The sequence below is a fragment of the Sporosarcina sp. P25 genome (genome assembly GCF_002743235.1).
Classification (GTDB): domain Bacteria; phylum Bacillota; class Bacilli; order Bacillales_A; family Planococcaceae; genus Sporosarcina; species Sporosarcina ureae_B.
The window spans coordinates 115344-173014 of the sequence record NZ_PDYV01000003.1 but is presented as its reverse complement, the minus strand read 5'-3'; the positions used below and the strand labels follow the sequence as shown (position 1 = coordinate 173014).

Genomic DNA, 57671 nt, shown 5'->3' with positions numbered 1-57671 from the left:
TGGCAAATGCCAGTAATGGGATTGTAGTCAGAAATCCGGCCAACGAATTAGAAATTTGCAGTTGATCGCGAATGTTTCCGATAATAGGTCCGACAGAAGTGAGTGGGGAACGGATGGTAGCGGCTAAAAATAAAATACCCGCTAATAACACCCACTGACTTTTAGGGAAATGTAGATGTTTACTTGGTCGTTCTTTTTCCATTATGAAGCCTCCTGTATTCCTTGAAGATTGTTCTGAGAAGTATGTAGCTGAAACAGCAGAAAGGAGATTCCTTTGTGGAGTACTTACTCATAGTCTTTGTAAATGTTATCACACCGATGCTTATTTTATTAGCAATAGGCGTTTCTTTACAAATAAAATTTACTTTTAACGTTAAGGCATTGGGGAATATTCTGACATACTGTTTAATACCCGCTGCCGTGTTCATGAACTTATATCATACTGTCATTGATATAGACATCCTACTTGACGTATTCATATTTGTACTATTATTTACGACCACTTTAATACTTACTGGCCATGTATTTAGTAAGCTCTTGCGTTTGAATCGCCAGCAGACCGCCGTAATGAAAAACAGTATTGTTCTAATTAACTCAGGAAACTATGGGTTACCTGTCAGTCAGCTAGTCTTTCATGAGAATCCGCTCGGGGTGTCTATTCAGATCGTTTTGATCGTCTATCAGAACTTACTGACGTATTCATATGGATTGTATAATCTCGTATCTTCCACGCAGTCCGGGAAAGATATTGTGAAACAGTTCCTTCGAATGCCGATTATCCATGCTTTGTGGCTAGGTGCTTTGCTTAACTTGGCAGATATCCAGTTACCACAGTTTATCGAGTTGCCAATCAGTCATTTATCGGATGCTTTTATCGCCATCGCGCTCATTACACTTGGCGCGCAGTTAGCGCAGATTAAAGTGAAGACACTGTGGAACCGTTTGATCTACTTAAGCGCTATCGGTCGACTCATTATCTCACCCACCGTGGCGTTGTTGTTGATTTTATTATTGGGGATAGAAGGTGTTATAGCACAATCACTCTGGATTGCCAGCTCGTTTCCAACTTCGCGAAATAGCTCCACGCTAGCATTGGAATACGATGTTGAGCCCGAGCTAGCAGCCCAAATCGTCTTGTTCAACACCGTAGCTAGCAGCTTTACAGTAGGCGTAGTGATTTATCTTTCCTCCCTACTGTTTGGGTAAGGGATTGGCGCTACGGAGGGGGCGCTTCAATCCTTTGCACTCTCTTTTGAAATTATGCTTTATCCCAATCTAACCCAACTTTTTGTCCAGAATATGTCCAGAAGATTGCTAGCCTAAAACTATCAAACTAATTGGTAAATATTCATATTGAAAATTTGTCGAATCGTGCTATACTGTTAGCATTCAGTTAAATAAGACTCATATAATCACGGGGATATGGCCCGTAAGTTTCTACCGGTCTACCGGAAATAGACCGCCTATGGGGAGAATGAAAAGCAGCTTTCTTTGTCGTTCGACAGAGGAATTGCTTTTTCATTTTTAAAAGCGTACATGCCGCTCTCTCATAGTTGTTATATGGGAGTATGGCATATACGCTTTTTTTATTCGGAAAAATGAAGGGAGCACAACAGCGTGGAGTTGCTAAAAAATAAGATTCGACAAGAAGGTAAAGTATTATCGGAAGAGGTACTGAAAGTGGATTCGTTCTTGAATCATCAAATTGATCCATTACTGATGCAAGAAATCGGGAGAGAGTTTGTTAGACGATTCAGCGATCAAAATATCACGAAAATCATCACGATTGAATCTTCAGGTATTGCTCCAGCTACAATGGCGGGAATGATATTGGGCGTTCCGGTAGTGTTTGCCAGAAAGCGTAAATCACTTACATTGACGGATCATTTATACTCCGCGAAAGTATATTCTTTCACTAAGAAAGAATCGAATGATATTTCGGTTTCTAAAGATTTTATTTCAAATGAAGATACGGTATTGCTCATCGATGATTTCCTTGCCAATGGACAAGCTGCACTTGGACTCATAGATATCGCAAAACAAGCAGGTTCCACTATCGCAGGTGTTGGCATTGTCATTGAAAAGTGCTTCCAGCCAGGCGGGGATTTGATTCGTAAAGAAGGCGTACGTTTAGAGTCGCTAGCTGAGCTTCAGTCACTGAATAACGGTGAAGTTCAATTTGTTGGGGAGGAAAATAACTGATGAAAACAACACTGCTAGGTTTTCAGCATTTACTTGCTATGTATGCTGGCGCAGTTTTGGTACCACTCATTGTGGGGAATGCTATTGGGTTAACTCCTACACAACTGACATATCTTGTTTCAATTGATATTTTAATGTGTGGTATCGCTACGTTGTTGCAAATTTCACGTAATAAATATTTTGGCGTTGGTCTACCCGTTGTTCTTGGGTGTACATTCACAGCCGTAGGTCCCATGATTTTAATAGGCAATGACTATGGAATTTCCGCTATTTACGGAGCGGTTATTGCTTCAGGCGTAATCATTTTCTTCATTAGTCGCTTCTTTGGAAGTCTCGTGAAATTCTTCCCTCCAATCGTTACCGGTTCAGTCGTAACAATTATTGGAATTACATTGATTCCTGTTGCGATCAATAATATGGGCGGTGGACAAGGTGCTGAAGATTTTGGATCGATGACAAATGTTTTACTCTCATTTGGCACGTTATTATTCATTGTCTTACTGTTCCGATTCACTTCAGGTTTTATGCAGTCTATCGCTATTTTGTTAGGTTTAGTTGGTGGTACGATTGCAGCGATATTCCTTGGTATCGTAGATTTCTCCAATGTACAAGATGCTTCTTATGTCCATATGGTGATGCCGTTTTATTTAGCCACTCCTACATTCCATCTACTGCCGATCGCCATTATGACGTTGGTGGCAATGGTGTCACTCGTAGAATCTACTGGAGTATACTTTGCGCTTGGTGATATTTGTGAAGAAGAAATCGACAAAAAAATGTTGGAAAAAGGCTATCGTGCAGAAGGATTGGCTTCCGTTATTGGCGGTATTTTCAATGCATTTCCTTACACGACATTTTCACAAAACGTGGGTTTAATGCAATTATCTGGTGTGAAGTCACGTCGTGTGATATTCGTGACCGCAATTATGTTGATTTCTTTAGGGTTCTTGCCGAAAATAGCGGCTCTTGCAACCATTATCCCACCGGCAGTCCTTGGAGGGGCTATGGTTGCGATGTTCGGAATGGTGGTTTCGCAAGGAATTAAAATGTTGAGTCCTGTTATTTCCAAAACTCAAGATAACGCAATGATTGTAGCGTGTTCCATCGGCATTGGTCTTGGTGTTTCAGTTGTACCGGATCTATTTAAGGAATTACCTGAAAGTGTACAGATCCTAACGAGTAATGGGATTGTACTCGGAAGTATCACGGCAATCTTCTTGAATATCATTTTCAATATGCTTCCTTCAAAAAAGAAGCAAGCTGTCCAACAAGCACATCAAGCGGAAGCTATGCCACTTAGCGTTAAAGAAGGACCATCTTCTGTCTTAGTTAGTGCAACAGCTAATCATAAATAAGAAAAAGAGCAACCTGCAAAAAATGCGGTTGCTCTTTTTCTTATATTACACGCGATGTTGTTCATATTGATGTGGCTCTATTTTGTTTGTTAAAATCGTCAGCAATTGTGAATCTATTGGCGAGTCATAAGCTTTTAATGACTCTCGAAGTTGCTCTTGTGTTCTGGAACCAATCAAAGCCGATGCTACAGCGGGCTCTTTAAGTACAAAGGCAATGGCATATGCTTGTAAGTCATTCGTTTCATTAGAAAGTGTCTGAACTGTCTGCTGTAATTCAAACTGTGAATAAGATACAAAGCCATTCAAATTCTTCGCACGCTCCACGCCTTCATTCGTAAGTAAACCCTTTGCCAACGTCCCTCTAGCGACAACAGATGCACCTTTTTCAGCAATCAAAGAAAAGTATTCTTCAGGACGGCGATCCAGCAAGTTGTACTGCATCATGACGGAAACTGCCTGGCTAGTACTCAGAAAACGTTCGATTACAGTGGGGCGGATACTTGAGATACCATATTCACGTATGATGCCTTCTTTTTTTAATGTGTCAAATGCTTCAATTGTTTCTTCCACATCATCTTCCATCGTACCACCGTGAAGTTGGTACAAGTCGATATGTTCGAGTTGTAAACGTCGTAAACTTTTTTTTACAGCGTCCATAATATGGGCTTTTGAAGAATCCCATATCCAGGAATCTTCTCCCTGCCACTTGTTACCGGCTTTCGTCGCGATGATCAAATCTTGACGTTTTTCTTTCAATACTTTTCCTATAAGTTCTTCGTTTGTTCCTTTATCGTAAAGATCTGCTGTATCGAAGTAGTTGATACCATGATCTACTGCTTCATCAAGTACGGAACGAGCCGATTCAAGTTCAGTCGGTAATGACATGCAACCTAGTCCAATTTCGGAAACAAGTAAACTACTAGAACCTATTATACGCTTCTTCATGTGCCTCACTCCTTTCGTTTCATGGTACAATGAAAGCGGGCTATAAAACCAATGGAAAGGGTTGAGTGCTGGATGAAGTTTGAAGAAAGAACCCTCTCAACAGAACAGATCTTTACAGGTAAAATCATTTCGGTACAAGTAGACGAAGTAGAATTGCCTGATGGAAAACTAGCAAAAAGAGAATTAGTAAAACATCCAGGAGCCGTGGCGATTATCGCCTTGACTGAAGATAAAAAAATCGTGTTAGTTGAACAGTACAGAAAGCCTTTGGAACGAACGATGCTAGAAATACCTGCAGGCAAGATTGAACCGGGCGAAGAACCTAAGCTAACGGCGATTCGTGAACTGGAAGAAGAGACAGCGTACCGTGCACATTCATTCGAATATTTGCAGACATTCTCGACTTCTCCAGGCTTCGCGGATGAAATCATTCACTTATACATAGCAAAAGATCTTGAGAAAGTGGAACAACCTGCTATAGGAGATGAAGATGAATTCATTGAAGTGCTGGAAGTAACTGTTGAAGAGGCAGAGGAGTTAATTGCGAATGAACGGATTTATGATGCGAAGACAGTTGCGGCTGTCTGGTATGTAAAAAACCTATAAAGGATTGAGCTATTTCTGGACGGACAAGCATATGTTATAGAAACGATGCGGAGGTGTCCTATTTATGGCTCGATCATTGTCTTTTGTCTATTTATTCGTTATACTCGCAATCAGTTATATAGGAGGGGCTTTATTATTCAGGGAGTGGCCTGTCACGTCGCTAGAGCAGATCATCGGTTTATATGATCAACGCGTAGTGAAGGGATCTGAAGCGGCTTTGTGGTCACCTGTTGTGGTGACGTTGAGCTTTATTCTATTAGCCATCATTCTGTCTAAATATAAAAGGGTCCGTTTTATCACTATGTTTCTCGGAGCGATTAAATGTGCTTTTTTTGGTTTGTCATCCACCTATTTATTGTCGACAGGCTTAAAGTTGGTATCCTATACGATTTGGTGGTTCCCATTTCAATTGATCAGCTGTTTGTTGTTCCTGATTTTATGTTCAGTGTTGAACCCGCCATTTTTTGCTCCACCGGCTAGTAAGAAAAATCGTCCATTAACTGCAGTGCCACCATTGATTGCTCTATTGTTGATCACGCAGATACTGGAACTAGCGATCTTTCATTTTATAAAGTAATATCCACTACACACTATAATGAACTGAACCTTTCCTTTCTATTGTCATCTGGAACGACAGTTTGGTATAATGGAAACAATTTGAGGGGGGCGTCGTATGGAAAGCCGAATAGAACGAATTAAGAAGCAATTGCACGGGGCCAGCTACAAGTTGACGCCTCAGCGTGAAGCGACTGTAGCAGTTCTTCTGGAAAATGAAGAAGACCATTTAAGTGCAGAAGATGTATTTTTGCTAGTAAAAGAAAAGGCTCCAGATATCGGTCTGGCGACTGTATATCGTACATTAGAATTATTAACTGAACTAAAAGTTGTCGATAAAATTAATTTTGGCGATGGGGTAGCGCGTTATGATTTACGAGAAGAAGGCGCTGCGCGGTTCCACCATCATTTAATTTGTCTAGAATGTGGAACGGTTGATGAAATTCAGGAAGACTTACTCGGTGAAGTAGAAAAAGTCGTAGAAGGTCGGTATGGTTTTACAGTCAAAGATCATTGGCTGACGTTCCATGGAATTTGTAAACGTTGTAAAGCGAAAGACGAAGAGAAAGAACAGGAAGACAATGGGATAGCCTAAGCGCTGTCCTTTTTTACTTTTTACATAAGAAAGGAGGAAAGTCTATGAAAGATGCACAGTTTGCATTGGAGGATTATGTGCACTTTTTAACAGTTGAAAGACAATTGGCTCAAAATACGGTGAAGTCGTATCAACGCGATCTGACAGCCTATATACGTTACATCGCAAGTTTAAATTTAGAAACAGTTAATTCTATTGAACGCACGATGGTTCTGCAATACTTGCAGAAGTTGAAAGATAGTGGTAAATCCAGTCGTACCCTCTCCCGACATATTTCCTCCATTCGTTCGTTCCATCAATTTTTAGTAAGAGAACAAATCACGACACATGATTGCACGATTCATATCGAATTGCCTAAAATTGAACAAAAGCTGCCGGATGTCCTCTCTATACCTGAAATAGAACGATTGATCCATGCCGTTGATGGCCATACTTCACAAGGTATGCGCGATATTGCATTGCTTGAATTGTTATATGGGACTGGAATGAGGGTAAGTGAATTGATAGCGATTGATTTGGCCGATCTTCATTTGACCATGGGGTTTGTGCGGGTATTTGGAAAAGGCAGTAAGGAACGAATCGTGCCACTTGGACGTTCAGCAATCGATGCCTGTACTTTGTATTTAAATGAAGGGCGTCCTAAGTTCATCAGCGATACTGAAGCGTTGTTCCTCAACATGCATGGCAGACGGCTGACAAGACAAGGATGTTGGAAGATCTTGAAAGAGGCAGGAGTGAAGGCGGGAATTCAGAAAGTCATTTCACCGCATTTATTGCGCCACTCATTCGCCACACATTTGATTGAAAATGGAGCTGACTTACGCGCAGTTCAGGAAATGCTCGGACATGCCGATATTTCCACGACGCAACTCTACACGCATGTCAGCAAAAAACGCTTGAAAGATGTCTACAGTCAATATCATCCTAGAGCGTAAACTACTATTACTGGAGGTTTTCATATGGAGAAATTTCGTTATAATCGTATTCATTTAATCGTACTTGACTCAGTAGGGATTGGCGAAGCACCTGATGCTGAAGCTTTTGGCGATGTTGGGTCTAATACGCTTGGACATATCGGTGAAGAAATGGATGGACTGAAACTACCGAATTTGGAACGTCTCGGTCTTGCGAATATTGCACCAATTAAAGGTCTCGCACCACAAAAAGAAGCACAAGGATATTACACAAAGATGCAAGAAGCATCTGTCGGTAAAGATACGATGACAGGGCATTGGGAAATCATGGGCTTGCGTATCGATGATGCATTTAAAGTGTATCCGAATGGTTTTCCCAAAGAACTTATAGATGAATTGGAATTAAAAACGGGTAGAAAAGTCATCGGAAATAAACCGGCAAGCGGTACGGAAATTATCGATGAACTAGGTGAAGAGCATATGAACACAGGAGCCCTCATCGTTTACACGTCTGGCGACCCTGTCCTGCAAATTGCAGCACATGAAGAAATTATTCCAATTGAAGAGCAATATCGAATTTGTGAAATCGCAAGAGAACTTACATTGCAACCTGAATTCTTAGTCGGTCGTGTGATTGCGCGTCCATTTGTTGGGGAACCGGGTACATTCACACGGACTACAAACCGTCATGATTATGCATTGAAGCCATTTGGTAAAACGGTAATGAATGAATTGCAAGATAAAGGCTATGACGTTATCGCCATCGGTAAAATTGCGGATATTTACAATGGTGAAGGGGTGACTGAAGCAGTTCGTACAACAGGGAACATGGATGGTGTAGATCAGCTTGTCTCGGTGATGAAAAAAGAATTTGAAGGCCTTAGTTTCGTTAATCTAGTAGACTTCGATGCATTATATGGTCATCGTCGCGATCCGATTGGTTACGGTAATGCACTTGAAGAATTTGATGCACGTTTGCCTGAAATTATGGATGCAATGCAACCGGACGATTTACTGATCATCACAGCGGACCATGGAAATGATCCAGTTCATGAGGGTACGGATCATACAAGAGAATATGTACCGTTACTCGTCTACTCTCCTTCCAACAAAGGAGCGGGGCAATTGCCCATTCGTAAAACATTCTCTGATGTCGGGGCGACGATTGCCGAGAATTTCCAAGTAGATAAGCCTGAACATGGTGAAAGTTTCTTGTCTGCATTAGTTAAGGAGGATTAATTTTATGCTGCGAATGGTGGATATCATTGAAAACAAGCGAGACGGAAAGGAACTAAACAAAGAACAGATCGAGTTTTTTGTGACGGGTTATACGGATGGCTCAATCCCAGATTATCAGGCGAGTGCTTTCTTAATGGCCATTTACTTTAAGGGTATGACTACAGAAGAACAAGGCTACTTAACGATGGCCATGGCGGAGTCTGGCGATCAAATCGATTTATCTGCAATTGAAGGAGTGAAGGTAGACAAACACTCAACAGGCGGAGTAGGTGATACTACGACACTTATTTTAGCGCCACTTGTAGCAGCATGCGGTGTACCAGTTGCTAAAATGAGTGGCCGGGGACTAGGCCATACAGGGGGCACACTTGATAAGCTAGAAGCAATTGAAGGCTTCCACGTAGAGATTTCTACCGAACGATTTATTCAACAGGTCAATGATTTGAAAATCGCTGTAATCGGCCAAAGTGGCAATTTGACACCAGCTGATAAAAAACTATATGCGTTAAGGGATGTCACAGCGACCGTCAACAGCATTCCACTGATTGCAAGCTCAATTATGAGTAAAAAGTTGGCGGCGGGCGCAGATGCTATCGTACTAGACGTCAAGACAGGCGCAGGAGCTTTCATGAAAACATTGGAAGACTCAAAGCAATTGGCAGATGCCATGACGGCGATCGGCAATGAAGTTGGAAGAAACACAAGTGCTATTATTTCGGATATGAACCAACCCCTAGGACTTGCGATAGGTAATGCTCTGGAAGTAAAAGAAGCGATTGAAACACTGCGAGGAAAAGGTCCAGCCGATCTAACGGAGCTGTGTTTAGTTCTTGGTAGCAAGATGTTGCTGGCAGCGAACAAAGCAGAAACTGAAGAAGACGCACGCAAACAACTACAGAATGTCGTAGAAAACGGTGACGCACTGCGTTTGTTCGGTGAGTTAATCAAAGCACAAGGCGGCAACGAAAAAGTCATTGAGAATACAAATCTATTGCCGCAAGCACAGTATCAAATTGAAGTTCCCGCTATTGAAAGCGGCTATGTATCCAAAATCGATGCCGATGAAATAGGTGTTGCCGCTATGCATCTTGGTGCGGGTCGTGCAACAAAAGAAGACGTCATTGATCTCGCGGTCGGGATTGTGCTGCGCAAGAAAATAGGGGACTTTGTAAAAAAGGGAGAGGCACTCGCTATTCTCCATGCAAACACAGAACAAGTGGATGATTCGATCCAACTGCTGCAAACTCATATGCATATTTCAAAGGAAAAAACAGCAGCACCACCGCTTATACATTCCTTGTAATGAATAAAAGCCATGTACCTGAAGCATGCCAAGAAATTGGCTCCCTTCAGAGCACATGGCTTTTTTGTCGTTCATGTGTAAAAACAAATGCAACTGTACATACTCTTGTGTAGCTCGGGTAAGGAGCGAGGGAGTGACTAGCTATGAATCCGATGCTAGGCTAACGCGTATCTTCGGGAGAGTTCTTCAGAGAAGTTCAGCCCGACTGCTGTCGGCCGCCTGGAAGATGTCGCGTGGAACGTCGATTAAAGATATCTTTCCGGCCCGTTTAATTTCTGTCACAACTTAAGAAGTTTTAGGGACAGCTGACTAGTTTTGTCAAAACTAAAGGATAGTCGTTCTAAATGTGCGACAATGCCTTCATGAAGGAGGCGTATCTACACATGGCAACTATTACACAACTGGAAAATGGCATTGTCTTAATCACGCTAGCAGGAGAACTCGATAACCACGAAGCCAATCAAATTAGAGAAGAAGTATCTACTGCTATATTCACGGGAAAGACGCGTGCAATCATCTGGGACCTCTACCAACTAGGCTTCATGGACAGCGCAGGAATCGGACTTATTCTTGGAAGAATGCGTGATCTAGTACCCGTAAACGGAGAAACACTCATATTGAATCCATCTCCGACAATGCAGAAATTATTCCAATTTGCAGGTCTTGGAGATGTCGTCAGAATATGTACAGTCGAAGAAGCAATCGACGAAATCGGAGGGGTTGTACATGAAAAATGAAATGACCTTGTCGTTTCTAGCGATAGAACAAAATGAAGCACTTGCCAGAATGGCACTCACCTGTTTTATCGCACCATTGGATCCGACACTGGAAGAACTTTCGGAATTTAAAACAATTGTTTCGGAAGCTGTTACGAATGCGATTATCCACGGTTACGAATGCGATGGTAAAAGTATGGTGAAGATCCATGCAGCGATTGACGACCGCACAGTAAAAATGACGGTAACAGATGAGGGAATGGGTATCTTCGACATTGAGCAAGCAATGGAGCCGATGTTTACGACCAAACCACAAATGGAGCGCTCCGGTATGGGCTTTACGATCATGGAAAGTTTCTCGGACGGTATCCGTGTAGATTCTACCCTTGGAAATGGGACAATCGTGACATTTGAGAAGAATTTTTCTCCAGTCACAGAAGTAAGTAGAATGAGGTGACATATGGAAGCATCTGTTGAGAAGCAACACGCTCTATTGTCACAAGAAAAAATGCGAGAACTCATCAAAGAATCACAAGCGGGTGACAAAGAAGCTAGACGAATGATGGTAGAAGGCAATACAAGACTTGTGTGGTCCATCGTTCAACGCTTCGCTTCGCGTGGTGCGGATTTAGAAGATTTATTTCAAATAGGCTGCATTGGCTTGATGAAATCAATAGATAAGTTCGATCTATCCTATGAGGTGAAGTTTTCAACGTATGCTGTACCGATGATCGTCGGAGAAATACAACGTTATTTACGTGACGATGGAATGGTGAAAGTAGGACGCACCATTCGTGAGTTAAGTTATAAAATTCGTCACGCAACCGATGATTTCTTTAAGAAAAACGGACGTTCACCTTCTATTTCGGAAATGGCGGAAATATTAGAAGTGAAACAAGAAGATATTATTCTAGCTTCAGATGCGCTTCGTGATCCCGCCTCGCTACATGAACAATTGTATGAGAGTGATGGGGATAGCTTAACGTTAATGGATCAACTTCGAGACGATAGATCAGAGAGGGTATTCGATCATATTCCGTTACGAGATGTCATTACACGGTTGAATAAACGTGATCAGACAATCATTTATATGCGCTATTATTTAGATTACACACAAAGTGATATTGCGAAACGAATCGGAATATCACAAGTTCAAGTATCACGGTTGGAAAAGAAAATACTAGCTCAAATGAAAACATGGATGGGCGCAGATGCCGAAGATGCGCTCGAGAAGGCGAGGAGACCGTAATTTGACCGATACACTATTTACGTCCATACGAGAAGGGGAAAGGTGGTTCATCAACCAGTTTGGCGAAGACGAAACATTTGATGCGACTAAACGGTTGATCCACCTATGGGATAAAGAAATACTTCTTCTGTATATGAACGGTTTAGTGGATGGAGAGGTCTTAACAACCTTATTGACGGAAATGCAATATCGTAATGATTTATATACAAGTGAACCTATTGAAAACATTGACCGCGCATTGATGGATTATTTTCCGTATCATTCGCTGGAAATCGTAAAGGATGAAGATCAACTTGCAAAAGTGATTTTAAGTGGGTTAGCTGTATTCATTATGAAAGATGGTTTCACATTCGCGCTTGATGTACGATCATACCCCGGTAGAAATCCTGAAGAGCCTGATACTGAAAAAGTTATACGAGGTTCAAGGGATGGTTTTACGGAAAATATCTTGACGAACACTGCATTAATTCGAAGGCGTTTACGCACAACGGAACTACGATTTGAAATGCACGAGACATCAGTAAAAGGTAAAACGGACATAGCCATTGCCTTTATGAAAGGTGCTGCTAATGAAGAGCATTTGAATTTTGTGCGAGAGCGACTGGATGCATTGAAAACAGATGGCTTGACGATGACCGATAAATCACTCGAGGAATTTCTGTTTAAACAAGGATTTCATCCGATGCCGTTTGTTCGGTATACGGAACGCGCCGATATTTGTGCCGCGCATTTACTCGAGGGCCATATTGCGATCATCGTCGATACATCTCCTTCCGTCATTTTAGTGCCTGTTACGCTTGTGCATCACTTACAACATGCAGAAGAATATAGACAAGCACCTTTGATTGGGACTTTCATCCGGATGGTACGCTTCATAGGGACTTTTTTTAGTTTAGTGATGTTGCCGTTTTGGTATTTGATGTCAGTCGAAAAACAATTCGTTCCGGAAGCAATTAAGTATATTGGTCCGAATGATTGGGGAGAAGTTCCGTTATTTGTCCAATTGTTAATAGCTGACGTCGGTATAGAAGTGTTGCGGATGGCTGCAATCCATACTCCTACACCACTGTCGACCGCGATGGGACTCGTTGCTGCTATTGTCATTGGGCAAGTGGCGATTGACGTAGGCTTGTTCTCTTCAGAAGTTGTACTATATGTGGCGGTTAGTGCCATTTTGACATTTGCCATTCCGTCATTTGAATTAAGTATTACGACAAAAGTGTTCAGGGTTTTCTTATTAGTTGCCACTGCGTTACTAGGGGCCCCAGGCTTTTTCATAGCACTTGCTTTAATTTACTATTATTTGTGTTCGTTAAAGCCGATGAATGTGCCATATTTGTGGCCGTTCACACCATTCTTCCCGAAAGCTTTGTTGCGAGTATTGATTCGTTTCCCTATGACAATCGACGATCCACGGCCGTTTATCACTGAATCGCCGAACCGTGATAGGATGTCATAGGACTAGTTAGATATTCTGCATGTCGTTGCTACTTTCCGCCTTCTTGTGATAAAGTTATCTGAGAGAATTCGGGAGGGGTATGGGACATGCATCTTTATGGAACACAGGCAGTGAATGGAAACGGTCATCTGACAATCGGTGGAGTGGACGTTTCAGAATTGGCTAAACAATACGGAACACCAGTCATGGTCTATGATACAGAGCTATTCAAAGAGCGTGCGCAGGCATTTAAAGAAACGTTTGAAAAAAAAGATATTAAAGCACAAGTTGCTTATGCGAGTAAAGCCTTTTCTTCAATCGCAATGTATCAGTTGGCAGAACAACAAGGGTTGTCTCTAGATGTGGTTTCAGGTGGGGAATTATATACGGCTGTAGCAGCAGGATTCCCGCGCGAGCGTATTCATTTCCATGGCAATAATAAAAGCAGGGAAGAAATAGTATACGCATTTGAAGAAAACATCGGATGCATCGTGGTCGACAATTTCTTGGAGATCGATATCATCAAAGAAATTGCGGATGAGCGAAAGCAATCGATGAATGTCTTAATCCGAGTAACACCGGGTATTGAAGCACATACACATGATTATATTACGACAGGCCAAGAAGATTCAAAATTTGGTTTTGATTTAAAAAATGGCCAAACGAATCAAGCGTTTCTTGCTTTGCATGATCATGGATATATTCATTTCCTCGGCATGCATTGTCATATAGGCTCACAGATTTTTGAAACCGATGCATTCAAATACGCAGCAGAAGTGCTGATGGAAAGAATGGTTGAATGGCGAAAGAATTATCAATTTATCTGCCCTGTCTTAAATTTAGGCGGAGGATTTGGTATACGCTATACGGAAGAAGATACGCCACTTGAGCCAGCTGTCTATGTAGAGGAAATGGCAGATGTAGTGAAAAAGATGGCAGAGGAATATGAGTATCCGATTCCTGAAATTTGGATTGAACCCGGCCGCTCGCTCGTAGGAGATGCAGGAACGACTATTTATTCTGCTGGCAGTACGAAAGTTGTGCCGGGTGTCCGTACATACGTAGCAGTAGATGGCGGTATGTCAGATAATATTCGCCCGGCTTTATATGATGCCCACTATTCTAGTGCACTTGCTAACCGGATGAACGAACCACATGACCAGCAATGGACAGTCGCAGGGAAGTGCTGTGAGTCAGGCGATAAATTAATTGAAAAAGCCAATTTGCCCAAAGTGAAAACCGGTGATTTACTAGCTGTCTTTTGTACAGGAGCTTACACGTACTCCATGGCTAGCAATTATAACCGACTGCCTCGACCTGCCGTTGTGTTTGCGGAAAAAGGGCAATATCAGTTGGTAGTAAGGCGCGAAACTTACGAAGACATCATTAAATTGGACCTTCCGTTGCAATCAGATCGGGAGGAGAGTTTCTGATGAAAAAGAAAAATATTATTCTTTTCATATCGATTGTTGCGATGGCCATAATTTGGGGAGTTATCTATTGGTATTTTGTTGTTCCTGTGATTGATCCGCGCTTCAAATGATGCGCGAGTTGAAGTAAATGGGGTAATGATGTAAACTGTACAAAGGATTTCTGAAAAGAAGGGGTTACTATTGAATCTAATTCGTTTTAAGAAGGCACAAGAGAAAATTGCTATGGGCTTTTTATCTTATATCCCTAGTGAGAAGATGTTATGCAAATTGCAAGAGACTGTTCAGCAATATCTATGTGATGAACAGTGGCAGCTATTTCTTTACAAAGAAGCAGAAGATTACATCGGATTAATAGGGGTAGAAGTCAACGACAATGACAAGATGTACACTGTTCAGCATATTTCAGTCAATCCATCTTTTCGTGGAGAAGGAATTGCATTTAAGATGGTGAAGGAATTGCAGGAGATCTATCCAGGATATGGCTGTAAAAGTACTGACTTTACAGAGCCATTTATACAAAGTTGTTTAAGAAAAGAAGAAGGCGCAGATCTTTAACGGCTGCCCTTCTTCTTTTCTTCACGTTGTAAAAGAATATCTGACCTGTCTCGTTGCATATGCTTATGAATAACAGACGCGCTGTTTTTAGGTAGTAATACAATCAAAGGCTTGGATTTCTCTGCTTCAACTTCTAACTCTGAAGAGATTGGAAGCTGAAATGTATAGAAATCTTCACCTAATTCAATGCGTGTAAGACAATGCTCTAGCTGCATGATGATTTCATCAATAGACACCTCTTCAAGATAGTCATCAAATTGTACAGGCATCTCACGGAAGCGTGTGATGGCCTTATTTAAAGTACGTGAAGCACCTGCTGTATTTCCTCTGCGCCAATGATATAATCCAGTAGCCATAAGAATATAGCCTGTTAGCGGATGGTCTTTTGAAAAGTTCTCTTGTTCTTTCCAATATTCCTCCAGTACTTCGTGGCATTCGAAATAGTCTTGATTGTCATTGAAATAAACAATAAACTGTAGAAAAAGTGGATGGTAGTAAGGGTGCATCCAAATCATTCCTTTCTGGTTAGGTAGGTTGGTAAAAATGAGTTATAGTGTAAAACTCGAAGTCTTCGAAGGACCACTTGATCTGTTATTGCATTTGATCAATCGGCTCGAAATTGATATTTATGACATCCCCATGGCGGAGCTAACACAGCAGTACATAGAACATTTGCATGCCATGCGTGTTCTTCGTTTGGATGAATTAAGTGAATACCTTGTACTGGCAGCGACGTTGCTTGAAGTGAAAAGCAAAATGCTGTTACCGGTCAATGAAGAAGAAGCGTTCATCGAAGAATTCGGTTATGAGGAAGATCCGCGTGAAGAATTGATAGCCCGTTTAATGGAATACCGGAAGTTTAAAGAAGCAGCCAACTCACTTCGTGAGTCAGCAGCCTATCGTGATGAGCATTTCACCAAAGAGCCTGAAGACTTAACGGATTATGGTGAACCGATTGTAACTGAGACGGAAGATCAATTGAATGTTTTTGACTTGATTGGTGCATTTCAAAAAATGCTGCACAGAAAGAAGCTAAAGCTGCCTCTAACAGCGAGTATAACAAAGTCCGAGCAATCTGTCGGTGATAAGATGTCTTCGATCATGAGTAAGTTGGAACTATATGGTGGAGAATGTGATTTCCATGCACTGTTTGAAACGACGACTGTACCTGAGCTCGTATTAACATTTTTATCATTGCTCGAACTGATGAAATTACAAGAAGTCAAAGTACGACAGAGTAATAATTTTGAAGAATTACGAATCTCGTTGACGTGAAGGGATGATAAGAATGGATATCGAAACCCGTTTGGTCGGGATGACGGAAAGTTTTTTATTTGTTGCAGGTGAAGAAGGATTAACTCTTGGACAGTTAGCCGCATTGTTACAGTGCGAAGAACAAAAAGCAGAACAAGTACTGAATTCGTTACAAGAGGCATATGAAGAAGACGACACACGTGGCATCACGCTAAAAAGTTATGGCGGGAGTTTCCGCTTAATGACGAAGAGTGAATGGGCAGATGATATTAAAAGGATGTTAGAAGATCCAAAACCGTCTACGTTTACACAAGCAGCGCTCGAGGTGCTTGCCATCATTGCATATAAACAACCTGTAACGCGCGTAGAAATTGATGATTTGCGTGGTGTCAAATCTGAGCGTGCATTGTCTTCATTGGCAGGTAAAGGCTTCGTAGAGGAAGTGGGGCGCATGGATGGACCGGGTCGACCTATTTTATATGGTACGACAACTTTCTTCCTAGATCGTTTTGGACTGGCATCGCTCGATGATATGCCGCCACTGTCACTTGACGAAGAACAAGAAGCATCGGAGGAAACGGATTTATTCATGACAAAATTCCAAGAAGCATTTTCCATTACAGAAGAAGGAGGACATGATGCTTGAGAAAGATTTCGGTCATCGTTCTACTGATAGTCGGATTATTGATGAATCCTGCAAGTAGTCAGGCAGCAGGTTCGTCTTTTGCAGTGATAGATGGAGAGAATGGTAGGTTGTTGATGGGATCAAATGAACATGAACCACTACCCATCGCAAGTTTGACTAAAATGTGGACGGCTTATACCTTTTTGGAGTTAAAGCCCAGTGAGCAAGAAACGGTCATCTCCTCACAAGCCGCTATGGCAGAAGGGTCATCCATTTATCTCGAAACGGGTCAAGTGATGAAGACGAAAGATTTATTATATGGCTTAATGCTTCGATCAGGTAATGACGCAGCGCAGGCGCTCGCTGAACATGCAGGTGGCTCACTTGAAGGGTTCGTCTATCTGATGAATGAAGTGGCGCAAAGTCACGGCTTGGAACAGACGCATTTTATGAATCCATCGGGTTTACACGGCGAACATCATCTATCTTCTGCGTATGACACAGCTAAAATGTTGTATTTTGCCATGAAGAATCCAGAATTCCGTAAAATAGCATCTACAAAAAACTATCCTTTCGAAACGGAACATGGTAAAAATAGTTGGCAAAACAAACATCGCCTAGTGTTATCTGAACCTACTGCTGTTGCAGGTAAAACAGGTTTCACAAAAGCTGCTGGCCGAACACTGGCTACCTATTTTGAAAAGGATGGAAAGTCTGTCATAGTCGTTACGTTAAATAATGGAGATGATTGGCAAGTCCATAAACAGTTATCACAACAAGTTTTTTCTGAATATCAATCGTATACAGCAGTGAAAAAAGGGAAGTATCAAGTATTTCCTCATATGATCGCGAAGTTGGATCAATCTGTTAAATTACTCGTAACGAAAGAAGAGAAAAAAATGTTGTCCAATGTGTTACAGATTCCACAAGCAGATGAACAACAAAAAAAGGGCTATTGGTCTATTTATTTAGGTACAGACCCCATTAAGACAGTAGCAGTAGATATCGAGACCGAAAAGTGAATAGAAAACATACTATTTCGAAGATTGCCCAACATAGGTCAGTCTTCTTTTCATTTGTCCCAAAGTGTGACATAATTTTTTCAGTATGTAACATCAAGGAGGAACCCATGGAAAGATTACAAAAGGTATTGGCACAAGCCGGCGTAGCATCAAGAAGAAAGTCAGAAAAACTAATATTGGACGGTTTAGTTAAAGTGAATGGTAAAGTCATAACGGAACTTGGCACAAAAGTTAGCAGAATGGACACAATTGAAGTGGAAGGCGTTCAATTGACAAAAGAAACACCTGTCTATTATCTGCTTTATAAGCCACGCGGTTATATCTCAACAGTAGATGATGAAAAAGGTCGTAAAACCGTAATGGATTTAGTACCCGAAATCAGCCAGAGAATATTCCCAGTTGGTAGACTGGACTACGATACATCAGGCGTATTGCTGATGACGAACGACGGAGATTTCTCGTATTTGATGACGCATCCAAAATTTGAAATTAAAAAGAAATATGTGGCTAAAGTAAAAGGCATCCCTTCCCGCGATGATCTCAAGAAATTGGAGACAGGAATTGAACTAGATGACGGTAGTACTGCCCCTGCACGGGTGAAAATGACAAGCTCGGATAAAAAAACGAATTCTGCAATTGTCGAGATCACAATCCATGAAGGACGTAACCGTCAAGTGCGAAGAATGTTTGATGCAATTAATTGTCCAGTACAAAAACTGAAGCGTGAAGAGTTTGCTAACTTAACGACACGCGGATTGAATGCCGGAGAAGCGCGTGAATTAACGAGACATGAATTGAAACAACTACGCGTGTTAGCAGAAACAGGAAAGATCGGCTGAGGAAGTGTCAAAAGTTCACAAACCTATCACTAGTGCCGAGTCAACTGATTTTATGTTTTGGTATAATAGCAGTTGGAGCATAAATAAGACAGGAGGTTACATGATTGGCCAAAAAGAAAAACAAAAAGACTATTAGGCTAATTAGCAGAGCAGCCCTTCTAGTAATATTAGCAGCAATTATTATCTACGCGATTACTTCAAATGATAAAGTGAAAGTCTTGGCTGAAGGAGATATGGCGCCTGATTTCGAGCTTGTAGATTTAGAAGGAAATGAACATCGGTTATCAGATTACAAAGGACAAGGCGTATTCTTGAATTTCTGGGGCACGTGGTGTCCACCTTGTAAAAAGGAGATGCCTCACATGGAGGATCTCTATAAAGACTTTGAAGCGAAAGGTGTTCATATCCTTACTGTTAACGTAGGAGAACCAAAAGTGAAAATAGAACTTTTTAGAGATGACATGAACCTATCATTCCCGATGTTATGGGATAAAAACAAAACCGTTATGGATTTGTATAATATTAAACCATTACCTACAACTTTCCTCATCAATCCAGAAGGAAAGATTACGAAAGTCATTAAACAGGGAATGACAGAGCAACAAATTTACGAGTATTTAGAAAGCATTCAACCAAAGTAAGGAGATTGTTACTCAATGAGCAAAATCAAATGCCAATGTGGGCATGAAAATCCTTATGGTACAGAGCTTTGTGAGAAGTGTGGTCGTCCCTTATCTGAAAAAGCAAAGAAAAGTGATATTGTAGATATGCGCTACGAAGGATCTTCTAGAAGATCCCAAACCTATAAGAGTTCCATTGTCGATAAAATTTGGAACTTCTTCTCCAGTGTTAAGATTGGTGTCAGTATTATTGCGGCGGTATTAATCGCGTCAGCAATCGGAACCATATTTCCACAGAAGTTCTATGTACCTGCCACTACGCCGGAAGGCTATTTGGAATACTATGAGCGTCTGTATGGTACGGTAGGAAAGCTTTATTATGAGCTAGGCTTATATGATATGTATAATAGCTGGTGGTTTAAAGTGCTGGTCGGTATGCTTGCAACTTCTATTATTATTGCAAGTATTGACCGTGTAGTTCCGCTTTATAAATCACTTAAAAAGCAACGTACACGTCGTCATCCATCCTTTATGAAGCGTCAGCGGATTTTTGGAGAAGGTGATGTTCAACATACAGAAGAGTCACTTGTAAAAGCAGCAGAAAAACTAAAAGCAATGCGCTACAATGTGAAAACGGAAAATGGCGCAATTTTAGCTGAAAAACATCGATTTTCACGTTGGGGACCATATATTAACCACGTCGGATTAATTATTTTCATTTCGGGCATTCTGCTGAGAGGGATTCCTGGTTTTTATGTTGACGAAGCGATGTGGCTTCGTGAAGGAGAAACACGTAATATCGTCGGAGCACCAGGTTATGTACTTGAAAATAAAAAGTTCACTTTAGAGAATTATACAAAAGAAGAAGCAGAAAAAGTTTTCGGTGAGGCGTTGGAGAAAAATGGCGCGATCGCCAAATCCTATACAACAGACGTTACATTGTATAAGCAAGAAGAAGGAGCACTACCTGGTAGTGAAAGTCTTAAAAAAGTGGAGGATTACTCCATCAATGTTAACAAGCCATTAAAGTTTGATGGATATAATGTATTCCAGATGGATTATAAACTAAACGAGCTTAAAAACATGACATTCCATTTGGTAAATAAATCTTCTGAAGAATCTCTTGGAGAATTTACGGTGAATTTAAGTGACCCAGAGAAGGAATATGATCTGGGGAATGGCTCTACTGTCAATATGCTCGGTTTTTATCCGGATTATGATGGGATTAAAGACGGGGAACCCTATTCAAAGTCACCTGTTCCAAATAATCCAGCGTTCATTTTTCAAATGAATACACCTGATAAGCCAAAAGGTGAAAAGAGTTTCGTTGCAATTCGTCAAACGTTGGAAGTGGAAGAGAATGACTATGCGATTAAGTTCGCAGCTGCCGAGACTCGAAACATTTCAGGTTTAACGATCCGCAAAGATAAAACTTTATATATCCTCTTACTCGGTGGCCTAGTATTTATGATTGGTGTTATTCAAGGTATGTACTGGCAACATCGTAGAGTATGGATCCAAGAAGATACAGAAGGTCATCTATTGATTGCAGCACACACGAATAAAAACTGGTTCTCTTTACGTAAAGAGCTGGATACATTACGTGAAACTGCAGACTTGCCTGCTTATATAGATCGTCAGGATCCTGAGTTGGACAAGCCAGAACAGGAAGGGGACGAGGAAATATGGACTTAATTACCATTAGTAGTAACTTATTGTTAGTTTCATTTGTTGCTTATTTAGTAGCGACACTCTTTTTTGGAGGCGCTATAAAAAAGTCGAAATCAGAAAAAGCATATCATAATAGTAAGTGGGGAACAATTGGTCTAGTTATTACGATCATCGGTTTCCTTACTCACCTAGGCTATTTCTTTACAAGATGGGGTGCATCAGGTCACGCACCCCTTAGTAATATGTTCGAGTTTACAACTGCTTTCGGCATGATGCTCGTAGGGGCATTCATCATGTTGTATATTATTTACCGAACACCATCACTGGGATTATTCGCGTTGCCCATTGCGATTATTATTATTTCATACGCAACGATGTTTCCAACGGACGTTACTCCACTAATTCCTGCACTTCAAAGTAAATGGTTATTCATTCACGTAATCACGACGGTTATTGGTGAATCCATACTTGCGATCAGTGCGATAGCGGGGCTTGTATTCTTAGTAAAGAATATTGATATGACGAAAAAATCGAAATCACGCTTTTGGATAGAAACAGTTATGTATACGCTAGTTCTAGTTCTTGGTTTTGTCGTATCTTCTACGACATTTAAAGTAATGGACTATGAAGCAGAATTCACATATATAAATAAAGATGAAGTACCTGCTGAAATTACGTATCACGTTCCTCCGTTATTCGGAATGAATGAGTATGAAGCGATGACACCAGATAAAATGACACCTTGGGTTGAATTGCCACCGATTATCAATGCCCAAAAAATGTCTTCTCTTGTTTGGTCTATAGCTGTAGGTTCAGTGCTTTATCTACTTTTACGCTTGATCGCACGCAAACCTCTTGCCGCAGTATTCCAACCGTTGGCGAAGAAGGCGAATTCTCAACTGATGGATGAAATCGGCTATCGTGCTGTATTGATTGGTTTCCCGGTCTTTACGCTCGGCGCGTTGATTTTCGCCATGATTTGGGCACATGAAGCCTGGTCACGATTCTGGGGTTGGGATCCGAAAGAAGTGTGGGCACTCATTACATGGTTGTTCTATGCTGCATTCCTTCACTTGCGTCTATCAAGAGGTTGGGAAGGTAAAAAGTCTGCATGGCTTGCTGTCATCGGATTTGTTATCATCATGTTCAATTTAATTGCCGTAAATTTAATTATTGCAGGTTTACACTCATACGCATAATCTTCGACTGCATGACAATAATTGTCATGCAGTCTTTTTATTTCTTTTTATAGGTCAGTAATTGTACAATGGTGTTAGAAGGTTGTCGAAAGGGGTAATGAACTGTGGAAGAAACTGTGAAGCTCTTAGTGGTGGATGACGAGGATCGCATTCGTCGCCTGTTGAATATGTATTTATCTCGAGAAGGTTATGAAATTGAAGAAGCGGTCGATGGAGCAGATGCATTAGAGAAAGTGTTTGCTGGACAATATGACTGTATATTGCTCGACGTGATGATGCCTGAAAAAGATGGTATGGAAGTATTAGCTGAACTGCGTGAAAATAAAATTATGACACCTGTTATTTTATTGACAGCGAAAGGTGAAGAAGCAGACCGTGTAAGCGGGTTTGAAAGTGGTGCAGATGATTACATCGTCAAGCCATTCAGCCCAAGAGAAGTAGTCTTACGCGTTAAAGCTATGCTGAGACGTTCAGTTGCATTCCCGAACGTGTCGTCTAACACAACATCAAAAGATTTAGTAGTCTTCCCACAGCTGACGATTGATCATGATGCGCATCGTGTAACTGCTGAAGGTAAAGAAGTCAATCTAACACCGAAAGAATATGAGTTACTATATTTCCTGGCGAAATCACCAGATAAAGTATTCGATCGTGAACAATTGTTAAAAGAAGTATGGCATTACGAATTCTTTGGAGATTTGCGTACAGTGGATACACATGTCAAACGGCTACGTGAAAAATTGAGCCGTGTGTCAGAACGGGCAGCGAAAATGATTGTCACCGTTTGGGGTGTCGGTTATAAGTTCGAGGTTCCAAACGAATGATTAGAATATGGAATTCAATTGTCGGGAAGCTATGGGCCACCATATTGCTTCTCGTTTCCTTTGTCCTGTTTATCGTGACACTGTTCCTGCTCGAGTTTCTAGATAATTTCCATACGAAACAAGCAGAAGAGACCTTGCAGAGGGAAGCTGCCACCATCAGCAAAATCGTCAATGATCATAACGGACAAACGACCGATTCCATGCACCAGATTATAGAGGATATTCTTGATATGGAGACGAATGCAATCGTAGTTGATCAACAAGGTGATATTTTGTATTCATTCCATACGTCTTCGAGTAAAGAGGAAATTGAAGATAAATTACTGTCCGAAGGCGGTTTATTCGAGTCGCCAGAACTAGGTAAGCAAAAAATGAAAGAAATGATATTGCCTTCATTGACAGAGAAAGACGTCATGGAGCAATTTTTGATTTTATCTTATCCATTCGAACAAGTTAGTGGTGAACAAGCGAGTGTACTCATGTACCAAAGTCTCGATGCTGTGCACCGTACGACGAAAAGTACAACCAATATTGTTTTCTTATCGGCATTCATCGCGTTTATATTGACTACGTTCTTTGCATTTTTCTTGTCTACACGGATTACATTGCCATTGCGTAAGATGAAGCAAGCTGCGTTTGAGTTGTCTAAAGGAAATTTCGATACACACTTACCTGTTGCGCAAAAAGATGAAATTGGTCAGTTAGCAACAGCTTTCAATCAGATGGGACGTCAATTGAAATATAACATTGAACTGATTAAGCAGGAGAAAGAACAGCTTTCCAGTATTCTTACATCTATGACAGATGCAGTTGTGACGTTTAACCAAGATTATTCCATTCTTCTGAAAAACCCGCAAGCAGAGTTATTGTTGAAGAAATGGTATGGTTATAATCAAAAAAATCATCATCCGTTGCCTAAAGAAGTGTTCCATATGCTTGAGCATGCCATTTCATTCGCTGAGGAAGTGGAAGACGAGTTGGAATTGGGCGGACAGTTTTATGTGATCTCTATCAGCCCGTTATACAGTGAAAATAGTATCCGTGGAGCGGTAGCGGTATTTCGCGATATGACGGAACAGCATAAATTGGATAAATTACGTTCAGATTTCATTGCCAACGTATCACATGAATTGCGAACACCCATTTCGATGTTGCAAGGATATAGTGAAGCCATCATAGATGATGTAGTGAGCAGTGAAGAGGAACGTATGGAAATGGTCCAGATTATTCATGATGAATCCAAGCGTATGAGCCGTCTCGTCACGGACTTGTTGAATCTTGCTAGAATGGAGTCTGGTTACATTCAACTAAATAAAAATCCCCTTTCAATTGTGGGATTTTTGGAACGTATAGTGACAAAGTTCTCACAAGTGGCAAAAGACGCCAAAGTGGACTTGTCTTTGGAAACAGAAGAGTCGGATACTCTGATCATAACGGCCGATGAAGACCGGCTGGAGCAAGTATTCACTAATTTGATTGATAATGCTATTCGTCATACTCCGGACGGTGGTGCTGTGAAGCTATCGGTCTACCGGTCTACTGAAATGCTTGATATTACAGTAGCTGATACTGGCGTTGGTATTCCCGAAAAAGATTTGCCGTTCGTCTTTGAACGTTTCTATAAGGCGGATAAAGCAAGAACAAGAGGTAAAGGCGGTACAGGACTTGGTTTGGCTATTGCAAAGAATATTATGCAAGCACATGACGGTTCGATTTTAGCGACACGTGGAGATGAGAAAGGTACAATCTTTATTTGTTCTCTTCCACTTGATGCACTAAACAAATGAAACTTCTCCTGGACTGAAACGACTACTACTACAGAGCGAGGGGATTGAATGGATGATTCCGTTTTTCAACGATTATATGAAGATTATAACCGTGACGTATTCAACTTCCTCACTTATTTGACTCGCAATCGAGAGGTAGCGGAAGATTTGATGCACGAGGTTTATGTGCGTGTTCTCAAATCATACGGCCGTTTTGAAGGGAAGAGCTCTGAGAAAACTTGGTTATTTGCAATTGCGAAAAACGTCTCTATTGACTATTTTCGAAAACAATCCACAATCAAGAAACATACAAATATTCATTTCGATTGGGAAACAGAGCAATTAATTTCAACAAATCACTTGCCCGAACGTTTAGTTGAAGCGGGCGAAGAGCAGAGGCAAATGCTTGAAGCGTTGCACACATGTACGGGTGATCAGAAAATGGTCATCCTCATGCGGTTCTTCCAAGATCTATCAGTTGCTGAAACAGCTGAAGTTTTAGGCTGGACCGAAAGCAAAGTGAAAACGACACAACACCGTGCAATCAAAGCGTTAAAAGTGAAATTGGAAGCACGTTCGGTCAGAGAGGGGTGATGACATGAGCAAAGATAAATGGAATGAAGATGATCTCGAGAAACGTTTACGTGACATGCCGATCGTAGAAGATCAGCGTTCCAAAGATGAGGTTATGCAGCGGTTAAAAAATGATTCAAGACTTTCTGAACCGAACGAGCCTTACAAAAGACCTTTCAAAACAAAATGGTCTCCACTTATTGCAACTGTAGCAGCGATTTTATTGCTCGCCATCATCTTGCCGACATTTTTTCAGCAAAATAATGAAGTATCGATGGATAAAGCGACGACAGAAGAATCTGCTGATGCTGTTAAGGTGGAGAATGGAGAAGAATTGCAATCGCATGAAACAAATGATACATCCATGTTTACAAGACAGGTTTCAATGCCGCCCTCATACGCTGCCTATCCTACCGATGTCTTAGATCACACAGCGTTTCACATCGGCCTTGCTACCGATCAGGCGACCGTTGTTCCAGTAACGTTTCTGATACCGAATGAACGCCTTAGTGGAGACTTAGAGACCGCACGGGATGCAGTGACACTTTATAATGAGTATGCGAATAAAATAGATGAAGAGGCGCTTGGATTTACAGAGTATCATCCCTATAAAGCGATAATTTCTTCAATAGGAAAACAAGTTCAATTGAAGTTTGCTTCAGATCATCCCTATGACACTTCGAGTGCGACACTTGAGATGTTAAATTTGTCCCTACAAGATACGTTTCAAGGATATGATGAAATCGTGTTGCTACAAGAAGATGCTTCTGCAATTACATTTGATCAAGTAGGTCAAGTGGAAAGACCGATCGCCTTGTCAGGTATCGTTTCGCATCAAGCATACTATCGATACTTGAAATCAGATGGAGAAGCAGTACTCTCTACTAATTTTGGTAAAACTTCTAATACGGTGGAGCAAGCATTACATGATATGAAAAAGTCACCGAATGACATATATTCAACTGTGGTTCCTAAAGGAATTGACTTCACGGTCAAAGTAGAAAAAGACATTGTTAAAGTGAAATTCACTGAAGTACTTGATTTAGAAAAGATGCAACGTGAAGAGGCCATGCAATTGATAGAAGGGATCTTGATGACAGCGGCAAGTTTTGATAAATTTGTAGAATTCGATCAAGTTGCTCAAGCACAATGGATGGAATTTGATTTCACTCAGCCATTGGAAAAACCGATTGGTGCAAATCCAAAGTATTTAATTAACGAATAATTCTGTTTTGTAAACTTGTGAAGTTTACAAAACAGTTTTTTTACGTTATAATAGGTTCATAACTAAATATTGATTCATCTTCGGGGCAGGGTGTAATTCCCGACCGGCGGAAATGAAGTAGAATACTACTTTTTAGCCCGCGAGCTTAACAGCTGATTCTGGTGAGATTCCAGAGCCGACAGTATAGTCTGGATGGGAGAAGGTGAAGGTGCAGCCATCTTTTTGTGTACGCAAAAGTGGTGCTTGTTTCCTGACGGATAAGTTTGTATGATTTATCTGTTCTTAACAGTGCATTTTATTCTCCCTAAAGTATATTTTACTTTAGGGATTTTTAGCGCAACAAATAGATGAGCCAGCCTTTCCTCTTTTGAAGTGAATCGCAAAAGGAGAGAGGAACAAGTGAATAACAAGAAGTTACGTAAGCTGATTTTGGTGGCGATTTTGGGAAGTATTTCAACTGTGTTAATGCAGTTTAACTTTCCGATTCCGGCAATGCCTGGATTTTTAAAGATCGATTTTAGTGAGATCCCAGCTGTTATGGCAATCATGACGATGGGACCTGTTGCTGGTATAGGCGTAGAGTTATTGAAGAACGTCATGCACTGGTTCTTATCAGGAAGCCCGACTGGAGTTCCGGTAGGTGAAGTTGCAAACTTCGTGACAGGCGTATTATTCATAATGCCAATCTACTGGATTTTTACGAAGTATCGTTCAGCTAAAGGTCTTGCATCAGGTTTGATCGCAGGTACGGTAGCAATGGCAGTAGGTATGAGCGTATTGAATTACTTAGTGTTCTTGCCGATGTACACATATTTCCTCGGCATGCCAGCAGTTACAGGCGACTCGCTTTATCAAATGATTATATTGGGAATCTTACCGTTCAACTTGATAAAGGGTGTCATGCTATTAGCCATCACGTTGATGTTATATAGAAGCATGGAGAAGTGGATTCTTCAGCAACAAAAGAAGTTATCGTTCTAATCAAATAAACGCCGGTCTTCCTGAATAATAGGAAGACTGGCGTTTTTACTGTATATAGAGAATTAGCTAGTGAGAATGAGGGGATTGAAACGCCAGCTTGGGACGCTTTACGGTTTGCGCGGCATGAGTCCCTCATCGGCAAAGTGCAAAATTGATTTAAAGCAAAAAAACAACACATCCAGTAGTAGGAAGTGTTGTTGGGATTGAATCAATCTTCATATTTTAATGGATCGCCTTCGAAGGCTTCATCTGCAATTTTAATTGAATCGGTAGGGCAGCCATCATATGCATCCTCGAGATCCTCCATCAGTTCTTCTGGAACTTCAGTGTTTCCCGTGTTATCATCTAAAATAACAAATGCAATTCCCTCATCGTCATAATCATAGATATCTGGCGCAGCAGCCCCGCAGGCCCCGCAAGCTATACATGTATCCTGATCGACAATCGTATACTTTTTGCTAGACATTTGTCTTTCTCCCTTCTTCCATTCACTCATCCTATTTTGTATCTACTCTATTCTAAAGCTGTTTTCATCACTTTTCAACAAAAAAACGTTATTTCTTCAGGAGTGAGCGCAAATGAGTTTTGATTCTATCTTACTAACGATCTTCCAACGTCTCCATGGTGAGCGTTCAGCGCAAGGAGTTTATCATATACTTCGCGGGAAAAAATCAGGACAGACATTACAAGACGTTGAATATTATCAAGTTAAATCATACTATGCATTGTTGCCACAATTGACGGCAAGCGACTTTCAGCAAGCGTTAGAGCGGATGCAAGCAAACGGTCTAATCTATATAAATGAACTCGTCTATGTGACGGCAAAAGGTCAGATGGGGACGGGTAGTGAAATGTGGCGATTTAATGGCTGGAATTACCGTGGTCGTGAAAGAGAGTTCGGCAGACGTTTGGCGTTGCTAGTACAGACATTGTCCAATTTACGACGCGGTGAGACAATGTTCATGCCGATCCAGAAAGAATTGCCTACCCAACAATTTATCAAAGGACTTTTACGTAACCAATCAAGTAGCACGACTAATCTATCTACATCATTGCGAAAAGAATTGGAACACGCGCTAATTCATTCATCATTATCAGATTTACAACGTACGATAGTGAGCGATCGATTGACGGGTTACCGACTTACGGCATCTACTTGGGAACAGTTGGCGGAAAGTCTAAACATATCGACTATGACTCTACAACTTTACTATTTAGAAGCATTACACATATTGCTGGACTTCCTACAACAACAACCTAATTTGCAATTACTGACAGAATTAGCGGTAGGTTGCAGAGTAGACACGTATTTGACACAATCTGCCGAACGGACACAAAAACTATTCGAGCGGGGTTATTCGGTAGAGCAAATTGCATCTTTACGAAATTTGAAATTAAGTACTATAGAAGATCATTTCATTGAAATGGCAGCGAATATGGATGGCTTTCCATATAAAGAATTTGTAACGGAAGAACAAATGGAGATGGTTTGGCGTCATGTTGAACAGTTGCAAACTAAAAGATTGCGTTTGTTGAAGCAACAGTGCCCAGAATTGTCGTATTTCCAACTGCGATTAATCATCATTATTGGAAGGAGCGAGAGCTGATGGAACTTCAAGAAGTATTGCATCAAAAGTTCGGCTATGAATCATTTCGACCTGGGCAACAAGAAGTCATTAAGGAGTTACTTGCTGGACGGGATGCTGTGGCGATTTTTCCGACGGGTACGGGGAAGTCACTTTGTTATCAATTACCTGCATATATACTCGATGGAGCAGTGATCATCATCTCTCCGCTCGTTGCGTTGATGGAAGATCAAGTGGCCATTCTACGAAAACATAAGGAGAAACGTGTGGTCGCGATCAATTCGTTTTTATCTAGCAAGGAAAAAGAATTGGCGCTCTCTACCATGGCGCATTATAAGTTCATTTTTTTATCACCTGAAATGATGATGCAACAACATGTCCGGCAGCTTGTTCAACAATTACATATAGCTTTTTTTGTAGTGGATGAAGCCCATTGTATTTCCGAATGGGGATTTGATTTTCGACCAGACTATTTACGATTAAAAGAACTGTTCTCAGTTTTAAAAAGAGCACCGGTGTTGGCATTAACTGCTACTGCGAGTAAAAAAGTAGTGGAAGACATAACTACTTACTTACACATGAGAAATCCTCACATCGAACGACAGTCGATGGATCGTCCTGCTATATCCTATCGTGTGGTGCATTTGGATAATGAATTGGCAAAAACAGAGTGGATTATTGATAGACTTGCTACAACGATCGGACCTGGTATTATTTATGTGGCGTCACGAAAACGTGCGGATGAACTTTCGGCAATAATTCGAGAGAGAGGAATCCCGACAGCAAGTTATCATGGAGGCAAGGAACAGGATGAACGATCTATTATTCAAGAACAATTTATACAAGGTGAACTCGAGTGGATTTGTGCTACCAATGCATTTGGTATGGGAATCCATAAAGATGATATTCGACAAGTTATTCATGAGCATCTACCTGCTACGCCAAGCGCGTACATTCAGGAAGTAGGACGTGCAGGACGTGATGGGGATCAGGCTGCGGTCACACTTTTATATAGTGTGCGAGATATACAGAAAGTGAAGTTCATAGTGTACGAGGATTTGCCAGAGGAACAGCAAATTCTTTATTATCATTCTTTACTGCAATCAGGTACTGGGAGTCAATTGGCTGCCGAGCAAGCTGGACTATCAGAAGTAGCTAGTCGTTTGCTTGATTATTATTTGGAACAATACGATATAGAACATGTCATTCGACAAATCGAACAAATATATCAAGTGAAAGAGAAACAAATTGCCGAAATGGAGAGTTATGTAAAAAGTGAAAGGTGTTTGCGACAGAAATTAGTACAGTTTTTTGGCGAGAATACGTCGCCAGCAGAAACGGATTGCTGTTCAAACTGCCAGAATCTAGATGACGATTGGTTGATTAAGTCACAAGCATCAACTGAACACGTAAACAAAGCGTTACAGTGGAGTGAACGTCTACGTCAGTTATTAGGTTAAAGCAGACTGTCAGTATTTACTTTTTAGACAAAATTCGGCATAATAGAGATAGATGAGTTTGTGAACGGACGTATTTTTCACGGATGAATAAAGGAATTGCATCATATAATAGCAACAGACATTATGCGGTGTGAAGGAGAAATTAGACATGTTAAACGATCAGTATAAAATGGATTTTGAACAACAGCGAAAAGAGATTAAAGAAAAAGCGCCTATCGATAAACTTCCCTCCCGTGCAGAAGTACATGGAAAGAAGAAAGAGGAGAAATACGGTCAAGTGAAAGTCATCAATATTTTTCTGGCGATTTTTACTTTAATACCTATTGTTATACTCCTTTATGTATTATCGGATCTCTATTCCCCTGACGTTCCCGATCAAGTACCTGTTGAAAAAGTCGAGTTGTCGGTTGGGCTTTATCCGTCCATGACACATTTCATGCATGCCGTTTCCTAAGCGAAGTATAATAGTTAGGGGTTTTAATGAAATCTCGCTACACTACTAATGAAAATCACTACTACAAAAGCAAAGTAGACGCTTTGCTTTTTTTTATGGGAGTTGACTAATGAAAAAGGTTCGAATAGCGGGATTATCAGTTTTTTTATCAGCGATGACTATGCTGACTTATATGTTTGCCTTAGCTCATCGGAATCGTGTGCTTACTCATACATTAACTATTCAATCGTCGCCAACTACTAAATTGAACGTGTTCTTCATTTCAGATATCCACAGACGGAGTATTCCTCAGCGACTGATAGATGATTTGCGTACGCGTTCTATCGATGTGGTTATCGTAGGTGGAGATGCGGCGGAAGGCGGTGTGCCGATTGAGCGAATTGAACGCAATATGCGTTTACTCGCTTCAGTGGGGCCGATCTTCTATATTTTTGGAAATAATGATCAAGAAGTAGGCACAGAAAATATATTACGTGTGATGGAACATGTAGGTGGTAAAGTGTTGGTCAACAGTACTACATCGATACCGAACCATCCGAATTTCGGTATATGTGGGCTGCAAGATCCAAATAACGGAAAAGTAGAGATCGATAAGGCTGTGGATTCTGCAAAAGGTTATGATCATTTGATCCTAGCTGTACATAATCCTTCATTTTTCCGAAAGTTTGAAGAGAAGCGGCGACCTGATTTATCTGTTGCTGGCCATACACATGGCGGCCAGATTAGACTTGGTCGTTGGGGCATGCAAGACCTTGGTCGCTTTGAGACGGCGGAAAGTTGCGCGAAATTAATCAGTAACGGCTATGGAACGACAATGGTGCCGTTGCGTTTCGGTGCGAAACCCGAATGTCATGTAGTGGAAGTTCATTACTAGAACGCGAGAAATTAGGAGAGTAGATGTCATGAATTCTGTAGATGCAGTAATTGTTGGTGGCGGTCCATGTGGCTTGTCAGCGGCAATAGAATTGCAAAATATCGGTTTATCGGTAGTGGTGATTGAAAAAGGAAATATCGTGAATTCGATTTATAATTATCCCACTCACCAAACGTTTTTTAGTTCCAGCATGAAATTATCGATAGGCAAGACGCCATTCATTACAGCGATAGATAAACCAAGACGTAATGATGCACTCGTATATTATAGAACTGTTGCACAAATCGAGAACTTGCGAATCAATAGTCATGAGCGAGTGGATGATATAAATAAGCAGCATGATCAATTTATTGTGACGACGAATAAAGCGGTCTATGAAGCGAAATATGTCGTAGTGGCAACAGGTTATTATGATCAACCCAATCGTTTACATGTCGAAGGAGAGAATTTGCCTACTGTCTATCATTACTTTAAAGAAGCACATCCGTACTTCAATAAAAAAGTGACAGTCATTGGTGGGAAAAATTCTGCTGTCGACGCAGCAATCGAGTTACAACGCGCGGGTGCGCATGTAACTGTCATCTATCGAAACGAAACGTATTCGAAAAGTGTAAAACCTTGGATACTCCCAGGTTTTGAAAGTTTGGTGCGTAACGGTCAAGTCGATATGCATTTTAATGCGTATGTAACGAAAATTACTGAAAAAACAGTTACCGTTAATCAGCAAGGCACCTTATTTGATCTCGACAGTGACTACGTCTTTGCGATGATCGGCTATCATCCGGATCATGCATTTTTACGTAAAATAGGGATTGAAGTAAACGAACAATCTGGACGACCTGTTTTCAATGAAGAAACGATGGAAACAAACGTTGATAATTTATTCATCGCAGGTGTTATTGCAGCGGGGAATAATGCCAATGAAATTTTTATCGAAAATGGACGTTTCCATGGTGGAATGATTGCACAATGTATTGCACAAAATATGTGAATGAATCAGTCGCTTGCCTTACAGGTCAGGCGGCTTTTATTGTATATGGTGTGATATACTAGCGATATGAGGAGGCGCTTATGTTTATTTTACTGACAGTCGCAATAGCGCCGGCGCTGGCACTTTTCAGTTATTTGTATTTACGTAAACAAATTGCCAAGGAGCCGTCCAAGACGCTATTCCATGCATTCATTTACGGTGCAATCATGACATTTCCTATTTTGTTTATCCAGCATGTATTTGAAGAAGAGCATGTATTTCATAATGAGTTTTTCCGAAATGTATTATTTACGAGCAGTTTAGAGGAATTTTTTAAATGGATTATTATTTTTATTCTCGTATATAAAACAATTGAGTTTGAAGATGCCTATGATGGGATTTTATATGGAGCGAGTGTCTCACTCGGATTCGCTACAATAGAAAACATTTTATATTTACTATCTTTCGGTTTGAATACAGCTTTTCTTCGTGCATTACTGCCTGTCTCAAGTCACGCATTATTTGGTGTCGTCATGGGGTATTATTTTGGTAAAGCCAAGTTTTCTGTTGCATCAGAAAAAGCGAAATGGATAGTTATTGCATTTTTAGCGCCATTGCTACTTCATATATTTTACAACTCAATTTTATTTACTAATGATTATTGGCTGTATTTAATGATCCCTTTTATGCTGTTCCTATGGTGGTTTGGGCTGACACGAGTGAAGTATGCACATACTTTTGCGATGCAACAATTCAGAAAACGAAATCAATCAAACTTTTAGAAATCCGTCTGAGTTCTTCAGACGGATTTTTTGCCTTATAAAATACTCGATATTGGACAAACTACGAGGAAGCACAATTTTATGGAGGTGGATGTCTATGAAGCGAATTACAAAACGCTTCCTATTTTTATTACTGGCAGGCATCATGATGTTTTCTTTCTTTGCGAGTCATAGTGAAGCGTTCAGTGGACGTGACTTAGCGAAAGGTGCAAAAGGGGACGATGTAATTGAATTGCAAGCAAGGCTCCAATATATCGGTTTCTATCATGGAGAAATTGATGGTAATTTCGGTTTTGGGACGTACTGGGCATTACGCAATTTCCAGGAGCAATACGGTTTACCACTTGACGGGATAGCGGGTAAAAGCACCCAGAAGAAGTTGCGAGGAATTTCAGATTACGATGAAAAGTATGTAAAAGGGCAGATAGCGAAAGGAAACCAATTTACCTATTACGGTGGACAGTCGCTAGAATCCCAAGTGAAAAAGGGGAGTGTCCCGCACAAGCAGTCGCAAACCCAAATGCAAGCACCGCCTAAATATACTGACCAGGATATTAATTTATTGGCCAATGCAGTGTATGGTGAAGCACGTGGCGAGCCATACGAAGGACAAGTGGCGGTAGCGGCAGTTATTTTAAACCGTGTCGAACATCCAGATTTTCCTGATTCAATTGGCGGCGTCATCTTTCAACCGGGAGCGTTTACTGCGGTTGCGGATGGACAGATTTGGCTGACACCGAATGAACGTGCGAAAGAAGCCGTTATTGATGCAATCAACGGCTGGGATCCTTCGGAAAATGCAATTTACTATTTCAATCCAATCACGGCAACTAGTAAATGGATTTGGTCAAGGCCACAAATTAAGAAAATCGGTTTACACATATTTTGTGACTAATAGAAAGGAGACCTAGCTTATTATGAAACGAATGATTTTCATTCTGACCTATTCATTTATTGTATTGGGAATATATACGTTTGGAACAGTGCGTGAAAATGAAGATTTATCAATTGCATTGAATGGCCAATATTCCAAAAGTATGACAGATGCCTCACAAAAACTAGGTGAGTTGGAAGAGGCAGTAAATAAGTCATTATTATTTGAAGATCAAAAAAGTTCTGCAAAGGAAAGAGAAGATATTTGGCGTTTGTCATCAGATATCAAATCATCCATATCCTCACTTCCTGTAGATGAAAGTTTCTCTACTTCCTGGATGAATTATTTGGGAAGATTAGGGAATTTCGCAAAGCAATCTACAGAGAACGGCGACGCTGACGAATACTATGGCGTGATGCAACGCGCTTCAGAAAATCTGGATGAACTAACGAGTGAATGGCAGTTAGCGACAAAAGATATGTTTTCAAGAAAAATGTCAATCAGCAACTGGGAAAAAAAGTTGCGTGATTCACCTGATGGAAAGGCGAATTGGTCGAAAATGGGAGAGTCTGTCATGGAATATACAGAAGCAGTATTCCCTCTAACGGCTAGTGAGTCTGATGCGAAGAAGAAAAAAGAGTTGCGTGATATTAAGGAAAAGAAAATTAGCGAAGACGAGGCAATTCAAAAATTCAAAAAGCTTCTGCCGACTGTATCGAATGATATCATTGCAGCGGAACGAAGTAGAAAAGGGGCTCCATATCCATTTTATCATATCCGTTATGCGGAAAATTCTTCAATTGGCTATATAGATATAACTGAAAAAGGTGGACATGTTCTGTCGTATCTCATGGAGCGTCGCATGGGTAAGCCTACAGTTTCCTATGAAGAATTAGAGAAGCTGGCTGATGAGTTTTTAAAGAAGGCGAATTATACGGATTTGGTTTTAGAAGAGGCGAGAGAGAATGATAACGCGTGGCATTTTGTTTTCGTCCGGGTGGATCCTGAAAATGATGCCAAAGTATTTTCAGATCCAATTCATATCAAATTAGCAAAAGACAACGGGGAAGTGATCGGTCTGAATGCATCGGAATACATTCGTAAAGAACAGCCAAAACCACAGCCTATTCGTACAGCGGAGTGGCATACGTTCTTTAGACCGGATGTTACAGTAATGGCTCAGGAGCTTGCTTATGTAGAAAATAGTCAAATGGAGCAACGCCTTGCGCATTATTTAACTGTCGTTTCAGGTGAAGAAAATTTAGAGACATATAAGATTCTCGTTGATACGGAGACATTAGAAGTGATTACGACAGAAAAACAATAAAAAGGATTGGAAAAATTTACTCCACATGACATAATAAAAGAATAGGACGAATGGCAGGTGGAGATATGAGACTAAGTATCGGGACAGTATTAACATTGGAAAAAGATTATACTGAGGAATCGGAGAAATTCAAATGTCGCGTAGTGGATATTGAAGATGAAGAGCACTTCATGATGGATTACCCTATCAATATAATGACGGGTAAAACAGCATTCTTCATAGATGGTACGCAGTTGCTCGTTACATTCGTAGATCAGTATAAAATGTCTTATGCATTTCGCACAGAAGTGCATAGCCGGGTCAATCAAACGATCCCTATGCTTAAACTAAAATATCCCGGTGATAAGCAATTGATTAAAATCCAAAGAAGAGAATTCGTTCGTGTCGATACGTCATTAGACGTGGCATTACAAGCAGACTCTTCCTCTTTGCAATTGGTGTCATTGGATATTAGCGCTGGTGGATTAGCCGTCAATATGAAAAATCATGATTATTTCCCGCGAAATACAGAAGTGAAATTATTGATTGTATTGTATTTCTCGAAAACAGAAATCAAATATGTATCATGTAAAGCAAAAGTAGTAAGAAATTGGGAAAGTCAGAACCGTAGATTGAGCTCTTTCACGTTTGATGAAATAGATGATAAAGATCGACAACACATTATTCGCTATTGCTTTGAACGACAGTTAGAATTACGAAATAGCTAAAGGAAAAGTCTGTCGAGAGCAGACTTTTCCTTTTTGCTTATGGTACAATAAAGGCGTAAATGGAGGGGTTTTCATCATGACAGGTGGAATGAGAATTGCAATTGACGGACCTGCAGCAGCGGGTAAAAGTACAATTGCTAAATTAGTAGCTAAAAAATTAGGATATACGTATATCGATACAGGAGCTATGTATCGCGCCATTACTTACAAAGTACTTCAAAGCGCCACAGATCCACGTAATGAGGAAGAAATTACAAAGTTGATTGCCCAAACGGAAATCGATTTGCAACCGGACGAACAAGTGCAAAAAGTCTTGCTGGATGGTATTGAAGTAACTGACGCGATTCGTTCACACGAAGTGACGACAAATGTTTCAGCAATCGCCGCTTTGACATCTGTCCGTGAACTTTTGGTAGCTAAACAGCAGAGTCTGGCAGCAGAATCCTCCGTTGTAATGGATGGTAGGGATATTGGTACTGCTGTGTTGCCTGAGGCTGAATTGAAAATCTTCATGACAGCTTCTGTAGAAGAGCGTGCTGAGCGTCGTTTACTAGAAGAACAGAAGCGTGGAATGAAATCGGATTATGAAACATTGAAAAGGGAAATAAGCGAAAGAGATCAAGCGGACAGCGAACGAAAAATTTCTCCATTAAAAAAAGCAGAAGATGCGATTATAATTGACACAACAGGGAAGACAATAGAAGAAGTGACAAATAGTATTGTCGAATATGCCGAAAAGAGGTTGGCTCAATGAATTTATATCCACTTGGCAAGTTTTTGATTAGTACTGTTTGTTTTCCACTTTATCGAATTAAGGTAATCGGCAAAGAAAACTTCCCGAAACAAGGCGGTGTGCTTTTATGCACCAATCATATAGATAATTTAGATCCGCCTATAGTCGGTATTACATGTCCGAGAACAGTTCATTTTATGGCCAAAGAAGAGCTATTTGATAAGCCGATTCTTAAAACGTTGTTACCAAAAGTACAAGCATATCCCGTAAAACGTGGCATGAGTGACCGAGAAGCATTCCGTAAAACCATTAAACTATTACGCGAAGACAAAGTGGTAGGTCTTTTCCCTGAAGGGACTAGAAGCAAAACGGGGGAAATTGGAAAAGGTTTAGCGGGCGCAGGATTCTTTGCTCTTAAAGGTGGAGATGCAAAAGTCGTCCCGTGTGCAATCATCGGTCCGTATAAAGCCTTTTCGCAACTGAAAGTCGTCTACGGGGAAGCTATGGATATGACGCCTTATCGTGAAAGAAAAGCATCTGCTGAAGAGGTAACGGAAGCGATTATGGCAGAGATATCCAAGTTGATTGAACAGTATAAATAAAAGAATAAGTGCAATTTTTTGTTTTTAAGTCTCAATTCGCATAATATAGAGATAGGATCATTATGGAGGAGGACTACATATGACTGAAGAGATGAATATGGATGAAGTTAAAGAATACGGTGAAGGTGCACACGTAACGGGTGTAGTGACAAAGGTTGAAGAGAAATCAGTGACTGTTGAAATCGCTGGCGCTCCTTTTGACGGTGTGATTCCGATCAGTGAACTTTCAAGCTTGCATATTGAAAAAGCAGCAGATGCAGTCTCAATTGGTGATGAATTACAATTAGCGATTACCAAGGTGGAAGATGAGATGTATGTCTTGTCTAAGCGTCAAGTAGATGCAGAAAATGCATGGGATTCATTAGAGGAGAAATTTGAAAGTGGCGAAATCATCGAGACAGATGTAAAGGATGTAGTAAAGGGCGGACTGGTTGTCGACCTTGGCGTTCGCGGATTTATTCCAGCTTCTTTAGTAGAAGATCACTTCGTTGAATCGTTTGATGATTATAAAGGACGTACGATGACATTTAAAATCGTTGAAATGGATAAAGAAAAGAACCGCTTAATCTTGTCTCACCGTGCTGTCGTTCAAGCGCAGAACGAGCAGAAAAAAGAAGCTGCGCTTTCTGAAATTCAAGAAGGTGACATTCTCGACGGTACAGTACAACGCATCGCTTCATTTGGTGCATTCGTTGATATCGGTGGCGTAGATGGTTTGGTTCATATTTCGCAAATTTCACACGGGCACATTGAAAGTGTGTCAGACGTGCTGAAAGAAGGAGACGAGATCCAAGTTAAAGTATTGTCTGTAGACCGTGATGCAGAACGTGTATCTTTATCCATTAAAGATACATTGCCTGGACCATGGGAAAATATCGAAGAAAAAGCAGAAGTGGGCTCTGTACTGGATGGTACGGTGAAACGGCTTGTAGCATATGGTGCATTCGTCGAGATTTTGCCCGGCGTAGAAGGACTCGTTCACATCTCACGTATTGCACATGAGCATATCGGCACACCGCAAGAAGTGCTTGAAGAAGGTCAAACTATACAAGTAAAAGTATTAGATGTAAATCCTCAGGAAAAACGGATCTCATTGAGCATTAAAGATCTTATTGAAAAGCCACAAGAAACACGTGAAGAAAACTTTAGTTATGAAATGCCTGAAGAAACAACTGGCTTCTCTTTAGGAGATGTCATCGGTGATCAACTGAAGAAATTCCAAAAATAAACTTCAGAATGTAATAAACTAGCCACAAATGATAAATAAGCGTAATTGGAATGATGATGCTTTCATATGCATCATCATTCTTTTTGTGTATAATATTCAAAGATAGGTCGGAAGGGTGTAATGAAAGAAAATGAAAAAACCAACAGTAGCAATCGTAGGAAGACCAAACGTCGGTAAGTCGACAATCTTTAACCGGATCGTAGGCGAACGTATTTCTATCGTAGAAGACGTTGCCGGTGTAACGCGAGATCGTATATACAGCGCAGCAGATTGGTTGAATTATGAATTTAACTTAATCGATACAGGCGGTATTGAACTTAGTAGTGAACCATTACTTGACCAAATCCGTATGCAAGCTGAAATTGCCATTGAAGAAGCGGACGTCATCATCTTTTTGACGAATGGTAGAGATGGTGTGACAGATTCAGATGAACAAGTGGCACGTATGCTGTATAAAACGAACAAGCCAGTCGTATTGGCAGTGAATAAAGTAGATAATCCAGAGATGAGAGATATGGTCTATGATTTTTACTCACTTGGATTTGGCGAACCGTATCCACTTTCAGGATCACACGGTCTAGGACTTGGTGATTTATTGGATGCAGTCGCAGAAAGCTTTAAAGATATGAATTTAGAAGAAGAGGAAGACGATTCCATCAAGTTCTGTTTAATTGGACGCCCGAATGTCGGAAAATCGTCACTAGTTAACGCGTTACTTGGTGAAGATCGTGTCATCGTAAGCGATATCGCTGGAACGACAACAGATGCAATTGACTCTACAAAAGTAATAGAAGGACAAGAATTTAAAATTATTGATACTGCGGGAATGCGTAAAAAAGGGAAGGTATACGAAAATACAGAGAAATACAGTGTATTACGTGCCTTAAAAGCGATTGACCGCTCTGATGTTGTATTAATTGTCTTAAACGCAGAAGAAGGTATTCGTGAACAGGACAAACGTGTAGCTGGTTTTGCGGAAGAGGCAGGAAAAGGTGTCATGTTCGTTGTGAATAAATGGGATACTCTTGAAAAAGATGATAAGACGATGAATAATTTCATCGATGATATTCGCGATCAGTTTAGATTCCTTGATTATGCACCTATTTTCTTTGTTTCTGCTAAAACAAAGCAACGCGTGCATACATTATTCTCCAATATCCAATTGATCAGTGAAAATCATGCGATGCGTATTCAATCGAGTGTCTTGAATGAGGTAGTAGAGGATGCAGTGGCTAGAAATCCTGCGCCTTCAGATAAAGGACGTCGTTTGCGGATTTATTATGCAACACAAGTTGCTGTGAAGCCACCGACATTCGTGGTCTTTGTCAATGAACCAGAACTTATGCACTTTTCTTATGAACGCTTTTTACAGAACAGATTACGTGAAGCCTTTGGATTTGAAGGTACACCCATCCGTTTAATCACAAGAGCAAGAAGCTAACTACACAAATAGAAAGGGTGGAGGTAATGGAAAAAGTCTCTATAATCGGGGCAGGCAGTTGGGGAACCGCGCTAGCTGTTGTGCTGGCTGAAAATGGACATGATAGCTTAATTTGGACGAGACGTGCAGAACAAGCAGATGAAATCCATAATCAGCACACGAACAATCGGTATTTGCCAGATGTGAAACTGCCCGATAACCTTAACTCTACTAGTGAACTACAAATGGCGGTCAAACATGCGAAAACGATTATACTTGCCGTACCGACTGTTGCGATGCGTGAAACTTGTCGCCGTATACAGGAATTATTAACTGAACCTGCTTTATTTGTCCATGTCTCCAAAGGAATTGATCCGAATTCATTGGAACGGATTTCTGAAATCATTGCAGATGAAATCGATGAAACATTGCGCGAAGCCATTGTCGTGCTGTCTGGACCGAGCCATGCGGAGGAAGTCGTACTTAGACATCCGACAACAGTAGCGGTCGCTTCAAGCAACATGGAAGCGGCAGAACGGGTACAGGATTTATTCATGAGCAATTATTTCCGTGTCTATACGAATAAAGATGTAATTGGTGTGGAGCTTGGCGGGGCATTGAAAAATGTCATCGCTTTAGCTGCCGGAATTTCTGACGGTCTAGGTTACGGTGATAATGCAAAGGCTGCTCTTATTACGAGAGGCCTAGCAGAAATCACACGTCTGGGTGTTAAAATGGGTGCGGATCAACAAACATTTTCTGGATTAACGGGACTCGGCGATTTGGTCGTTACATGTACAAGTGTTCACTCTAGAAACTGGCGGGCAGGAAACTTACTCGGAAAAGGCCAGTCTCTAGAAAGAGTGACTGAAGAAATGGGCATGGTCATAGAAGGTGTGCGTACTACAAAGGCCGCGTTTCAGTTAGCGCAGCAGTTTAATGTCAACATGCCGTTGACAGAAGCTCTGTATTCCATACTATTTGGAGGGATTCCCCCTAAACAAGCCGTGGATCAATTAATGACTCGCGGTAAGAAACAAGAAATCGATACATTTTTCGGTATTTAAACAGTAGGAGGGTGACAATTTTGTCCTCGTTAGATAAAATGTGGCTATCTTTTTACGCAATGGGATTCATGGTGGTTTCAATGGGCTTGATTTATTTGAGTCGATATAAAATAAAAAACCGTGTAGTACAGATTCTATTTGCGATTATTGCCTATACACTATTAATTTCATCGTTCTTCGCAATGGTCTATTTAGTATTCAACGGACCGACTGGAGGGGCGTAACGTATGAACAAACGAATCTTTATATTTTCAATGATACTCTGTGGACTTTTGTTGTCTGCCTGTGGCGGTCGCCCGCCTGAAGAAAAACAAGCAAGTGAGACACCGTATCCTGAACTTCAAGAAACCATCCAGAAAGCTGTAGAGCGCTATCAAGAACAATCAGGCGGTCTATTACCAATTAAAACACGCGATCAAGAAACCGATCAATTCATCAAATATCCAATCGAGTTCTCAAAAATCGTGCCGGACTTCACTGAAAAGATTCCGTCCAACGCATTCGAAAACGGTGGCATCTTCCAGTATGTTCTCATGGATGTGGAAGAAAATCCTACCGTTAAGCTAGTCGATTTGCGTATAACTGAAAAACTACGCGACTTAAACTTGCGTAAATTTATTAACGGAGAACTACCATTCCTAGATCCGGTCGGCGACAACGTCTATGAAGTAGACTTCAAGAAAATGGGCTTCAAAGAACCACTGACTGTCCAAAGCCCGTACTCTGACGCTCACTTACCCATCGTGGTAGGCGGCGACGGAAACTTCTACGTGGATTATTCCATCGATCTCAACAAGATCTTGATGGAACAAAAGCCTAAAATAGAAGCAGGCAAAGACATCCGTTATCTACTATACGAAGACTCCCTAGTACTTCCGGCATACTCCTTGCCGTACACAGTTGACGAAAACAACGAACCCGTGTTTATGAAGAAATAACGTTCTTTAATTTGTAGGTGACCCCATGTACCAGCACTTGAACTTTACATATTTCAAAGAGCGATACAAACTGTCACCATAATATAACTAGGATTGGTACGGCAGATGGGACGACTCTGGGAGGATCAGCCTGACAGGTGAGACCGCTAAAGGAACGCAGTGACTAGCGGGCTCACCGCGGGCCCTCCAGAAGCGTTCCCATCTGGAATACCAATCCCGAACGGTTACAAAGTTTATTAACTAAATTAGTAGCATTACCCAAAAACGTTTCATGCATTTATGCATGAAACGTTTTTCTATTTCATAAGCTACAATGCGGAGAAAAAGGAGGGCTAATGATGAAAGAAGAACTATACGAAAACTTAGCTAGAAGAACAGACGGCGATATTTATATAGGTGTGGTAGGCCCTGTTCGAGTAGGGAAATCCACTTTTGTCAAACGAGTCATGGAGGAAGTCGTAATCCCCAACATGACGGATGCCAACGATCGGATACGCGCACAAGACGAACTTCCCCAAAGTTCACCAGGTCCCGTAATCATGACTGCAGAACCTAAATTCGTACCTGCCCAAGGCACAAGCGTTTCAATAGGGGATGGCGAGCTGGAATTCCAAATTCGCCTAGCAGACTGTGTAGGTTACGTCATCGACGGTGTCAAAGGATATGAGGACGAGGATGGACCGAAATACGTTCATACACCATGGCACAATGAGCCGATCCCGTTCCAGGAAGCGGCACGCATCGGAACAGACAAGGTTATTCGTGATCACTCCACTATAGGGATCTTGCTGACGACAGACGGCACGGTAAACAATATTTCACGCGCAGCCGCTGAAGTGGCTGAGAAAGAAATTGTTTCGAAATTGCAAGAGATTGGTAAACCATTCGTCATTGTATTAAATTCTAAAATGCCTGCCCATGAAAAAGCATTGGAACTGAAACAGCAATTACATGAAAAATATGGTGTTCCAGTAATTGCTATTAGTGCGGATCAGCTCAATGCAGCAGAGATCCAGCTCATTCTTAAAGAAGCGTTGTATGAATTCCCTATCACGGATATCGAACTGCAACGTCCTGACTGGATGGAGGAGCTTGGAGATAGCCATAAGCTGAATGCACGTATCGATCAGCTAATCACAGATGGATTCCTTGGTGTCTCTAAGATTCGTAAAGTTCAGGAGATTGCGGAGCTATTGCAAGAAGAAGAATTTATTAGACAAGCGGAAGTGGTGGAAGTTGATGCAGGTAAAGGCCGCGCCATCGTGAAGATTGATATGGATGAGCAAGCCTTTGTTAATGTGTGTGAAGAGTTCATGGGAACAGAAATGCGCTCAAAAAAAGATTGGCTAATTTTCATTCAAGAGGCAGTTAAAGCAAAAAAATCCTATGATATGTATGCGGAAGCAATTGATACAGCAAAAAAATCAGGTTATGGTGTAGCGTTGCCTTCCATTGAAGATTTTCAGCCAACTGCTCCTGAGTTGATTAAACAAGACACGTTTTATGGTGTGAAAATGAAAGCGAAAGCCCCTTCACTTCACATTATTCGAATCGACATGGAAGCGGAATTTGCTCCATTAATCGGCTCCGAATTCCATAGTCATCACTTGTTGAAAGAGTTGAAAAATGCGTATTTACATGATCGTGAAGCATTATGGGAAACCCAATTATTTGGTACACCATTGCATGAAGTCATGAAAGAAAGTATCCGATATAAGACTGCCGCAGTTCCAGATCGAGCTAGAAAACGCTTGCGTGAAACAATTGAACAAATGGTTAATGATGGGAATAAAGGTATGATTACGTTTATTGTTTGAGGTGAAAAATTAAGAAAACCACACAAAAAATGTAGTTTAAAATGAAGAAAGATCCGTCAAAAACGGGTCTTTTTTCTATGCTTTTCTATCAAAATCGCTTGAAATGCCGTGAATAAAGGAAAAGCGCGATAATATTGTTGCACCGTAGTTTTTCTTATGTTACTCTTTTTACAGTGTTAACAGCAATAGCATCCCCCTTTGAGAGGAGGTGAACGGTGTGAATAAAACAGAATTAATTAACTCTGTGGCAGAAGCGGCAGGTCTAACAAAAAAAGACGCAACTAAAGCTGTTGAAGCTGTATTCGATACAATTCAATCGACTCTTGCTAACGGTGATAAAGTTCAATTGATTGGTTTCGGAAACTTCGAAGTACGCGAACGTGCTGCACGTAAAGGACGTAACCCACAATCAGGCGAAGAAATCGAAATCGCTGCAAGTAAAGTTCCAGCTTTCAAAGCAGGTAAAGCACTTAAAGACGCAGTAAAATAATTTGAGATTTTACATAGGAGTCCGTCCAGCAAATCTGTTCATCAGATGGCCATGGATGGACTCCTTTCCGTTTTTTTATTGGTATACATAAGGAAGTACAAGTAACTATACGGAATGAATGGAATGTGCTAATATTTTGGGGAAATAGGTTTAGTTCCTACAAGGAGGACATGCTGTTATGAAAGAGCAAGATATAAATAAATTAGAACAGGCAGTTACAATGATACTGGAAGCGATCGGTGAAGATCCGACTCGTGAAGGATTACTTGAGACGCCAAAACGTGTTGCTAAAATGTATCAAGAGGTATTTGAAGGTTTAAATAAAGACCCAAGAGAGTATTTTGATACAGTATTCCATGAGAATCATGATGAAGTGGTATTGGTGAAAGACATTCCTTTTTATTCCATGTGCGAACATCACTTAGTTCCGTTTTTCGGTGTAGCACACGTAGCATATATTCCGCGTAATGGAGTAGTTGCAGGTTTGAGCAAGTTGGCAAGAGCTGTTGAAACAGCAGCACGTCGTCCACAATTGCAAGAACGCATTACATCCAGTGTGGCAGATGCCATGATGGAAAAGTTGAATCCCCATGGTGTCTATATCATTATCGAAGCTGAACATATGTGTATGACGATGAGAGGAATTAAGAAGCCAGGAGCTAAAACCATCACGACTGTAGCTAGAGGAATCTATGAACATGATGACGTGAAACGTGCTGAAATTTTATCTCTCATTAGAACGCACTAAGGTCTTTGCCGAGCGCTTGCTGTATATGCTATCATTAGAATTATATATAGACTGGAGATGCGAAAATGACACAACCAGATTATCTAATTATCAAAGCGAAAAAAGATGGAGTGAATGTCATTGGGCTCACGAGAGGCAATGACACCAAGTTTCACCATACCGAAAAGCTGGATAGAGGAGAAGTCATGATCGCGCAGTTTACCGAGCATACCTCCGCTATTAAGATTCGGGGAGAAGCTGAAATTCATACAGCACATGGCGTAATTGCCAGTGAAGAAAAAGAATGACCGTATCCTTACGGGAATGGAGCTTACTGATGGAAACAAAAGGATTCACTGACCAAGTCGACAATTATATACACCATTTGCGACGTGCTATTTATCAGCCAGTGGTCGAACGAGATGCTGGGCATGCTTCGATTGACAGGCGAAAAGCTTCGTTGCTCCTATTGCCTATGCTTAACGGAGAGCAGTGGACAGATGAAATGCAAACCGCGGCGTTGGCGATTGGTGCCATCCATACGGCTTTTGACGTCCATGATCAAATCGATGTCGTGGATGCTTCTTCCAAAGAACAGCAATTGATGGTCCTTGCAGGCGATCACTTCAGCGGTATCCACTATAAGCTATTGGCGTCAATTCCAAACTTCCATCTCATTCGTTCTTTGTCATTGGCAATCGGCAGAGTTAATGAATGCAAGACGACATTGTTTCAAGCACCACCGCCTACTCTTGAAGAGCGGTTGCAGTTGATTGCTGAAGTGGAAAGCGCATGTATTGTGAAATTCTTCGAGGCATTCGGCTTTAGTCGCTACACACATATCGTAGAAACAGTCTTTCCACTCGTTTGGTTGCTCGACAGCACACAGCATGACTTGAATCGGATGAAATTTCCGCATCTAGTGCCGAGTACGAATGATACACAAGAGTGGATCGATCAATTACAACTACAGCTGAACAACAGATTAAATAACAGCTTTTATTTACATACTGAAGTACTAGAAGAGTTGCAGAAAATGACGAATCAATGAGAAAGTAAACTGAAGTGAAGAAAGAAGGGACGAACTGTGGCGGTCTCAAAAGAAGAAAAAGTTCATAATGTCTTTGAAAAAATTTCGACAGACTATGATAAAATGAATTCCGTGATCAGTTTCAATCAACATATTAAATGGCGGAATGATATCATGGCACGCATGAACGTACAGCCTGGTGCTAAAGCGCTTGACGTTTGCTGTGGTACTGCAGACTGGACTGTCGCATTGGCTCAAGCTATAGGCCCTACTGGCGAAGTTGTCGGTTTAGACTTCAGTGCCAACATGCTGGATTCGGGCAGAGATAAAGTAGCCCCTTACCCGAACCTTACGTTAGTTCAAGGTAACGCAATGTCACTTCCTTATCCGGACAATTCATTTGATTATGTAACGATCGGGTTTGGTCTTCGCAATGTTCCCGATTACTTGACTGTATTAAAAGAAATGCGACGCGTGTTGAAGCCGGGTGGAATGGCAGTGTGTTTAGAAACATCTCAACCTAAAATTCCTGTATACCGTCAAGGGTTTCGCTTTTATTTCAAATATATTATGCCAGTATTCGGTAAGCTTTTCGCAAAGAGCTATAAAGAATATTCTTGGCTTCAAGAATCAGCAAATGATTTCCCAGGCATGAAAGAGCTAGCACAGCTTTTCGTCGATGCAGGATATCAAGAGGTTTCGTACAAGTCTTACAGTGGCGGTGCGGCGGCAGGCCATATCGCTTATAAATAATGAATACACGGGAGAAGGTAATGGGGTTGGAAAAAATTAAGTTGATGTCGCTTTATACGGATTTCCGCAAAGATATGTCCTATATTGAAAAAGAGCTTGAGCGTTCCGTGCAATCCTCTTCTCCCATTGTTCGTCAAGCTTCCTTGCATTTATTGAAAGCCGGTGGAAAAAGGATTCGGCCCATTTTCGTTATAATGGCTGCTCAATTTGGAGCTTATTCGCTGGAAAGCGCTGCGAAAATTGCAGTGTCCCTTGAATTAATCCACATGGCATCTCTCGTCCATGATGACGTAATTGATGATTCTGATATGCGACGCGGTTTAGAAACCGTTAAAGCGAAGTGGAACAACCGGGTGGCAATGTATGCAGGTGACTTCATCTTTTCACGAGCGTTGACATCTATCGGTACTATCGAGAAAGCACCTGTTCATCAGATTCTCGCTGAAACGATGCTCGAGATATGCAAAGGGGAAATTATCCAGATTGATTTCCAACAACAAACCGATCAACATTTTCGCGACTATTTGAAACGTATTAAGCGAAAGACTGCTTTACTGCTATCTTCTAGTTGTGAACTCGGCGCACTCAGTGCAGATGCAGATGCTCAAACTGTACAGAAACTAAAGAGATATGGGTATTTCACTGGAATGGCATTTCAAATCGTCGATGATATTTTGGATATCACTTCAACAGATGCAGAACTTGGGAAACCTGCAGGAAGCGACTTATTAAATGGTCATATTACATTGCCTGTTTTATACATAAAAGATGATGAACAATTCAAGCCCTATATGGAACGTGCTTTTACTGGACAGATGGAAGAGTCGGATAGACAATCGATGCTTCGCTATATTCGACAGAGTGGTGCGATTGAAAAAGCACAGCATGTAAGTGATCTCTACTTATCCAAAGCGCTAAAAGAATTGGAAAGTTTGCCGAATGGTAAGTCGAAGAAAGCACTGACTCAAATTGCTGATTTTATCGGTCAACGAAAATATTGACGAAGTTTGTTAATAGTTGAAAGAAAAAGGCGTCAATGTTACGATTTAAAAGGGATAATCCCTATAGAAGATTGAAGGAGTGTTTTAGAGATGGAAAGAACATTTTTAATGGTAAAGCCTGACGGCGTACAACGTAACCTTGTAGGTGAAATCGTTGGTCGTTTCGAAGACAAAGGATATCAATTAGTTGGCGGGAAATTGATGAACATTTCTCAAGAACTTGCTGAACAACATTATGGAGAGCATAAAGAACGTCCATTCTTCGGAGAACTTGTTGATTTCATTACTTCCGGACCAGTTTTCGCAATGGTATGGGAAGGCGAGAACGTAATCTCTACTGCTCGCTTAATGATGGGGGCAACGAATCCAAAAGAATCAGCTCCCGGAACTATTCGTGGAGATTTTGCTGTAACAGTAGGCAAGAATATTATTCATGGTTCAGACTCAACTGAGTCAGCAAGCCGCGAGATTAACTTATTCTTTAAAGAAGAAGAGCTTGTGACTTATGACAAAACAGTGAACAACTGGATTAATTAATCGCCAAGAACAGCCGAGCGAATTTCGCATGGCTGTTTTTCTTATACATACGACATACATTTTCCGTTATAATAAGAACGTACATAAGAAAGCAACGGCAACAGGGGGTTGTTAAATGTCTGATTATTTGGTGTTAATTCAAGGGGTCAAGAAGAAAACTGGGATCGATTTGTCTTTGTATAAAGAAGCCCAGATGAAGAGGAGACTCACTTCTCTGTATGAAAAGAAAGGCTTTCGTAATTTTAAAGAGTATTCTCTAGCTATTCAAACGGACAAGGACTTGCTGGAAGAATTCTTGGACCGCATGACGATTAATGTGTCAGAATTTTACCGCAACGCCGTACGGTGGAACGTCTTAGAGAAGAAAATTTTACCTCAATTATTGGAGAAAAATAAACGATTGAAAATTTGGAGCGCAGCTTGTTCTACCGGCGAAGAGCCTTATTCACTTGCAATGGTTCTATCATCCTACCTTCCATTGCGTGATATTTCCATTTATGCAACGGATCTAGATATGGGCGTATTGAATCGTGCCAAAGTTGGCCTTTACAATGATCGTGCATTAAAAGAAGTGCCAAAGCCAATCGTAGATAAATTCTTCATAAAAGAAGGTGCTTCTTACCAAGTAGTAGAAGATATCAAAAAGACAGTTACATTCAAACAGCAAAATTTGCTGGAAGATCGTTATGATACGAACTACGATTTGATCGTCTGCCGTAATGTGATGATCTACTTTACGGAAGAAGCAAAAGATCAGATTTACACCAATTTCTCCAAAGCACTTAAACCAGGTGGTATTTTATTCGTTGGAAGCACGGAACAAATATTCAATCCTGAAAAATACAACTTTGAATCAGTAGATACATTCTTTTATAGAAAAAAACAATAAACCACGTTACGGAGGAATGGAATATGCGCTTTATTACAGCTGGAGAATCCCATGGTCCACAGCTTACTGCCATCATTGAAGGATTACCTGCACAGATGGAACTAACTGCTGAGATGATTAATAAAGAATTGAAGAGAAGACAAGGTGGACACGGTAGAGGTCGCAGGATGCAAATAGAGAAGGATCGTGTAGAAATCTCATCAGGTGTACGTCATGGTAAAACAATAGGCTCGCCAGTAACGCTGACGGTTGTTAACGATGATTGGAAACATTGGACAGGCATCATGGGCGTAGAACCACTTCCTGAAGACATGAATCCTGAAGACGTGAAGCGCCAAATCACTCGTCCTCGTCCTGGACATGCAGATCTAGTCGGCGGCATGAAATATGGCCACCGTGACTTGCGAAATGTTTTGGAGCGTTCATCAGCACGTGAGACGACGATGCGTGTAGCAATCGGAGCGGTAGCAAAACAATTCTTGCGTCAGCTTGGGATTGAAACTGTAGCACATGTTACGGAAATTGGTGGCATCGAAACAGATCCTGCTGCTTACGCTGATCTTTCCATAGAAGAACTGCGCGCCATCGTAGAAGAGGATGCAGTATATTGTGCGGATAAAGAGGCATCTGTCAAAATGACGGAAGCTATAGATGATATTAAAAAGCGTGGTGATACACTGGGGGGCGTAGTGGAAGTCATCATTGAAGGATGTCCTCCGGGAATTGGTAGTTACGTGCAATTCGATCGCAAAATGGATGGCAAGCTTGCAGGGGCTATGATGAGCATCAATGCTTTTAAGGGTGTTGAAATCGGCTTAGGGTTTGATATGGCAAAAATGCCAGGCAGTGAAGTTCACGATGAAATAAGCTGGAATAAAGAGCTAGGATATTACCGGAAATCCAATCGTTTAGGTGGACTTGAAGGCGGAATGACGACAGGTATGCCGATCATAGTTCGCGGTGTCATGAAACCAATTCCGACGCTTTATAAGCCACTAGAGAGTGTAGATATCGATACAAAGGAATCCTTCGTTGCCACAATTGAGCGTTCTGATCCTTGTGCGGTTCCCGCTGCATCTGTTGTAGCTGAACATGTCATCGCAACAGAGATGGCTAAAGCGATTATGGAAGAATTCCGTTCGGATACAATGGAAGGTTTACAGAAGGATATTGAACAATATAGACAATATGTAAAGGAGTTTTAAGATGGAGAAGTTAACTGTTTCCGTCCGGGATCACCAATACGATGTCTATGTAGGTTCGAACACCTATGAATTACTTCAGACTGAGTATGCAGAATTGCTGAGTACGACAGATAAAATTGGGATTATTGCCGATGCGCGCGTGGCAGAATTACATCTCCCTTTATTGCAAGAAACTTTACTACGTTCTGGTCACGAAGTATCGGTGAAAATCGTCCCTGGCGGCGAGAAGTGTAAAATGCCAGAAGTATACGTAGATTGTCAGTCTTTCTTACTGACGGAAGGTTTTACGCGAAATTCACTCTTGATCGCATTTGGCGGAGGAGCGTGTGGGGATTTAACAGGTTTTGTGGCAGCTACGTTTATGCGTGGTATTCGCTTCATCCAATGTCCGACCACTGTACTTGCACATGATAGTGCAGTCGGTGGTAAAACAGCCATCAATATGCCGGAAGGGAAAAATATGGTAGGATCTTTCCATCAACCTTCAGCTGTATTGTTTGATACGGATGTATTCAATACGTTGCCTGCATCAGAAATGCGTTCAGGCTTGGCAGAATTGGTCAAGCATGCCTTTATTTCTGATCCGTTATGGACAGAGCAGTTACTGGAAAAAGAACAGTTTTCTACACCTTCTATAGAATGGCTTGAGAGAGAATTACTTCAAGGGATCAAGGTAAAAGCAGATATCGTTAGAGAAGATGAGTTTGAGAATTCCACGCGCAAGTTTCTGAATTTCGGTCATACATTTGGACATGCAGTGGAAGCGGCTTCTGGATTTGGCAGCCTCAGTCATGGGGAGTGTGTCATGATTGGTATGGGTTACGCCTTCTTGCTAAGTGAGAAATACGGTAATATCCCTGAAGGTTTCACGAATCGCTATCTTCATTTTGCTAACAACAACGACTATACCTTTAAGCCGGTATTCTCTTATAGTTTCGAAGAGTTATTATCCTATATGCAGAAGGATAAAAAAGCTTCATTCGGCAAGATGAATTTTGTTTTATTACAAAAAATCGGTGAACCTTTTGTGAAAGAAATTAGTTCAGAAGAATGTCGAACGGCATTTGAGGAATTCAAAGAAAAGTTGGAAAGTGAGGGAATCGTATGAGTGTTAGAGGAATTAGAGGCGCGACTACAGTAGAAAATGATGACGCGGAAGAAGTGTTGCTGGCGACAGAATCACTTGTACTCGAAATGGCAGAAGCGAATCAATTCAAACCCGAAGATATCGGTTCTGTAATTGTTTCAACTACGGTAGATGTCAAAGCGGCATTTCCTGCAAAAGCAATCCGCTCAATTAAAGGATGGACGTATGTCCCTGTCATGTGTACACATGAAATCGATGTACCTGGCTCGATGCGTAAGTGTATACGGGTCATGATGAACGTCAACACTTCTAAGAAACAAGAGGAAATACAACATATCTATCAAAATAACGCAGTTCAATTACGACCCGATTTACAAAAATAACTCAACGAAAGTAAAGGAGGAGCCATCCAATGAAGTGGAAACCAATTTTACGCACAATGAAACCTTATACACCCGGTCGTTCATTAGAGGATGTCAAACGTACATACGGTCTGCAAGAAGTACATAAGCTCGCTTCAAATGAAAACCCTTATGGTTCATCACCTGAAGTCGCGGAATATTTACATTCACAGGCTGCTAAATTTGAAATTTATCCAGATGCGTACACTGCAGGATTACGTGGAAAGCTAGCTGAATTCCATCAAATTGATCCGAATGAAATTCTTTTTGGAAATGGTTCTGACGAAATTGTCACCATTATTTCCAGATCTTTACTGCAACCGGGTACGAATACGGTGATGGCTTCTACAACTTTCCCGCAATACGCACATAATGCAAAAATAGAAGGAGCCGAAATTCGTGAAGTGGCTATGCTCGAAAATGGTGATCACGATTTAGAAGGCTTTTTACAAGCTACTGATGAAGAAACAGCGGTCATCTGGGTGTGTAATCCGAATAATCCAACAGGTAATCTTTTATCGAGTGAATCGATTAAAAAATTCTTGGATCGGGTACCAAAAACGGCACTTGTTGTTCTCGATGAAGCATACTTTGAATTTGTTACGGATCAGACACAGCAAGACGCTATAACGTGGATTCACGATTATGACAACTTAATTGTACTTCGTACTTTCTCCAAAGCGTACGGATTGGCAAGTTTTCGCATAGGCTATGGCGTCACTAACGCAAGTGTAGTAACGGAGCTCAATAAAGTGCGGAACCCGTTCAACAACAGCTCACTCGCATTAGCGGTAGCGGAAGTGGCTCTTGCTGATCAGCGGTTCCTTCAAGATTGTGTAACGAAAAATGATGAAGAACGAAAACGCTATGCAGACTATGCGAAACAACATGCATTGGCAATCTATCCGTCGGCAACTAATTTTGTATTAATCGCTGTCCCTGGAGATGCGGATGCTGCATGCGAGATTTTATTGCAAAATGGATATATTGTTCGCAGTGGAAATCTGCTAGGTACGCCAGGATTTGTTCGCGTGACGATTGGAACGCATGAACAAAATACAGGCTTCTTTAACGCGTTCGATCAACTATTAACTAACGAATAAGGATAGATGACAATGAAAACGACGGTAAGTATAATTGGACTTGGATTGATCGGTGGATCACTTGGTCTAGCATTAAAACGAAATCCAGAAATTCATATTGTAGGTTTTGACCGTTCTTATGCAACTGCTGATGAAGCATTTCGCAGAGGGATCATTGACACGGTCGCGCCTTCTGCAAAATCAGCCTGTGAACAGGCTGACTTTGTTGTTTTTGCGACGCCTGTCAATACGACGGTTGCCCTTTTTGAAGAAGCGGTAGACTGGGACTTTAAAGAACATGTAATTCTTTCTGATACAGGGAGTACGAAAAAACCGATTATGGATGCTGCAAAGATCTTGCAAGAAAAAGGAATTACATTCATAGGTGGACATCCAATGGCGGGTTCCCATAAAAGTGGTGTATCCGCTGCGATGGAACATCTTTTTGAGAACGCATACTACATTCTTACGCCGAATGACACAACGACTGAGGAACAAATCGATGATATAGAGAAGTTGCTTACCCCAACGAAAGCAAAATTGATTGTTCTACAAGCGGAAGAACACGATCGTATGACGGCGATCATCAGCCATTTCCCGCATATTGTAGCTTCTTCATTAGTCGGCCGCTTGGCTGCACAGGAAGAACAACAGCCATTCGTGAAAAAATTAGCTGCAGGTGGTTTCCGCGATTTAACACGTATCGCTTCCGCAGACCCTATTATGTGGCGTGATATTACCATCCAAAATAGGGAAGAGTTATTGTCGCAAGTAGACGGTTGGCTCGACGAAATGAATACAATTCGCGCTATGTTGGAAGACAACAATCCTGAGCAAATTTTCGATTTCTTTGCGCAAGCAAAAACGTACCGTGATCAACTTCCTTCAACAAATGAAGGGGCGGTTCAAGGTGCGCTCTACATGACATTTGATTTACACATCGACATACCAGATCATCCGGGTATCATTTCCGAAATTACGAAAATTCTTGCAGAAGCCAATATTAGTTTGACCAATATACGTATAGTGGAAACACGTACAGACGTGTACGGTATTTTAGTTGTCAGCTTCCAATCGGCTGCTGAACGTAAGAAAGCTCGTCAAGTATTAACAGCAGAAACAGACTATTCTATGCACGTACTTTAAAAGGGGGAGAGCGTAATGTCAGAACAACAAACGGTTTCATTTGAAAAGCCGGTTCTTCGCGGCGCTTTACAAGTACCTGGAGATAAATCAATTTCCCACCGTGCGGTTATGTTGGGTTCAATTGCAAAAGGCAAAACAACGATCAGTGGATTTTTGGATGGTGAAGATTGTCTGAGCACAATTGAAATGTTCAAACAGCTTGGTGTAAAGATTACTCGGAACGGAACTGCTGTGACTATTGAAAGTCCTGGTATAGCGGATTGGCAGACGCCAACTGTAGCACTTGACGCGGGCAACTCGGGAACGACTGCGCGCTTAATGCTAGGCATTTTATCTGGTTCTTCCGTAACGTCTGAAATGTGTGGAGATCAATATTTATCCAAGCGTCCGATGAAGCGTGTGACGAATCCTTTGGAGCAAATGGGTGCAGATATCACTAGCAAAGGATCAACTGATTATTTACCACTTACAATCACTGGGAAAGAATTGCAAGCAATCGACTATTTGATGCCAGTAGCTAGTGCGCAAGTAAAGTCCGCTGTATTACTTGCGGGCCTTCAAGCAAAAGGCACTACATCTGTTACAGAAATTACTGTATCGCGGGATCACACGGAACGTATGTTAGTACAATTTGGTGCGAAGCTGGAACAAAAAAATAATGTAATAAGGATCGAAGGTGGACAACAACTGACAGGAACAGACGTTGTCGTACCAGGAGATATCTCTTCCGCGGCATTCTTCATGGTAGCCACAGCATTAGTTGAAAACAGTGAAGTGTCGTTCCTGAAAGTTGGATTGAATCCTACCCGAACAGGTATACTGGATGTACTAGAAGCGATGGGTGTAGAAATCGAATTATCAGATGAACAAGGATTTTCAGGTGAGCGTTATGGCACTGTACGAATAAAGCATTCGCGCCTGCAAGGAACTGAAATCGGAGGTGATTTGATTCCAAGATTAATCGATGAACTTCCTGTCCTTGCTTTATTAGCAACACAAGCAGAAGGAAAGACCATCATTAAGGATGCAGAAGAACTTCGTGTGAAAGAGACTGACCGTATTGAAGCAGTCGCTACGGAATTACGGAAACTCGGGGCCGATATCGAGACCACGCCAGACGGCATGATTATTAACGGGCCGACACCACTTACGGGTGCCACACTTCAATCATACGGTGACCACCGTCTGGGAATGATGGCAGCGATTGCGGGATTGATTACGTCAAGTCCAGTTCACATCGATAATCCTTCATGTATCGCAATTTCATATCCACACTTTTTTGAAGATCTATCAGAGCTAGTCAATCAATAAAGTAGAATAGAAAGACCAGGTGAAAAAATGAATGTATTGCAGGAATTGGAGCAAATAGTACTCGATGGAGATGTAGATGCCCTACAAGATAAAATACAGAAACTACAAGCTTCAAATGAATATGACGCATTATACAATGTCGCAAATCTATTGATCGAATATGGATTCATCGGACAAGCCGATGAGATACTCTCTCAATTGTTGCTGCTATTCCCTGATGAAGCGCAGTTGAAAATAGATCGCGCCGCGGCCTTACTTGAACTTGGTGAAGAAGACGAAGCATTATTATTGCTGACAGACATTTCACCGGACGAAGAAGAGTATGTACAGGCATTGCTTGCTCAAGCGGATTATTATCAAATGCTTGGCCTTGCTGAAACAGCATTATCTAAAGTGCGCGAAGCAGCAACATTGGCTCCGAACGAACCGGTAATCCAACTCGCACAAGCAGAACTTCTTTTGGATTCAGGAAGATACAGTGAGGCTGTGAGGATTTACGAGGAGCTTCACAAGACAACTGAAGAGATCGCAGGCGTTCGTCTGTCGTCACGGCTTGCGGAAGCATACAGTGCAGGGGCTGCGTATGAGGAAGCTATTCCTTTTTATGAGGCATTACTTGATAAGGAAGAGAATCCTGAAGAGATGTTCGGATTAGGATTGGCATACTATCAAACAGGGCGCTACTCGGAAGCGGTCACACGACTTGAGCAGTTAATAGAAATGGATCCAGATTATTTCTCTGCTTATATGCTTGCAGGTCAAAGCTATGCGCAACAAAATGAAGACGACAAAGCGTTAGGGCTTTTCAAAAAAGGTATTGAACGTGATGAGTTCGATAAAGAATTACAGCTGGCAGCAGGGAAATCTGCTTTGAAGCTTCAAATGCCAGAACAAGCAGAAGCGCATTTGAAAGAAGCGCTCGTTTTAGATCCTGAATACATCGAGGCACTCGTTACGCTTGCTGCGGTCTATGAAAATCAGGAAGAAGACCAAGCGTTAATTGAATTACTGACGTACTCTGAAGTAGATCAATTAGAAATCCCTTTACTTCATGCTTTTCTTGCATATGCCTATGAACGTACAGAAGATTACGAAAAAGCGTATGAAATGTATTTGAAAGCATATGATGGGATGAACGAAGATGCTGCTTTCTTAGATCAATATGCACGATTCTTGCTGGAAGAAGGTAAGCGCGAAGAAGCGTTATCTGTAATTCAGCAGCTAGTAAGAATCGCTCCGCATGAAGAAGAATGGACGGCATACATCGCGCAATCTGAAGAGGAGGGGTAACATGAAGGCCATGGTTCCTGTAGCTGCCAAGAAAGAATTCTTGAGGTGGTTTTTAAAACGCTATCGATTAAAGCGGCGGGAATGTGTATGGATTTTAAATTATCTTCTCAGCAACGAACATTTATTAACGAATGTTCATTTTACAAACGAAGCTCATCACTGTCCGCGCGCTATGATTA

64 protein-coding genes and 2 riboswitches (2 of these 66 cut by a window edge) are annotated in these 57671 nt (G+C 41.2%); of the genes, 60 read left to right on the top strand and 4 right to left on the bottom strand.

Annotated elements, in window-relative coordinates:
* Window positions 1-202, bottom strand: partial view of a CynX/NimT family MFS transporter gene (locus CSV70_RS04270; RefSeq protein WP_085133340.1) — the 5' portion only. It extends 1031 nt beyond the left edge of the window; 202 of the gene's 1233 nt are visible here — the first part of the coding sequence; the start codon lies at window positions 200-202; its stop codon lies beyond the left edge, outside the window.
* A 74-nt stretch (window positions 203-276) separates the two neighbouring features.
* Between CSV70_RS04270 and CSV70_RS04265 the strand changes: the two genes are divergently transcribed.
* The 3 genes from CSV70_RS04265 (at window position 277) to CSV70_RS04255 (ending at window position 3557) form a co-directional block, all read left to right on the top strand.
* Entirely contained in the window at window positions 277-1206 is a 930-nt protein-coding gene (locus CSV70_RS04265; RefSeq protein ID WP_099628129.1) for an AEC family transporter, read from the top strand.
* Between the two features lie 178 nt (window positions 1207-1384).
* Window positions 1385-1486, top strand: a riboswitch (purine riboswitch).
* Window positions 1487-1617: 131 nt separating this feature from the next.
* Window positions 1618-2202 (top strand): xanthine phosphoribosyltransferase, encoded by a 585-nt coding sequence (locus tag CSV70_RS04260; RefSeq protein WP_099628130.1) that lies wholly within the window; start codon window positions 1618-1620, stop codon window positions 2200-2202.
* Window positions 2202-3557: a nucleobase:cation symporter-2 family protein gene (locus tag CSV70_RS04255; RefSeq protein WP_085133344.1), complete on the top strand. Its 1356-nt coding sequence runs from the start codon at window positions 2202-2204 to the stop codon at window positions 3555-3557. Before CSV70_RS04260 ends, CSV70_RS04255 begins: the two co-directional genes overlap by 1 nt.
* Window positions 3558-3602: 45 nt before the next feature.
* Here the strand turns inward: CSV70_RS04255 and CSV70_RS04250 are convergent, their stop codons facing one another.
* Window positions 3603-4502, bottom strand: a complete 900-nt coding sequence (locus CSV70_RS04250) for an aldo/keto reductase (RefSeq protein WP_099628131.1) — start codon at window positions 4500-4502, stop codon at window positions 3603-3605.
* A gap of 72 nt (window positions 4503-4574) precedes the next feature.
* On the opposite strand from CSV70_RS04250, the gene CSV70_RS04245 reads away from it, so the two are divergent.
* The 12 genes from CSV70_RS04245 (at window position 4575) to CSV70_RS04190 (ending at window position 15105) form a co-directional block, all read left to right on the top strand.
* Window positions 4575-5108: an NUDIX hydrolase gene (locus CSV70_RS04245; protein WP_085133346.1), complete on the top strand. Its 534-nt coding sequence runs from the start codon at window positions 4575-4577 to the stop codon at window positions 5106-5108.
* A 64-nt stretch (window positions 5109-5172) separates the two neighbouring features.
* Entirely contained in the window at window positions 5173-5685 is a 513-nt protein-coding gene (locus CSV70_RS04240) for a hypothetical protein (protein ID WP_085133347.1), read from the top strand.
* Between the two features lie 96 nt (window positions 5686-5781).
* A complete protein-coding gene (gene fur / locus CSV70_RS04235) occupies window positions 5782-6258 on the top strand; it encodes a ferric iron uptake transcriptional regulator (protein ID WP_085133348.1) in 477 nt (158 codons plus the stop codon).
* Window positions 6259-6302: 44 nt separating this feature from the next.
* On the top strand, window positions 6303-7193 hold the full coding sequence (xerD, locus tag CSV70_RS04230; protein WP_085133349.1) for a site-specific tyrosine recombinase XerD: 891 nt from the start codon (window positions 6303-6305) through the stop codon (window positions 7191-7193).
* A gap of 24 nt (window positions 7194-7217) precedes the next feature.
* Window positions 7218-8411 carry a phosphopentomutase gene (gene deoB / locus CSV70_RS04225; RefSeq protein WP_099626413.1) on the top strand — a complete coding sequence of 398 codons (1194 nt, stop codon included), beginning with the start codon at window positions 7218-7220 and terminating at the stop codon, window positions 8409-8411.
* Between the two features lie 7 nt (window positions 8412-8418).
* Window positions 8419-9714 (top strand): pyrimidine-nucleoside phosphorylase, encoded by a 1296-nt coding sequence (locus CSV70_RS04220; RefSeq protein ID WP_099628197.1) that lies wholly within the window; start codon window positions 8419-8421, stop codon window positions 9712-9714.
* A gap of 383 nt (window positions 9715-10097) precedes the next feature.
* Window positions 10098-10451, top strand: a complete 354-nt coding sequence (locus tag CSV70_RS04215) for an STAS domain-containing protein (RefSeq protein WP_232319169.1) — start codon at window positions 10098-10100, stop codon at window positions 10449-10451.
* On the top strand, window positions 10441-10887 hold the full coding sequence (gene spoIIAB, locus CSV70_RS04210) for an anti-sigma F factor (RefSeq protein WP_099626414.1): 447 nt from the start codon (window positions 10441-10443) through the stop codon (window positions 10885-10887). Before CSV70_RS04215 ends, spoIIAB begins: the two co-directional genes overlap by 11 nt.
* A 3-nt stretch (window positions 10888-10890) precedes the next feature.
* Window positions 10891-11679 carry a SigF/SigG family RNA polymerase sporulation sigma factor gene (locus tag CSV70_RS04205; protein ID WP_085133353.1) on the top strand — a complete coding sequence of 263 codons (789 nt, stop codon included), beginning with the start codon at window positions 10891-10893 and terminating at the stop codon, window positions 11677-11679.
* 1 nt (window position 11680) lies between these two features.
* Entirely contained in the window at window positions 11681-13138 is a 1458-nt protein-coding gene (locus CSV70_RS04200) for a spore germination protein (protein ID WP_085133354.1), read from the top strand.
* Window positions 13139-13224: 86 nt separating this feature from the next.
* Window positions 13225-14550 (top strand): diaminopimelate decarboxylase, encoded by a 1326-nt coding sequence (lysA, locus tag CSV70_RS04195; protein ID WP_099626415.1) that lies wholly within the window; start codon window positions 13225-13227, stop codon window positions 14548-14550.
* A gap of 180 nt (window positions 14551-14730) precedes the next feature.
* A complete protein-coding gene (locus tag CSV70_RS04190) occupies window positions 14731-15105 on the top strand; it encodes a GNAT family N-acetyltransferase (RefSeq protein ID WP_085133356.1) in 375 nt (124 codons plus the stop codon).
* Here CSV70_RS04190 and CSV70_RS04185 read toward each other — a convergent pair.
* On the bottom strand, window positions 15102-15611 hold the full coding sequence (locus CSV70_RS04185) for a DUF309 domain-containing protein (protein ID WP_085133357.1): 510 nt from the start codon (window positions 15609-15611) through the stop codon (window positions 15102-15104). The genes CSV70_RS04190 and CSV70_RS04185 overlap by 4 nt on opposite strands.
* A gap of 37 nt (window positions 15612-15648) precedes the next feature.
* Here CSV70_RS04185 and CSV70_RS04180 point away from each other — a divergent pair, with 37 nt between their 5' ends.
* From CSV70_RS04180 to CSV70_RS04125, 12 genes are all read left to right on the top strand, one after another.
* A complete protein-coding gene (locus CSV70_RS04180; RefSeq protein ID WP_099628132.1) occupies window positions 15649-16380 on the top strand; it encodes a segregation/condensation protein A in 732 nt (243 codons plus the stop codon).
* A gap of 13 nt (window positions 16381-16393) precedes the next feature.
* Window positions 16394-17005: an SMC-Scp complex subunit ScpB gene (gene scpB / locus CSV70_RS04175; RefSeq protein WP_085133359.1), complete on the top strand. Its 612-nt coding sequence runs from the start codon at window positions 16394-16396 to the stop codon at window positions 17003-17005.
* Window positions 17002-18006, top strand: a complete 1005-nt coding sequence (locus CSV70_RS04170) for a D-alanyl-D-alanine carboxypeptidase family protein (protein ID WP_085133360.1) — start codon at window positions 17002-17004, stop codon at window positions 18004-18006. The genes scpB and CSV70_RS04170 overlap by 4 nt, the downstream gene beginning before the upstream one ends.
* A 107-nt stretch (window positions 18007-18113) precedes the next feature.
* On the top strand, window positions 18114-18845 hold the full coding sequence (locus CSV70_RS04165; protein ID WP_085133361.1) for a pseudouridine synthase: 732 nt from the start codon (window positions 18114-18116) through the stop codon (window positions 18843-18845).
* Between the two features lie 104 nt (window positions 18846-18949).
* Complete coding sequence (resA, locus tag CSV70_RS04160; RefSeq protein WP_085133362.1) at window positions 18950-19486, top strand: thiol-disulfide oxidoreductase ResA; 537 nt, start codon at window positions 18950-18952, stop codon at window positions 19484-19486.
* A gap of 15 nt (window positions 19487-19501) precedes the next feature.
* A complete protein-coding gene (gene resB, locus CSV70_RS04155; protein ID WP_099626417.1) occupies window positions 19502-21160 on the top strand; it encodes a cytochrome c biogenesis protein ResB in 1659 nt (552 codons plus the stop codon).
* Complete coding sequence (gene ccsB / locus CSV70_RS04150; RefSeq protein WP_085133364.1) at window positions 21151-22335, top strand: c-type cytochrome biogenesis protein CcsB; 1185 nt, start codon at window positions 21151-21153, stop codon at window positions 22333-22335. Before resB ends, ccsB begins: the two co-directional genes overlap by 10 nt.
* Window positions 22336-22439: 104 nt before the next feature.
* Entirely contained in the window at window positions 22440-23159 is a 720-nt protein-coding gene (locus CSV70_RS04145; protein WP_085133365.1) for a response regulator transcription factor, read from the top strand.
* Window positions 23156-24946, top strand: a complete 1791-nt coding sequence (locus CSV70_RS04140; RefSeq protein WP_099628135.1) for an ATP-binding protein — start codon at window positions 23156-23158, stop codon at window positions 24944-24946. The genes CSV70_RS04145 and CSV70_RS04140 overlap by 4 nt, the downstream gene beginning before the upstream one ends.
* Before the next feature lie 48 nt (window positions 24947-24994).
* On the top strand, window positions 24995-25519 hold the full coding sequence (locus CSV70_RS04135; protein ID WP_085133367.1) for an RNA polymerase sigma factor SigX: 525 nt from the start codon (window positions 24995-24997) through the stop codon (window positions 25517-25519).
* 4 nt (window positions 25520-25523) lie between these two features.
* Window positions 25524-26723: a GerMN domain-containing protein gene (locus CSV70_RS04130; RefSeq protein WP_099628136.1), complete on the top strand. Its 1200-nt coding sequence runs from the start codon at window positions 25524-25526 to the stop codon at window positions 26721-26723.
* Between the two features lie 72 nt (window positions 26724-26795).
* Window positions 26796-26931: riboswitch (FMN riboswitch) on the top strand.
* 191 nt (window positions 26932-27122) lie between these two features.
* Window positions 27123-27704 (top strand): ECF transporter S component, encoded by a 582-nt coding sequence (locus tag CSV70_RS04125; protein ID WP_085133369.1) that lies wholly within the window; start codon window positions 27123-27125, stop codon window positions 27702-27704.
* Window positions 27705-27912: 208 nt separating this feature from the next.
* Here the strand turns inward: CSV70_RS04125 and CSV70_RS04120 are convergent, their stop codons facing one another.
* Complete coding sequence (locus CSV70_RS04120) at window positions 27913-28170, bottom strand: ferredoxin (RefSeq protein ID WP_029053065.1); 258 nt, start codon at window positions 28168-28170, stop codon at window positions 27913-27915.
* 112 nt (window positions 28171-28282) lie between these two features.
* On the opposite strand from CSV70_RS04120, the gene CSV70_RS04115 reads away from it, so the two are divergent.
* The 33 genes from CSV70_RS04115 to CSV70_RS03955 all read left to right on the top strand — a co-directional run.
* Window positions 28283-29311 (top strand): YpbB family protein, encoded by a 1029-nt coding sequence (locus CSV70_RS04115; protein WP_099626419.1) that lies wholly within the window; start codon window positions 28283-28285, stop codon window positions 29309-29311.
* A complete protein-coding gene (locus tag CSV70_RS04110) occupies window positions 29311-30750 on the top strand; it encodes a RecQ family ATP-dependent DNA helicase (protein WP_099628138.1) in 1440 nt (479 codons plus the stop codon). Before CSV70_RS04115 ends, CSV70_RS04110 begins: the two co-directional genes overlap by 1 nt.
* A gap of 148 nt (window positions 30751-30898) precedes the next feature.
* Window positions 30899-31204 carry a hypothetical protein gene (locus CSV70_RS04105; RefSeq protein ID WP_085133372.1) on the top strand — a complete coding sequence of 102 codons (306 nt, stop codon included), beginning with the start codon at window positions 30899-30901 and terminating at the stop codon, window positions 31202-31204.
* A gap of 109 nt (window positions 31205-31313) precedes the next feature.
* Complete coding sequence (locus CSV70_RS04100) at window positions 31314-32078, top strand: metallophosphoesterase (protein WP_099628139.1); 765 nt, start codon at window positions 31314-31316, stop codon at window positions 32076-32078.
* 28 nt (window positions 32079-32106) lie between these two features.
* Complete coding sequence (locus CSV70_RS04095; protein WP_099628140.1) at window positions 32107-33069, top strand: YpdA family putative bacillithiol disulfide reductase; 963 nt, start codon at window positions 32107-32109, stop codon at window positions 33067-33069.
* A gap of 80 nt (window positions 33070-33149) precedes the next feature.
* A complete protein-coding gene (gene prsW / locus CSV70_RS04090; RefSeq protein ID WP_099626423.1) occupies window positions 33150-33830 on the top strand; it encodes a glutamic-type intramembrane protease PrsW in 681 nt (226 codons plus the stop codon).
* Window positions 33831-33927: 97 nt separating this feature from the next.
* On the top strand, window positions 33928-34725 hold the full coding sequence (gene sleB, locus CSV70_RS04085; RefSeq protein WP_085133376.1) for a spore cortex-lytic enzyme: 798 nt from the start codon (window positions 33928-33930) through the stop codon (window positions 34723-34725).
* A 22-nt stretch (window positions 34726-34747) separates the two neighbouring features.
* The gene (locus tag CSV70_RS04080) at window positions 34748-36031 is read left to right on the top strand and encodes a PepSY1/2 domain-containing protein (RefSeq protein WP_085133377.1); all 1284 of its coding nucleotides are present in this window, start codon (window positions 34748-34750) and stop codon (window positions 36029-36031) included.
* Between the two features lie 65 nt (window positions 36032-36096).
* On the top strand, window positions 36097-36738 hold the full coding sequence (locus tag CSV70_RS04075) for a flagellar brake protein (protein WP_158232369.1): 642 nt from the start codon (window positions 36097-36099) through the stop codon (window positions 36736-36738).
* 76 nt (window positions 36739-36814) lie between these two features.
* Window positions 36815-37492 (top strand): (d)CMP kinase, encoded by a 678-nt coding sequence (gene cmk / locus CSV70_RS04070; protein WP_085133379.1) that lies wholly within the window; start codon window positions 36815-36817, stop codon window positions 37490-37492.
* The gene (locus CSV70_RS04065) at window positions 37489-38073 is read left to right on the top strand and encodes a lysophospholipid acyltransferase family protein (protein WP_085133380.1); all 585 of its coding nucleotides are present in this window, start codon (window positions 37489-37491) and stop codon (window positions 38071-38073) included. Before cmk ends, CSV70_RS04065 begins: the two co-directional genes overlap by 4 nt.
* Window positions 38074-38152: 79 nt before the next feature.
* Window positions 38153-39301: a 30S ribosomal protein S1 gene (rpsA, locus tag CSV70_RS04060; protein WP_085133381.1), complete on the top strand. Its 1149-nt coding sequence runs from the start codon at window positions 38153-38155 to the stop codon at window positions 39299-39301.
* Window positions 39302-39431: 130 nt separating this feature from the next.
* Complete coding sequence (gene der, locus CSV70_RS04055) at window positions 39432-40742, top strand: ribosome biogenesis GTPase Der (protein ID WP_085133382.1); 1311 nt, start codon at window positions 39432-39434, stop codon at window positions 40740-40742.
* A 26-nt stretch (window positions 40743-40768) separates the two neighbouring features.
* Window positions 40769-41788, top strand: coding sequence for an NAD(P)H-dependent glycerol-3-phosphate dehydrogenase (locus tag CSV70_RS04050; RefSeq protein ID WP_099626426.1), 1020 nt, complete (start codon window positions 40769-40771; stop codon window positions 41786-41788).
* A 20-nt stretch (window positions 41789-41808) separates the two neighbouring features.
* Window positions 41809-42012 (top strand): DUF2768 domain-containing protein, encoded by a 204-nt coding sequence (locus CSV70_RS04045; RefSeq protein ID WP_085133384.1) that lies wholly within the window; start codon window positions 41809-41811, stop codon window positions 42010-42012.
* A gap of 3 nt (window positions 42013-42015) precedes the next feature.
* The gene (locus tag CSV70_RS04040) at window positions 42016-42726 is read left to right on the top strand and encodes an LptM family lipoprotein (protein ID WP_099626427.1); all 711 of its coding nucleotides are present in this window, start codon (window positions 42016-42018) and stop codon (window positions 42724-42726) included.
* A 338-nt stretch (window positions 42727-43064) separates the two neighbouring features.
* A complete protein-coding gene (spoIVA, locus tag CSV70_RS04035) occupies window positions 43065-44543 on the top strand; it encodes a stage IV sporulation protein A (RefSeq protein ID WP_085133386.1) in 1479 nt (492 codons plus the stop codon).
* A 217-nt stretch (window positions 44544-44760) separates the two neighbouring features.
* Window positions 44761-45033: an HU family DNA-binding protein gene (locus CSV70_RS04030; RefSeq protein WP_037561579.1), complete on the top strand. Its 273-nt coding sequence runs from the start codon at window positions 44761-44763 to the stop codon at window positions 45031-45033.
* 178 nt (window positions 45034-45211) lie between these two features.
* Window positions 45212-45781: a GTP cyclohydrolase I FolE gene (gene folE, locus CSV70_RS04025; RefSeq protein ID WP_085133387.1), complete on the top strand. Its 570-nt coding sequence runs from the start codon at window positions 45212-45214 to the stop codon at window positions 45779-45781.
* A gap of 65 nt (window positions 45782-45846) precedes the next feature.
* Complete coding sequence (gene mtrB, locus CSV70_RS04020; RefSeq protein ID WP_029053045.1) at window positions 45847-46068, top strand: trp RNA-binding attenuation protein MtrB; 222 nt, start codon at window positions 45847-45849, stop codon at window positions 46066-46068.
* A 29-nt stretch (window positions 46069-46097) separates the two neighbouring features.
* On the top strand, window positions 46098-46811 hold the full coding sequence (locus CSV70_RS04015) for a heptaprenyl diphosphate synthase component 1 (RefSeq protein WP_158232263.1): 714 nt from the start codon (window positions 46098-46100) through the stop codon (window positions 46809-46811).
* Window positions 46812-46847: 36 nt separating this feature from the next.
* On the top strand, window positions 46848-47543 hold the full coding sequence (locus CSV70_RS04010) for a demethylmenaquinone methyltransferase (RefSeq protein ID WP_085133389.1): 696 nt from the start codon (window positions 46848-46850) through the stop codon (window positions 47541-47543).
* A gap of 26 nt (window positions 47544-47569) precedes the next feature.
* Window positions 47570-48544: a polyprenyl synthetase family protein gene (locus tag CSV70_RS04005; RefSeq protein ID WP_085133698.1), complete on the top strand. Its 975-nt coding sequence runs from the start codon at window positions 47570-47572 to the stop codon at window positions 48542-48544.
* Window positions 48545-48634: 90 nt separating this feature from the next.
* Window positions 48635-49081 carry a nucleoside-diphosphate kinase gene (gene ndk, locus CSV70_RS04000; RefSeq protein WP_085133390.1) on the top strand — a complete coding sequence of 149 codons (447 nt, stop codon included), beginning with the start codon at window positions 48635-48637 and terminating at the stop codon, window positions 49079-49081.
* 115 nt (window positions 49082-49196) lie between these two features.
* Window positions 49197-49970, top strand: a complete 774-nt coding sequence (locus CSV70_RS03995; protein WP_085133391.1) for a CheR family methyltransferase — start codon at window positions 49197-49199, stop codon at window positions 49968-49970.
* 23 nt (window positions 49971-49993) lie between these two features.
* Entirely contained in the window at window positions 49994-51175 is a 1182-nt protein-coding gene (gene aroC, locus CSV70_RS03990; protein WP_085133392.1) for a chorismate synthase, read from the top strand.
* A gap of 1 nt (window position 51176) precedes the next feature.
* Window positions 51177-52283, top strand: a complete 1107-nt coding sequence (gene aroB, locus CSV70_RS03985; RefSeq protein WP_099628142.1) for a 3-dehydroquinate synthase — start codon at window positions 51177-51179, stop codon at window positions 52281-52283.
* On the top strand, window positions 52280-52645 hold the full coding sequence (gene aroH, locus CSV70_RS03980) for a chorismate mutase (protein WP_085133394.1): 366 nt from the start codon (window positions 52280-52282) through the stop codon (window positions 52643-52645). Before aroB ends, aroH begins: the two co-directional genes overlap by 4 nt.
* A gap of 29 nt (window positions 52646-52674) precedes the next feature.
* On the top strand, window positions 52675-53766 hold the full coding sequence (hisC, locus tag CSV70_RS03975) for a histidinol-phosphate transaminase (RefSeq protein ID WP_099628143.1): 1092 nt from the start codon (window positions 52675-52677) through the stop codon (window positions 53764-53766).
* Between the two features lie 12 nt (window positions 53767-53778).
* On the top strand, window positions 53779-54891 hold the full coding sequence (locus CSV70_RS03970) for a prephenate dehydrogenase (RefSeq protein WP_085133396.1): 1113 nt from the start codon (window positions 53779-53781) through the stop codon (window positions 54889-54891).
* Between the two features lie 15 nt (window positions 54892-54906).
* Window positions 54907-56202, top strand: coding sequence for a 3-phosphoshikimate 1-carboxyvinyltransferase (aroA, locus tag CSV70_RS03965; RefSeq protein WP_085133397.1), 1296 nt, complete (start codon window positions 54907-54909; stop codon window positions 56200-56202).
* A gap of 27 nt (window positions 56203-56229) precedes the next feature.
* Window positions 56230-57492 (top strand): tetratricopeptide repeat protein, encoded by a 1263-nt coding sequence (locus CSV70_RS03960; protein WP_099628144.1) that lies wholly within the window; start codon window positions 56230-56232, stop codon window positions 57490-57492.
* A 1-nt stretch (window position 57493) separates the two neighbouring features.
* Window positions 57494-57671 carry the 5' portion of a ReoY family proteolytic degradation factor gene (locus CSV70_RS03955; RefSeq protein WP_085133399.1) on the top strand. 383 nt of this gene lie beyond the right edge of the window, so 178 of the gene's 561 nt are visible here — the first part of the coding sequence; it begins with the start codon at window positions 57494-57496; its stop codon lies off the right edge, out of view.

Coding starts and splice junctions, on each gene's coding strand:
- folE (WP_085133387.1), top strand. CDS start 45,212: ATGAAAGAGCAAGATATAAATAAATTAGAACAGGCAGTTACAATGATA.
- CSV70_RS04075 (WP_158232369.1), top strand. CDS start 36,097: ATGAGACTAAGTATCGGGACAGTATTAACATTGGAAAAAGATTATACT.
- CSV70_RS04015 (WP_158232263.1), top strand. CDS start 46,098: ATGGAAACAAAAGGATTCACTGACCAAGTCGACAATTATATACACCAT.
- resB (WP_099626417.1), top strand. CDS start 19,502: ATGAGCAAAATCAAATGCCAATGTGGGCATGAAAATCCTTATGGTACA.
- ccsB (WP_085133364.1), top strand. CDS start 21,151: ATGGACTTAATTACCATTAGTAGTAACTTATTGTTAGTTTCATTTGTT.
- der (WP_085133382.1), top strand. CDS start 39,432: ATGAAAAAACCAACAGTAGCAATCGTAGGAAGACCAAACGTCGGTAAG.
- CSV70_RS04250 (WP_099628131.1), bottom strand. CDS start 4,502: ATGAAGAAGCGTATAATAGGTTCTAGTAGTTTACTTGTTTCCGAAATT.
- cmk (WP_085133379.1), top strand. CDS start 36,815: ATGACAGGTGGAATGAGAATTGCAATTGACGGACCTGCAGCAGCGGGT.
- CSV70_RS04065 (WP_085133380.1), top strand. CDS start 37,489: ATGAATTTATATCCACTTGGCAAGTTTTTGATTAGTACTGTTTGTTTT.
- CSV70_RS04120 (WP_029053065.1), bottom strand. CDS start 28,170: ATGTCTAGCAAAAAGTATACGATTGTCGATCAGGATACATGTATAGCT.
- spoIIAB (WP_099626414.1), top strand. CDS start 10,441: ATGAAAAATGAAATGACCTTGTCGTTTCTAGCGATAGAACAAAATGAA.
- CSV70_RS04255 (WP_085133344.1), top strand. CDS start 2,202: ATGAAAACAACACTGCTAGGTTTTCAGCATTTACTTGCTATGTATGCT.
- CSV70_RS04180 (WP_099628132.1), top strand. CDS start 15,649: ATGAGTTATAGTGTAAAACTCGAAGTCTTCGAAGGACCACTTGATCTG.
- CSV70_RS04130 (WP_099628136.1), top strand. CDS start 25,524: ATGAGCAAAGATAAATGGAATGAAGATGATCTCGAGAAACGTTTACGT.
- aroA (WP_085133397.1), top strand. CDS start 54,907: ATGTCAGAACAACAAACGGTTTCATTTGAAAAGCCGGTTCTTCGCGGC.
- CSV70_RS03970 (WP_085133396.1), top strand. CDS start 53,779: ATGAAAACGACGGTAAGTATAATTGGACTTGGATTGATCGGTGGATCA.
- CSV70_RS04245 (WP_085133346.1), top strand. CDS start 4,575: ATGAAGTTTGAAGAAAGAACCCTCTCAACAGAACAGATCTTTACAGGT.
- aroH (WP_085133394.1), top strand. CDS start 52,280: ATGAGTGTTAGAGGAATTAGAGGCGCGACTACAGTAGAAAATGATGAC.
- deoB (WP_099626413.1), top strand. CDS start 7,218: ATGGAGAAATTTCGTTATAATCGTATTCATTTAATCGTACTTGACTCA.
- CSV70_RS04100 (WP_099628139.1), top strand. CDS start 31,314: ATGAAAAAGGTTCGAATAGCGGGATTATCAGTTTTTTTATCAGCGATG.
- lysA (WP_099626415.1), top strand. CDS start 13,225: ATGCATCTTTATGGAACACAGGCAGTGAATGGAAACGGTCATCTGACA.
- CSV70_RS04165 (WP_085133361.1), top strand. CDS start 18,114: ATGGAAAGATTACAAAAGGTATTGGCACAAGCCGGCGTAGCATCAAGA.
- mtrB (WP_029053045.1), top strand. CDS start 45,847: ATGACACAACCAGATTATCTAATTATCAAAGCGAAAAAAGATGGAGTG.
- ndk (WP_085133390.1), top strand. CDS start 48,635: ATGGAAAGAACATTTTTAATGGTAAAGCCTGACGGCGTACAACGTAAC.
- aroB (WP_099628142.1), top strand. CDS start 51,177: ATGGAGAAGTTAACTGTTTCCGTCCGGGATCACCAATACGATGTCTAT.
- scpB (WP_085133359.1), top strand. CDS start 16,394: ATGGATATCGAAACCCGTTTGGTCGGGATGACGGAAAGTTTTTTATTT.
- CSV70_RS04140 (WP_099628135.1), top strand. CDS start 23,156: ATGATTAGAATATGGAATTCAATTGTCGGGAAGCTATGGGCCACCATA.
- CSV70_RS04110 (WP_099628138.1), top strand. CDS start 29,311: ATGGAACTTCAAGAAGTATTGCATCAAAAGTTCGGCTATGAATCATTT.
- CSV70_RS04205 (WP_085133353.1), top strand. CDS start 10,891: ATGGAAGCATCTGTTGAGAAGCAACACGCTCTATTGTCACAAGAAAAA.
- CSV70_RS04105 (WP_085133372.1), top strand. CDS start 30,899: ATGTTAAACGATCAGTATAAAATGGATTTTGAACAACAGCGAAAAGAG.
- hisC (WP_099628143.1), top strand. CDS start 52,675: ATGAAGTGGAAACCAATTTTACGCACAATGAAACCTTATACACCCGGT.
- CSV70_RS04240 (WP_085133347.1), top strand. CDS start 5,173: ATGGCTCGATCATTGTCTTTTGTCTATTTATTCGTTATACTCGCAATC.
- rpsA (WP_085133381.1), top strand. CDS start 38,153: ATGACTGAAGAGATGAATATGGATGAAGTTAAAGAATACGGTGAAGGT.
- aroC (WP_085133392.1), top strand. CDS start 49,994: ATGCGCTTTATTACAGCTGGAGAATCCCATGGTCCACAGCTTACTGCC.
- CSV70_RS04215 (WP_232319169.1), top strand. CDS start 10,098: ATGGCAACTATTACACAACTGGAAAATGGCATTGTCTTAATCACGCTA.
- CSV70_RS03995 (WP_085133391.1), top strand. CDS start 49,197: ATGTCTGATTATTTGGTGTTAATTCAAGGGGTCAAGAAGAAAACTGGG.
- spoIVA (WP_085133386.1), top strand. CDS start 43,065: ATGAAAGAAGAACTATACGAAAACTTAGCTAGAAGAACAGACGGCGAT.
- fur (WP_085133348.1), top strand. CDS start 5,782: ATGGAAAGCCGAATAGAACGAATTAAGAAGCAATTGCACGGGGCCAGC.
- CSV70_RS04095 (WP_099628140.1), top strand. CDS start 32,107: ATGAATTCTGTAGATGCAGTAATTGTTGGTGGCGGTCCATGTGGCTTG.
- CSV70_RS03960 (WP_099628144.1), top strand. CDS start 56,230: ATGAATGTATTGCAGGAATTGGAGCAAATAGTACTCGATGGAGATGTA.
- prsW (WP_099626423.1), top strand. CDS start 33,150: ATGTTTATTTTACTGACAGTCGCAATAGCGCCGGCGCTGGCACTTTTC.
- CSV70_RS04040 (WP_099626427.1), top strand. CDS start 42,016: ATGAACAAACGAATCTTTATATTTTCAATGATACTCTGTGGACTTTTG.
- CSV70_RS04135 (WP_085133367.1), top strand. CDS start 24,995: ATGGATGATTCCGTTTTTCAACGATTATATGAAGATTATAACCGTGAC.
- CSV70_RS04115 (WP_099626419.1), top strand. CDS start 28,283: ATGAGTTTTGATTCTATCTTACTAACGATCTTCCAACGTCTCCATGGT.
- CSV70_RS04185 (WP_085133357.1), bottom strand. CDS start 15,611: ATGCACCCTTACTACCATCCACTTTTTCTACAGTTTATTGTTTATTTC.
- xerD (WP_085133349.1), top strand. CDS start 6,303: ATGAAAGATGCACAGTTTGCATTGGAGGATTATGTGCACTTTTTAACA.
- sleB (WP_085133376.1), top strand. CDS start 33,928: ATGAAGCGAATTACAAAACGCTTCCTATTTTTATTACTGGCAGGCATC.
- CSV70_RS04080 (WP_085133377.1), top strand. CDS start 34,748: ATGAAACGAATGATTTTCATTCTGACCTATTCATTTATTGTATTGGGA.
- CSV70_RS04050 (WP_099626426.1), top strand. CDS start 40,769: ATGGAAAAAGTCTCTATAATCGGGGCAGGCAGTTGGGGAACCGCGCTA.